Origin of the sequence: Pseudoalteromonas sp. TAE56, assembly GCF_000497955.1 — a bacterium.
Classification (GTDB): Bacteria; Pseudomonadota; Gammaproteobacteria; order Enterobacterales; family Alteromonadaceae; genus Pseudoalteromonas.
The window spans coordinates 1-57,671 of record NZ_AUTN01000117.1; the positions used below are offsets into that span (position 1 = coordinate 1).

Consider the following 57,671-nt stretch of genomic DNA (forward strand, 5'->3'; position numbering starts at 1 on the left):
TTAAGACTGAGACACGAGACGAGTCACTACGGTGATGAAGTTGTTGATGCCATACTTCCAGGAAAAGCCTCTAAGCTTCAGATTATATGGAATCGTACCCCAAACCGACACAGGTGGTCAGGTAGAGAATACTAAGGCGCTTGAGAGAACTCGGGTGAAGGAACTAGGCAAAATCGTACCGTAACTTCGGGAGAAGGTACGCTCCTATCTGTGATGAGACTTGCTCTCTAAGCGGACGGGAGCCGCAGTGACCAGGTGGCTGGGACTGTTTATTAAAAACACAGCACTGTGCAAAATCGCAAGATGACGTATACGGTGTGACACCTGCCCGGTGCCGGAAGGTTAATTGATGGGGTTATCCTTAGGGAGAAGCTCTTGATCGAAGCCCCGGTAAACGGCGGCCGTAACTATAACGGTCCTAAGGTAGCGAAATTCCTTGTCGGGTAAGTTCCGACCTGCACGAATGGTGTAACCATGGCCACGCTGTCTCCACCCGAGACTCAGTGAAATTGAAATCGCAGTGAAGATGCTGTGTACCCGCGGCTAGACGGAAAGACCCCGTGAACCTTTACTACAGCTTGGCACTGAACATTGAACCTACATGTGTAGGATAGGTGGGAGACTTTGAAGCAGCGACGCTAGTTGTTGTGGAGTCAACCTTGAAATACCACCCTTGTAGTTTTGATGTTCTAACGTTGGCCCCTGAATCGGGGTTACGGACAGTGCCTGGTGGGTAGTTTGACTGGGGCGGTCTCCTCCTAAAGAGTAACGGAGGAGCACGAAGGTTGGCTAAGTACGGTCGGACATCGTACGGTTAGTGTAATGGTAGAAGCCAGCTTAACTGCGAGACAGACACGTCGAGCAGGTACGAAAGTAGGTCATAGTGATCCGGTGGTTCTGAATGGAAGGGCCATCGCTCAACGGATAAAAGGTACTCCGGGGATAACAGGCTGATACCGCCCAAGAGTTCATATCGACGGCGGTGTTTGGCACCTCGATGTCGGCTCATCACATCCTGGGGCTGAAGTCGGTCCCAAGGGTATGGCTGTTCGCCATTTAAAGTGGTACGCGAGCTGGGTTTAGAACGTCGTGAGACAGTTCGGTCCCTATCTGCCGTGGGCGTTTGAGAATTGAGAGGGGTTGCTCCTAGTACGAGAGGACCGGAGTGAACGAACCGCTGGTGTTCGGGTTGTCATGCCAATGGCATTGCCCGGTAGCTACGTTCGGAACTGATAAGCGCTGAAAGCATCTAAGCGCGAAGCAGGCCTCGAGATGAGTTCTCACTAGACTTTTAAAGTCTCTGAAGGGCCGTTGAAGACTACAACGTTGATAGGCAAGATGTGGAAGTGGTGTGAGCCATTAAGCTAACTTGTACTAATTACCCGTGAGGCTTAACCATACAACGCCAAACGCGTTTTATGCGACAGTTTAGACAGAAGTTAATATGACTAAAGTAGATATTACTTAAAGAAAGACTTAAAAAATATTATCAGATATTTTCCAAATTCAGTTAGTGCGTAGCGATACGAACTGACAACCAAATTTGCTTGGTGACAATAGCGTTTTGGACCCACCTGATTCCATGCCGAACTCAGTAGTGAAACGAAACAGCGCCGATGATAGTGTAGCATTTGCTATGTGAAAGTAGGACATTACCAGGCTTCAAATTGTAGAGAGCCCGATTCGAAAGAGTCGGGCTTTTTTACGTCTGAAGAAAAGTAAAATACGCACAATTAATAGACTCTTACACCAACACCCATCGCGGAGGTCGGGCGAGCGCAGCGACTCCTGACGCTAAAATTATGTTTAATCACACCAAAATCACTCAATATCTCTGCACGCCGATAAGTATGTAGCATTTGCTAGGTGACTTTTTACCGCTGTGGGCACTACGACATTCTACTGTGTAGCGCACCGACTTCACATTGTAGAAAGCCCGATTCGAAAGAGTCGGGCTTTTTTACGTCTGCAGAAAATAATGCGTGAGTTATTATGGTTCATTTAATTATCCATTAAACACTCAACTGAATTGCATATTTAATTAGGTAGAGATACTTCTAATAAAGCACTAAAGAAAGCTGTACTATTACAGGTGTTTTAAAATAACTATAACGAGAAAAATATGAAATTATTAACAGCAGCAACTCTAATACTTGCTTCATCGACAGCTTTTTCACACCCTGCACCTTTAGTGTCTATTCCTACTCATGATACCTTTTTTAATAGTATTGCAGCGCATTGCGGTAAAGCTTTTGAAGGTGAAGTAGCGGTAGATAACGCGAAAGGGCCAAGCTCATTTACAGATAAAAAGCTGGTTATGCATGTACGTAAATGTAGCGAGACTGAGTTACAAGTACCGTTTCATGTAGGTGACGATGCATCACGTACGTGGATCATAACTAAAACGGGTAGTGGCTTGAGTTTAAAGCACGATCATCGTCATAAAGATGGAACAGACGACGCATCAACTATGTATGGTGGCCATACGCTTGATGCAGGGTTTGCGCAAATGCAGTCGTTTCCAGCAGACCAATACTCTAAAGAGTTATTCGTAAAAGAAGGCATTGCACAGTCTGTAGGTAATACATGGCAAATGTATATTTACCCAGAAGTATTTACTTATCGATTAATTCGCCAAGGACGTGAGTTTAAGGTGGATTTTGATTTAACGAAACCGATTACTCCACCATCAGCACCTTGGGGTTATAAAGACTAAGGTTACTTACCCTTGTTTGTATCTTCTTTAGTTTCGCATTGTAGTAAAACACTTAAATCTGGTTGATAAGCACGTGGTTTTGTTGGAAAGCGCTCGTACTCTTGCACGCCTTCAAGTATTTTCAACATAAAGGTATTGCCACGACATAGACGGTCAGCATGGCGTAATAAAAATACACTTTGATTGGTAAAGTGTTTGTAATCGTCTGACTGGATTCCTATTTTATAGTTGTCTTCGCCAATTTTTGTTTGGTAGTAATGCACTTTGTTGTCAAAGTCGTAGAGCTTCTCTGTTTCGGCTTTTTCAGCAAGTGCAGTATTTGCACTCGAAAGAGCCACCATTGTAGCGCCTATAAATAAGCGTGGTGTGTTTATTCCTTTCATAAAATGTATCCTTTAATTTGCGAACTTTATACCCATTAATAAGAGTAATAAGATCGATTTCTTTACGTATTAGTCTAACACCCAAAAAGGGATAATGTGATGTTCAAACAAATAAAGCAGCTTTTTGCTGTATTCGATGATCAGGAACCTAGTATAGAGCAGCATGATTTAAAAACAGCGGTCGCTGCATTGCTTATTGAGGTTATGCGTGCTGATACTAAGCTTGACCATGATGAACAACGAACCCTGACTGTAACCTTAAAAAAATACTTTAATTTAACAGATGCAGAAGTTGAAGAGCTTACTAATAACGCAGCAAGTAGTTTAGATGGTGCTATTGACTACTTTCAGTTTTCAAAACAAATTAATGAGCATTGTAGTGCTGTTCAGCGCATTGAAATAATAGAACTACTATGGCGCTTGGCTTATGCTGATGGAGAAATAGATCCCCAGGAGGACTACGTAATACGTAAAGTAGCGGGGCTTTTATATGTAACGCATACCGATTTTATCGCCGCAAAAATCGCGGCGACAAAGTAATTATTTAGTTATTTAGGCGTGCAAGTTATTTTAACTTACTTGCAACGCTTACTAACTGATGAGCAAGTGCTGACACTTTTTCAGCTGTAACAGGTTCATTAATTTGCCCACTTTCATCAAACAATGTGTGTACAGCGGGTACTGCAAGTTGATCGGCAAGCACTAACGATCCAATACCACTTAATATATCTCGTACATGATTTAAACCGCGCAACCCACCAAGTCCACCTGGTGATGCTGAAAACAGCGCCACTACTTTATTACGAAAAGCAGGAACAGCACCTTGCTCTGTACGCGATGCCCAATCAATCGCATTTTTAAGCGCTGCAGTTATAGAGCCGTTGTACTCTGGGCTTGCTAGTAAAATACCGTCAGCTGCACGTAGTTTGTCTTTTAAAAGCTGCACATCGCTTGGTGTACCTTGCGCTTCAATATCTTCGCTAAATAGTGGGATGTTTAATTCGTTTAGTTTTATTACTTCTACTTCAGCACCTGTTTGTAGAGCAAAACGTGCTGCCTCATTAATAATTTTTTGATTAAAGCTTTCTTGGCGAAGGCTCCCTGCTAGGGCAATAATTTTTGGTGCTGACATGCTAGTGACCTTTTAGTGTTTAAATTTACAACGCTAATGTAGCAAAATTTTGCTTGTAGAAAACCCCAATAAACGCAACACTTATGTGCGTAAATGCACATAAGTATAAGGTAAGCAGCATGGCGATAAAATTTGAAGATTGGCAAGACGTCAAAGTAGCGTTTGAAGTAGCACGATTAGGCACGTTAACGGCGGCGGCAGAAGAGCTTAATGTGCACCACAGCACAGTTCTTAGGCGAATTAATAATCTTGAAAAAAACTTAAATACACGCCTTTTTCATCGCCATGCCCGTGGTTACAAGGTTACTGAAATTGGCACCAAGTTATTTGCAACAGCACAAACTATCCATAGCTCCTTAGAGCAGTTACATAACGATATAGCAGCGGCCGATAGCACCCTTAGAGGGAGTTTATTACTAACGACGGTAAGTGGTTTTATGGATGTACTTGGTGATGTATGTGAGCAATTTCAGGCACTACATCCACAAGTGCAGCTTGAGGTTATTTTAGAACAAAAAAGGTTAAGACTTGATCACGGACAAGCACATATTGCAGTGCGTGCAGGCCCAAGACCTGATGAGGGCGATTATATTGCTCAGCATTTAGCGCAGCTTTCATCGGGTTTATACGCTAATAAACGTTATATCAATAAATACGGCATGCCAAAATTATTAAGTGATTTACAACAACATAATTTTGTATCGGGTGTGGCGGGTTTTAATGCCCGCGTGCCTTATTTTGCATGGGCTGATGAACATATTCCCGCATCGCAAATAAAGCTGCGAGTGTCTGAAACCGCAGAAGCAACTCGTGCAATAATTAAAGGGCTAGGCATTGGCGGATTACAACATGATGTGGCGGCGCAATATTCTGATTTAGTACCTATATTACACAGTGAGTTAAGCTGGCCTACAGATGTATGGTTAGTCACGCATCACCTAGTACATCGCACTGCTAAAGTACAAGCTTTTGCAGGGTTGTTAAAAACACACTTTAGTAAGTTGGCTGCTAATCAATAATTTTAGCTGTGTTTTGGATGATTATAGTGTTTTTTTTACTTCTATCCCTATGCGTTTAGCCAAGCGTACTAAGTTAGCTCTATCTAATTCAAGCACTCTTGCTGCTGCTGACCAGTTGTAGTTATGCTTCTTTAATTGCTCAGTAATTACGTTGTATTGCAACGATTCTACAGCTTGCTTTAAAGGTTGGTTGATTAAGGTGTTGGTTGTACTTTGGCTTGCTACTAAAGAGTTTTTCGGCGCACTCGGTGTTAAATCACAGTGCTCGCTTGTAATGGTTATTATTGGATTTTGCCATTGGCTTTGTTTTGCTTTTAGGGCGCTGCGGCTAATGACATGCTCAAGCTCGCGAACGTTACCTGGCCAGTTGTATTGATTAAGCGATACTTGCGCTTCAGGGCTCAGTTTTAATTGTTTTATCCCTAATTTACGGGCTGTTTGCTCAATAAAATAACCAGCTAAGAGTGTTATGTCGTGCTCCCGTTTACTAAGTGGTGGCACAGTAATAGGGTAGACACTGAGGCGATGGTATAAATCGGCTCTAAAGCGACCTTGAGCAACTTCTTCTTTTAAATTTCTGTTGGTTGCGGCAACTACGCGTACATCTACGTACTTTGGCGTGTCTTCTCCTACCGTTTGTATTTCGCCACTTTGTAGCACTCGTAATAGTTTACTTTGCATGGTCAGGGGCAGTTCGCCTATTTCATCTAAAAATAACGTGCCTCCATCAGCTAATTGAAATTTACCTTGGCGCGAATTTTGTGCGCCTGTAAAAGCCCCTTTCGCATGACCAAAAAATTCACTTTCAGCAAGGTTCTCAGGAAGCGATGCACAATTTAAGTGAATAAGCGGTTGATCTTTTCGAGCTGAATTTAAGTGAATATTACGCGCTACAAGCTCTTTTCCTACCCCTGTTTCACCTAATATAAGCACGCTAAAGTTAGATGCTGCAACGAGTTTAATTTCGTTTTTAAGTGTTTGCATTAGCGGACTTTGACCAATAATTTCACCGCCATCTCGTGTTAACGCTTCACGATTTAGTTCTTGCACTAATGCACTTGAGTGCTGTACATGCTGTTTGTAATGGGCAAGCTCTAAAGCTGTTTTAAAGTGCGCACTACACAGTGTTTGTAAAGTATTGAGTGTATCAGCGCTTATGCTGTTAAATGCATTGGCGTTAAGGCTATCAAACGTAAGTACGCCAAGTAGTGCGTTTTTATCATAAAGGGGTAAACCTAAACATGCATGTACCGGTATGTCGCCGGTTTTAGCTAATAGCAATCCGTCGTATGGATCGGGTAGTGGGCAGTCGTGCGCAAATTGTAGCGCGAGTGTGCTTTTGCAAATAGCTTCTAGACGAGGGTGTTCTACTATCTTAAATCGCCTGCCAAGACTGTCGGACATTAATCCTTTAATTGCCAGTGGTTTTAATTGCTCACCCTGAAGCACTAATAACGCGCTTGCATCACTAGGAATCACCCGCTCAACCGTTGCTAGTAATTGATCAAAGCTATGCTCGTGTAGTGTACTTTGAGCAAGCTCTAGAGCAACTTGTGTAAGGTTGAATTGCTGGTTCATGTCAAAATGACCTGTTTGTGTTCTTATGAGTTAATTTATAGTAGGTCATAAAGACTCATACTGTAAAGTGGTTTAATTTAACTTATTGAATTTAATTAATTAAATTTGTTGGCACAGTATGTGTAATAGCTAAGTAACGTAGTTAGTTACAGAGATCGCCATGAACACACTAATGCTGAATAATTTAAATAATCAAACACAGTTTAGTTCACTATACGAAACAGTATTATTTGCTGCCAATACTGCATTAGCTGTGAGTTTAGTGTGTATTACGGCAAGTATTTTAATTAGCTACCCGTTTGCTGAGTACTTTTCTATTGCGGTGCAAGTATCAGCTCATATTGGCACTATTGTTATTGCTGCTATTTTAAAAGTAAGTTACGTACTGCGCTGTGTTGCACAACATGGTTTAGGGCAGGAGGTACGATAATGCGCCCTATAAACTTAACTGAGCCAATGCCAGCACGCGTTGCTATTCATCAAGTATCTCAATGGCCATTATGGATGCTCGCTTTTAGACCTTTCTTTTTAGGCGGTGGCTTATTGGCATTTTTGTCGGTGGGGTATTGGCTACTTATTTTAACAGGCCATGCAAGTTGGCACTCATCGATACCTGCGACATTATGGCACGCGCACGAAATGCTGTTTGGCTTTGCAGGAGTTGTAGCTGTTGGCTTTTTACTTACCGCTGCACAAACATGGACAGGCGTACCGAGCATAAGTGGGAAAGCCCTTATGTGGCTTACGTTTATATGGCTTGCAGCGCGCTTAGCCTTTTTTGTGATATTGCCTGATATCGCTCATTTTAATTTATATGCTGCACTTACATTACAAGTTATTTGGTGGCTAGGCGCCATAGCAGTACTGGCTAATATGTTATTAAAAGCCAATAGCAAAAGTAACTATCCGTTTTTAGCTATTTTAGCTGTGCTTTGTGGGCTCAATGTATTGTATTTAATACTTGTTTTAAAACAAAACATGCAGCTTGCACTTGGTGTGGTTGATACCGCAGTACTGGTCATTACTTTACTAGTTGGCATTGTTGCGGGTCGCGTTTTACCATTTTTTACCGCTAAAGGTCTAGGTTTAACCGCACAAGTTCGCACTCCTAAAATAGATAAAGCGGTGATGTATTTATCTATTTTGGCTATCACTTTATTTTTCATCAACAAGTTGTTTTTGAACACGATTAATCCTGCGTTAGTTGTTGCAACTGTTGCTGCGCTTCACCTGGTCAGGGCTGGTTTTTGGTGGGATAGCAAGGTATTGAGAGTGCCGTTGTTATGGTCTTTACATTTTTCCTACTTAGCGTTAGGCGTAGGGTTAATGATGGTTGCATTTAGCTTTTATAGCAGTGCAATACAATTTAAAGATGCGCTGCACTTAATCACTATTGGCACAATAGGTATGATGATTTTAGCAATGATGACGCGTGTATCACATGGTCATACAGGGCGTACACTCGCTATTCCTCATTACATGGCTGTTGCTTTTGCGTTTTTGCTTGTGGCCGCTATTACTCGTTCATTACTCCCTTTTATTATTGGGCCTCACCTTGCTTGGCAAATAAGTGCTGTGCTGTGGTTAGTGGCTTTTTCATTATTTTTAATTCACTGCACACCTATATTAACGCGGCGTCGTGTTGATGGGCGTCGTGGTTAGTTCATCCATAGGAAACACATATGTTATCTGATAAAACCATTGAGATTGTAAAAAGCACAGTTCCGTTATTAGCGCAGGCGGGTACGGTTGTTACCGATCATTTTTATAAGCGTTTATTTAGCCATAATCCTGAGCTTAAAAATATTTTTAATATGGCGAATCAAGATACAGGTCGTCAGCAATTTGCACTTTTTAATGCATTGGCTGCGTATGCACAAAATATTGATAATTTAGCCGTATTAAAAGAAGCGCTAACACGTATTAATCATAAGCATACAAGCTTGAATATTTTACCTGAGCATTACCCTATTGTAGGTGCGCATTTAATTGGTACTTTAAAAGAGCTTATTCCTGAGCAATTTACTCCCGATGTTGAATATGCTTGGCGCGAAGCTTACGGCGTACTTGCTGATATTTGTATAACCGAAGAAGCTGCTTTGTATGAGCACAGTAAAAATAAACACGGTGGTTGGGCGGGAACTCGCCAATTTGAAATAACCAACAAACAGGCTGAATCAGAACTAGTAACGAGCTTTACACTTACGCCAGTTGATGGCGAAGCTGTTATTACACATAAACCAGGGCAGTATTTAGGTATTAAAGTTAAGCCAGAGGGCGCTGAATATGAAGAAATTCGCCAGTATTCTATTTCACAAAAAAGTAACGCTAAAAACTACCGTATTAGTGTTAAAAAAGAGCTACAGCCAAAGCCTGGCATGGTGTCTAATTATTTACACTCATTAGAGCAAGGCACTATTGTTGAGTTATACCCGCCAGCAGGAGACTTCTTTTTACGTAATAATACAAGTCCAGCGGTACTAATTTCAGCTGGTGTTGGGCAAACGCCAATGCTGGCTATGCTTGAAACGTTATTAAGTGATGATTTTAATCAAGAGATTATGTATTTACATGCCTGCGAAAATACTCAGCAGCACTCGTTTTCAAAATATTTATATGATCTAACTGCGCAGAATAACCGCTTGCAAACAATAACCTGGTTTAACCAAGCGACAAAGGGCGCTGACTTTACTGGGTTAATGAACCTAAATGCAGTACAAGCACAGCTACCATTGAGTAATGGCGACTTTTACTTATGTGGTCCTGCCGGGTTTATGGCATTTATAAAAAACCAGTTACTTGAGCTAGGTGTTAAAAACGAGCAGATTCATTATGAAGTGTTTGGTCCGCATCAAGACTTGTAATAACGCTTTAAAATAGAAAAAGGCGCGCAGCGATATGCTGCGCGCCTTTTTTATTAATTTATAAACATTAATAAAGTGCCTTATAACTCTTTACAGGTAACACCTTCAAGTACTGTAGTAAGCTCTTTTTTAGGATAGTAAAGCTCGCATTGGTTATTACGTAGTTGCAAAATAAACTTCTCAGATTTTATATTATGCGCGCCCATAATTACTCTGCCATCAGACCCTTTACTCATTGCATGATCAATTAGCAGTTCGCTACGTTTAGTAAATACCGAATCGGCAAGTGTTACTAATGTGCCTCCCTTAGCTTGTTGAATTGCCTGTTGTAGTGTTGTAATAACGCTGGGATTAACGCTCGTTAATATAGCGGGTTTAGCAGGCTCACTATCTACACTTTGGCATCCGCCTAAAGCGAGCAAGGTGGCTAATGGGAGTAATAATTTAGCCATTACCTTTCCTCACCCAGCGTTGGCCAAGTTAAGTCCATATTACGCTGGGTAAATTGTACCGGCATATTTAAAGGAATGAGAGATTCACGAGAGCTTGAAAAATTAGCTGGTTCTGCTTTTGCAGCAGCCGTTCTAACTGGACAACTGCCATTTTCAACATGAAATAATGCGGTGGCTAAAACGGCCTCGTCACTGTCGCCTAACTGATGATCAAAGTCGTCCTCAATTTCACAACCTTGAACATCAGCATCAAATTGTGGAGTAGGGGTTGGTGTAAAACCCGCAGCGTATTCGCCAAATCCTTTGCTATTTACGCCACTAAACTGAATAGTGTAATAGGTTGTTGCGCAGTTATGAGTTGGGGTAAAGCCATAGGGCTTACCGCAGGTTGTGTCGCCAATTAAAATAACTTCTGCGTCTATACCTTTTAAACCATTAATAAAAGCTTCTGATGCCGAACAGGTGCCTGATGTGCTTAATACATAAACCTTTGATAGGTTTAAATCAGGTAGGTTTTCACCTGTGCTAAAAAAAGTAGAGTAATCTATTTCTTCATCAATAAATGGGAAGGGCGAATCAACGGGTTGTTTATCGTTTTGTTGAGTTTGATAATAAAAGCGGTTGTTAACGTTGGCATTACCAGCAACCATGTAAGCCAATTGAGCCGACAGTGCTAATAAACCACCGCCGTTATATCTAAAGTCGATTACAAGCTCATCAATACCATCGGTTTTAAACTTATTTACCGCATCAATAAGCCCTTCTTGGGCAATGCTTATATGGCTATTAAATTGCATGTAACCCACGCTTGAACCATTTGCGGTTGTAATCGTTTTAACATTTTGAACAGGTGTTTGTTCAATATTACCAGCGGTTACATTAAATGTTTTTTCGGCGCCATCGTTACTGCGTACAACAATAGTATGTGAGTCGCCGTTAGTAGGACTAAATAAACCTTCGTTAAGCGTATCTACACCCGACTCTGTATTGGTATTAATGCTAACACCGTCAACTGAAAGTACGGTATCACCACGTTGAAAGCCTATTTGGCTTGCAGGTGAATCATCTTCAAGATAAGCAACGCGTAAAATACGATCGGCTGTATCGCCAATAAACGCCCAATTTATACCGTAACCAGAAGTAACGCCCGATTGCGCTTCTTGAAAGTAATCTTCAGTAGGTTCTGAAAAATGAAAGTTATCTTTTTTTGCACCTGAGTCGGTAAGCTGCTCTGTTTTTAATTGAGCGAAGTAATCGGCTACTGTTGTAAAGCTTTCAGGGTCGTTATCGGTAATCTCATCATACCAAAGGTATGTTTCGTCGCTCCAAGAGCGAAGCCAAAGCTTTTCGTAAAGGGCAGAACCCGCTTGATCTGGGTAGGGGTTGTTGTTATTAAAGGGATCGTTACCCGTACGAGGGGTTTCGCAAAAGTTTTTTAAATCATTAGAGGGCTCAAATACCCCTGCTGTCCATGTTGGACTGCTACTAACAGGTGTTGTAACGATAGGAGTAGTAATTACAGGAGCAGAGTCGATGCCGCTACNTGGCTAGCGAGGTTTTATTATTTTCAAACATAGTTAAGGACTTCCTGTAAATAAGTTGTTTAAAATGTTACAGCACTCGCTCGTTTATTCAACATTTATAACTTTGATTTATGTAAATGAGTGTTAAAGCTTAGAGCTTGCTCGCACTACTTGTATCTGCAAATGCTTGCTTTTTCCACGCATTAAATAACTTTTGCTGTTTATCAGAGATTTTTAAACCGTATGTTTTTTGCATGTAAGCGTAAGTGTCGGCTATACGTTTACGTGCATAGACAGGCGGTTCAACTACACGTTGCTTAAAGTTTACTTTTACTTCGCAACGACCATACTGTGTGGCGTTTTCGCTAAGCATACCAAAACGATAATTAGAGCGATCGGCATTAATTTCGCCAATAGCTGGCGCTAAGTTATTTATATCAGCTTCCATTTTTCTAAATTTAGCACTTACTTTACGGCAGTTTTTACGTCCGCCATCTTGCCAACATTGTAGCTGATGACCAAATTCCCACGCCGGAACAATATGTTCCCACTCAATGCGTAGTGCTCGCACATTTACTTTGCCTGAGCGGGTAAGTGTATTTCGAGGAATGTAACCACAGTTAGAAGGATCAGGAGTGAGTTTTTTGCCTTCTTTTTTAATATCACAACCGCAGTAAATACTTTTGGCGTTGTCAGGGAGGGTTTTAATTAAATGTCTTTTAGCCGTTGAAAAACGGGTAAATTGTTCGGCAGATACCGAAAAACACACACAACAAGCCAGTAAGGCCAGAATAAATCGAGTCATATCCATCACAAATGTGAACTACAGGAACAGGCAGTTTAAAGCCTTGAAGATAAAAGATAAAGTTAACTTAAGGCCTGTACTTATATTACTAAAAGGTGTCTGATTAATTTTTTACTTAAAGTTATTTTCACTATTCATTTATTTCTTACTATTTATCGTATTTTAACCACACAAGATTACCCGTTAAGGAGTATGCTTAAAGCTTACTCAATATGGGGATTTGGATTGCAAATGAAATTTGTTGATTATTATGCAGTGCTTGGAATATCGCCTGATGCAGACGATAAAGCGGTTAAAGTAGCTTATAAAAAGTTAGCCAGAAAATATCACCCAGATGTAAGCAAAGAGCCTCAAGCAGAAGATAAGTTTAAAGAAATAGCAGAAGCTTACGAAGTCATTCATAACAAAGAAGAACGTGTAAAATACGACGAGTTACGTCGTCACCAGCAAAATCGTGCTCGTCAACAGCAAGGTAATTATGGTGGTAAAAATACCTCTTCGCAAAGTAATTACCAGCAAAGCGATCCTCAAACCGACCAAGAGTTTTCTGATTTTATTAATTCAATGTTTGGCGGAGCTGGTGGGTTCGATCGTTCCGGGCAGAGCAGAAGTAACGCCGCCCGCGCGCAAAAAGGACAAGATGTGGAAATAGAGTTCCCGATTTTTCTTGAAGAGACTTTAGTTGATACCGTTAAGCCTGTTGAGTTTATGTTACCGCAGCGAGATAGCAGTGGGCGTGTCTCTGAAATTAAAAAATCACTTAAAGTGAAAATTCCTGCAGGTTCAGTAAATGGTGAGCGAATTCGACTAAAAGGGCAAGGCGGATTAGGGTCAGCAAATGGGCAAAATGGTGATTTGTATTTACAAATTAGTTTAGTGCCTCACCCATTATTTGATGTTGAAGGCCATAACCTAAATATAGTCGTCCCTCTTGCACCATGGGAAGCGGCTCTTGGTACAAAAATAAATTTGCCTACGTTGGCAGGCAAAATCCAATTAACTATTCCATCTAATAGTCAGTCTGGTCAACGCTTGCGTATTAAAGGTAAGGGATTAATGAGTAAAAAAGCCAAAGGTGATTTATTTGCTGTGCTTAAAATTGTTAATCCAACATCTATTGATGATGCCAGTAAAAAACTGTGGGAAGAATTAGCCGAAAAAGCTCACTTTGATCCCCGTAATAACTGGAGCAAACTATAATGCAAATTATCGTGACACAAAAAGACGATTTACTTACTAGCAAAGAGCTATGTTTGAGCAGTGATATTAGCGAAGCAATTTTATATGAGCTAGTTGAGCATAATATTGCGGTTCCAATTGAGGGGGATCATGTTACGCAGTGGCAATTTACGGTATCTGCAGTGACTTTAGTTAAAAAAGCGGCCCGTATTCAACATGACTTTTCGTTAGATTGGTCGGCAATAGCCTTAGTTTTACAATTACTGGATGAGCGTGATGAGTTGATTTTCGAAAACGAAATGTTAAAGCGACATTTGAGTCGATTTAAACACTTGGAATAAAATCTGCCCTTGTGTACTTCCTAGGGCTTACTTACTCTATGGTGAGAGTGAGCTAGTTCTCAAAAACCAATATGAAATATGACTACTTTGATTTATTCTTACTTTTAATTCGGATAAATCGTTTTAGTCGTATATTTTGTATAAGTAGTAATATTCCACTTAAACAAAAAAGTACGCTGGTTGCTGCAAAACTAATAAGCAGCGGATTATTAAAATCCTCTCGCTCATCGTAATCCATAATATGTAACATCCAAAAAAAGTCGAAAATTCGCCAGAGTGTGCTGCGAACGGTGACAACTCTGCCGTTATTTTCTGACAAGTACAGTGTTGTGTTAAATGTGTCGTCAAATTGTACCTGCCAAACATTGGTTTTATATCCAACTTCTCGCATACCTTGCTTTAGCAATACAGCGCTTGTCACTTGAGCATCAATAAGTAAGTGTGCTTTAGCATTTGCGGTAATTTGTATTTTAGTTGGCGGCTCAAAAGGCCGGCCTGTTATACCGTTAAAGCTTTGCTGTTCATCTTTATTTATAACTGTAATTATAGGTGTGGTTAAGAAGTTCTCAAAAATTATTTGTGTTGGATTAGCCACCTGAGATGCAATATCGTCAAGGGAGGCAACATAATCAGCTTGCGTAAATGGGTTATTAAGAGTGCGTGTTGCAAGATGCTTCCCATGAACTTTATCAAGAGGGATAGCGCTCATTACTAAACCACCTAATAGCCAAGCTAAAATTTGTAATGCTAATAAATAACCTAACCATTTATGTAACTTGCGAGCATGTTTAAATATTTTTTTATTCATGTTTTAGTCTTATTATTTTTAGAGGCTAGTTTATTACATTAATGAGATAAGTTACTGCGACATTTTGTCGCAGTTTAAACTATAGCTTACTGTAATCATTTAAAAATAAAAAAGATTACACTTAAATTGCTAACATGATTTATTTGTTTAATTGAGCTGAATGTTTGATATCTAGCTAGCTTTAAATGCTAATAAATACTTAAAAGCTGCGAAATATCCATATAAAGTGGTTAATAGAGCATAGTTGATTTGGTATAACGGTAAAACTGCGTTAAAGTTTGCAATGAAATTATTAGAGGATAAATACGAAACGATGTCGGAAATTCAATTTTTAAATGTAGATCTTGAGCTTGAATCAAAGCAAGATATTAGTTTGCTAGTGGCGGACTTGAAAAAAGTCGCTACGATTTTACATTATGACAAAGACGAATACCGTCAATTAGCGCGTATTGAAGCAACAGGTGTAGTAAACACGCCTGACAAAGCAATAAACCATATATGTGAGCTTATTGAATCGTGTTCGCGTAACGCGCTAAAGCAATGGTTAAGCTGTTCACGTAGAACGTTTGATATTGGTTTTGAATCAGGCACTTCTCCTAAGTGCTTTAATCAAGCCTTAGATGCAGATACATTACTACGTATATCTGCGATTGGTGCGGGTATGGAAATTACAATTTACCCAATCGAAAAGTAACTATCTTCGCTCTACGACTGCTGCGGTCATTTTAGATACGCAGCACAGCTCATTGCGGCTATTTGTAATTTTTATTTCCCATACTGAACTACGTTTACCGATATGAAATGCTCTTGCCGTGGCTGTTAAAGTGCCGTTACGAGACGCTTTTAAATGACTTGCGCTAATTTCCTGTCCCACGCAGTAAAATTTTGTAAAATCGACAACAAAGTTAGCTGCATAGCTGGCAACTGTTTCGGCAAGTACAACGTTAGCACCGCCGTGAACCATCCCCATTGGGTTATGATGCTCAGGAATTGCTGGCATTGTGGCAACCAAGTAATCATCGCCAATCTCTGTGATTTCTATCCCCATAGTTTTCATCAGCGTACCTTGACCATTTATACCTTCATCTAGCTGTTTGCAAAACTCTAAAGTAATAGGTTGATACCAAATACTCATAATGACTCCTTTGCTTTTTTTATCATTTATAAACTTAGTTTTAGTTATATCCCTAAAATGTACACAAGTGAAATTACTTTGGCTATTTTAAGGCTTAATTTAAATTTGCGATTTTTATTTAACTGTATATACTCACAGTTAAATGTACTGTATGGAAAACCAGTTGTATGCGACCATTAACGAACCGCCAAGCTCAAATACTCGAACTAATTAAAGTTTTTATTAAAGACACTGGTATGCCTCCTACACGTGCTGAAATAGCGCAAACATTAGGTTTTAAAAGTGCCAATGCTGCTGAAGAACATTTAAAAGCACTTGCTAAAAAAGGCGCCATTAAAATGAAGCCAGGTGCAAGCCGTGGTATTCAGTTAATTGAAGAAGAAGAGCCAGAACAATTAGGTTTACCGCTTATAGGGCGTGTTGCTGCTGGTTCACCTATTTTGGCGCAAGAGCACGTTGAAAGTCACTGCAAAATCGATCCATTAATGTTTAAACCGGCTGCAGATTTTTTACTACGCGTTAACGGTATGAGCATGAAAGATATTGGTATTATGGATGGTGATTTACTTGCTGTACATCGTACTCAAACCGCTGAAAACGGACAAGTTGTTGTTGCCCGCTTAGACGAAGACGTAACTGTAAAACGTCTTGAGAAAGCAGGTCGTAAAGTATTACTTCATGCTGAAAACGACGATTTTGAATCTATTGAAGTAGATCTTGAGAATGAGTCTTTTAATATTGAAGGCTTAGCCGTTGGCGTTATAAGAAACGCTGATTGGATGTGACTTTAAAAATAGCTTTTAAACAAGCAGTTTTATAAATGCGTACTAATTAGTACGCATTTTTGTTTTAAAATTCGTACTAAAATAGGGCGTAAACAGCCCACTGACTATTCAACCTGTAAACTTTTTTGCACTTATAATTTCCCCTCCAAATGCGTTAAACCCCTTTGTTTTTCTCATCTTTTGAACTTCCTGTTGCCTAGCTAGTTGCTGATTTTTTGTTAATTACCCAATTACAACCTGATTGTTTTTTATACTAAAACTTGCTTGTTGTTCATTTTTTAGCTAATTGTTAATGTGCTGAGCTAATAATAACTCACAGCTTTTTAGTTTTGAGAACACACAATATACACAAACACGTTGTTGGCGCAGCAAAACCAATCAATATTAAATGAGATTGGCTAAAAAAATAAAAATAACGAATTGGCGTTTAAGCCGTATGCCTCTTCGCTTTGCATTCGCAATAGCATCAAAGGAGCCACCACATGGGTAAACTGACCTCTACCTTGTGGCTTATATTATGTGTTTTTTCGCACCCAGTTTTGGCTAACAGCCAATACAATATGCGCAAAGGCGTAACCGATATAAGCAATAATGTATATCAGCTGCACATGACTATATTTATAATATGTTGTGTGATTGGGGTGATAGTGTTCGCAATTATGTTCTGGGCACTTATTCATCACCGTAAATCTAAAGGGGCTGTACCTGCCCAATTTCACGAAAGCACTAAAGTAGAAATACTTTGGACTGCAATTCCGTTTGTTATTTTAATTGCTATGGCAGTACCAGCTACTAAAACCCTAATTGCAATGGAAGATGCCAGCAAAGCTGATCTCACTATTAAAATTACAGGTTCACAATGGAAATGGCATTATGAATATATGGGCGAAGATGTAGAGTTCTACTCTATTTTATCTACCCCGCAAGATGAAATCGCTAATCTTGCAGATAAAAATCCTAACTACTTACTTGAGGTTGATAAACCTCTCGTACTGCCAATAAATCAAAAAGTACGATTTTTAATGACTTCTGACGATGTTATCCACTCTTGGTGGGTACCTGATTTTGCAGTTAAAAAAGATGCGAATCCCGGCTTTATAAACGAAACATGGACGAACATAAACGAAGAAGGTACTTACCGAGGCCAATGTGCTGAGTTGTGTGGTAAAGATCATGGCTTTATGCCCGTTGTGGTGGTTGCTAAATCTGAGGCTGATTTTAAAACATGGCTTGCAGATGCAAAGCAGGCTAAACAAAAAGCAGCATTAGCAGATGCCGCATTACTTGATAAAACCCTCCCAAAAGAAGAATTAATGACTTTAGGCGAACAAGTATATATGGCCAATTGCGCTGCATGTCATCAGCCCACTGGCATGGGATTACCGGGTGTATTTCCTGCACTTAAAGGCAGCCCGATAGTGCTTGGCGGTATAAAAGATCACATTGATGTAGTTATCCATGGACGACCTGGTACGGCAATGCAAGCATTTGCCAAGCAGTTATCTATAAAGCAATTAGCAGCGGTTATTACTTATAAACGTAATGCGTGGGGTAATGATACGGGTGATGTTATTCAACCGAGTCAAATACAGGCAGCACTTGATGCCAAAGTGGAGGCGAACTAATGAGTAGCATAGTAGAACAACCTAACGCCAATGAAGCTCATCATGCTCATCACCCAGCTAAAGGTTTTAAACGCTGGCTTTACACAACTAATCATAAAGATATAGGTAGTTTATATTTAATTTTTTCGCTGACCATGTTCTTAATTGGTGGTGGAATGGCCATGGTGATCAGAGCTGAATTATTTCAACCTGGTTTACAGTTGGTCGACCCTCACTTTTTTAATCAAATGACCACAGTGCATGGTTTAATTATGGTGTTTGGTGCGGTTATGCCGGCCTTTACAGGCCTTGCTAATTGGATGATACCGCTAATGATTGGCGCGCCAGATATGGCATTGCCAAGAATGAATAACTGGAGCTTTTGGATTTTACCGTTTGCATTTTTAATCCTATTGGCATCGTTATTTATGCCTGGTGGGGGTCCTGCATTTGGTTGGACTTTTTATGCACCACTGTCCACAACATACAGTAATGATAATACTGCATTGTTTGTATTTGCCGTACATATTATGGGGATTAGCTCAATAATGGGCGCAATCAATGTGATTGTAACCATAGTGAACTTACGTGCCCCCGGCATGACATGGATGAAGTTGCCCTTATTTGTATGGACGTGGTTAATTACTGCTTTTTTATTAATAGCGGTAATGCCTGTGCTTGCAGGGGCTGTCACTATGGTACTTACCGATAAGTACTTTGCGACCAGCTTTTTTGATGCCGCAGGCGGTGGCGATCCGGTGATGTTCCAACACATTTTTTGGTTTTTTGGTCACCCCGAAGTATACATAATGATTCTTCCTGCCTTTGGCATTATATCTACAATAGTACCTACCTTTTCTCGTAAAAAACTTTTTGGCTATGCCTCAATGGTATACGCCACATCCTCCATAGCACTATTGAGCTTTATTGTATGGGCTCATCATATGTTTACCACTGGGATGCCGGTCGCTGGCGAGTTGTTTTTTATGTACGCGACCATGCTTATATCGGTACCTACAGGCGTAAAAGTATTTAATTGGGTTGCCACAATGTGGAAAGGCTCAATAACTTTTGAAGTGCCAATGCTTTTTAGTATTGCGTTTATTGTGCTGTTTACCTTAGGTGGTTTTTCGGGATTGATGCTGGCAATTACACCTGCTGACTTTCAATATCACGATACTTATTTTGTAGTGGCGCACTTTCATTATGTATTAGTAACAGGGGCCGTATTTTCGATAATGGCAGGGGCTTATTACTGGTTGCCCAAGTGGACGGGCAATATGTTTAATATCACGTTAGCCAAATGGCATTTTTGGCTATCACTGGTGAGCGTGAACGTACTGTTTTTTCCTATGCATTTTGTAGGGCTTGCCGGTATGCCGCGTCGAATTCCCGATTACGCACTCCAATTTGCCGACTTTAACGCAATCATAAGTATTGGTGGATTTGCCTTTGGTATATCGCAATTGTTGTTTGTAGCTGTGGTAATTAAATGTGCACGCGGTGGCGATAAAGTACCTGCAAAAGTATGGGAAGGGGCAGAAGGGCTTGAGTGGGAAGTTGACTCTCCAGCGCCATATCATACTTTTTCTAAGCCGCCGGTAATCAAGTAATGACACACGCACCGCTACTCAAACGTTTGGTACTTATTTGCATAGGCATGTTTGCCTTTGCCTTTGCTTTAGTACCTTTGTATGACGTGTTTTGCGACGTAACAGGGCTTAATGGAAAACCTTCGCTTGAGCAAGCAGAGCAAAGTACGCAAATAATACAAAACCGAGAAGTTGGCGTTAGTTTTACTACTCACGCGCAAAGAGGTGCACCGTTTGAAGTTAAATCAAAAGAATACAGTGTTGTGGTAAAACCCGGTGCAATGCGTGAAGTAATGTTTAGTGCTAAAAATAACAGCAACCTAGATAAAGTAATGCAGGCTGTACCATCAGTCTCGCCAGGTAAAGCGGCAAAGTATTTACATAAAATAGCTTGTTTTTGCTTTGAACAGCAACCTCTAAAAGCAGGGGAAGAACTTGAATTTAAATTGCTTTTTTATGTTGATACCGCACTGCCAAGCGACATTGAAGAATTAACTTTATCTTATACCGTATTTGATATTAGTGAACAGCTGGTGGCAAGTAATAACTAGCTTTTTAAACTAGTGTGAAACTAGGAGTAAATAAAATGAATCAAGAATATGAGCATTATTATGTACCAGAGCAAAGCCCGTGGCCTATTGTGGGCGCTGTTGCATTGTTTTTTATTGCAGTAGGGGCGGGCTTAACAGTTATGAGTGTAGGCAAAGAAGGGGGGAGCGGGGTTTACCTGCTTTATGCCGGTATTGCTGTGCTTGTGTATATGTTGTTTAGCTGGTTTAAAAATGTAATTAGTGAGTCGGATCAAGGTTTGTACTCAGCACAAATGGATCGCTCTTTTAGGCAAGGTATGAGCTGGTTTATTTTTTCTGAAGTTATGTTTTTTATGGCCTTTTTTGGTGCGCTTTTTTATGCACGCGTATTGTCGGTACCTTGGCTTGGAGGCGCAGGCAATAATGCAATGACCAATGAAGTATTATGGCCAACTTTCGAAGCTGTTTGGCCGCTAGTTTCAACACCTGCAGGCGAAACTACTCAAGCTATGGGCTGGCAAGGTTTACCGCTTATTAATACCTTAATACTGCTTACTTCTTCAGTTACTCTTCATTTTGCCCATGTAGCGATGGAAAACAATAAACGTACTCCACTTAAAGTTTTTTTAGGCGCTACTATTTTATTGGGTGTTTGCTTTTTAGGGTTACAAGTTGAGGAATATATTCATGCGTATAACGATTTAAACTTAACGCTAGATGCAGGTATTTACGGTAATACGTTCTTTTTACTGACAGGTTTTCATGGCATGCATGTAACCCTTGGAACCGTACTTTTATTTGTAATATTTTTACGGATATTAAAAGGGCACTTTACTAAAGATAAGCATTTTGCTTTTCAAGCAGCGGCTTGGTATTGGCACTTTGTTGATGTGGTGTGGCTGTGTTTGTTTGTATTTGTATATGTGCTGTAGCGTTTATTGGCGAATTATTTGCTTTAATAAAACCAAGTTTAAGCGCTGCAATAACAACAACTAAAACAACGACCGAAAACAATACGCGACGACCTAAAAAGTGAGACATAGGTCGTCCCCCAGTTTTCCCTGACACCATAATAAACAATGCTCTAAATAAGTTAAAAAGTATAAATATTAACAACAGTACGATAATAATTTTAATAATCACTGAGTTGACCCTTTATGCAGTTAGTTTTATGGCACAAACAAAAGCTTAGTTCACTAATCACACTTTGTATGGTTGTGGTTGTTGTACTTGTGTGTGTGCGACTAGGGTTTTGGCAGTTGGAGCGAGGTGAGCAAAAGCAGCAGCAACTAACCGCTATTGCTAAGCAACAGACTCGTGGTGTGATGAGCTGGTCTCAATTACTTAACCTGCCTGATAGCTGGAACAAAACAGGTGTATTGGTTGAGTTGAAAGGGCAGTTTGTACAAAACCAATATTGGCTTTTAGATAATCAAGTTTATAACGGGCAAGTAGGGTACGACTTACTTGCTTTACTAAAGCCAGACAGCGAAGAAAAAGTGATTTTAGTTAATTTAGGATGGGTAAAAGCGCCTATATCTAGAGGTACACTGCCAAAGGTTACTCTGCCTACAGGTGTTTTTATTCTTAAAGCGCAAATAAAAGAAAATAACTTAAGTAGCTTTACGCTTGAAGATAAAACTACAAATAACGACTTACCTAAAAGAATCCAATCTATCGACTTAAATATGCTGAGCACTCAAAGCCAGCAATCATTAATTAATTTTATGGCTTACAGACAAGGTACTGGTGATGAGATTGCAACACCTCATTATGAGGCCGTTGTTATGAGCCCTCAAAAACATAATGCCTACGCTGTGCAATGGTTTTTAATTGCTGTTGCATGTGCTGTTGTTGCTATTTTTGCGAGTAAAAAAAGGACACATAATGAAAAATAATCCCCTTTTGTTGTTTGTGGGTTGCTGCGCAATCCCATTAGTTTTGGCATATGGCGCATTAAAGTTTGATTGGTTGCCTACTGCAATTACTAATAATGGAGAGTTTTTAAGCCAAGAAATAAAACTTAAAAATTGGCCGCAAAATAATCCCAAGCAATGGACTATCGCACTTAATTATTCAAACGAATGTAACACCCCATGCAGCGAACAGCTCAATGCACTTAATAACTTATATGTGGCACTTGGTAAAAACCAAGGTAAGGTTGATATGGCTGTAATAGGAAGCCCCGACAATAAAAATCTACCATGGAAAATTATTACCGAGCAACAGAGTTTAAATCCTGCAAGTTTATATTTAATTGATCATATGGGGTTAGTGGTACTTGAATATCCCTTTAAGGCCGAGCCACAAGAAAACCGTTTAGTACAAAAAGGGTTATTAAAAGATCTAAAAAAATTACTTAACTATTCTCGTTCTAGCTAATTAAGTTGATCTTAAGTTGGAGTATCTGATGTATAAAAATTATAAAAACTTAGTATTAATAACAGGATTACTCGCTTTGATTGTAGTTGCTTTAGGTGCGTACACCCGCTTAAGCGATGCAGGTTTAGGGTGCCCTGATTGGCCTGGCTGTTATGGTTTTTTAACGGTACCTAAGCATGAGGCCGATATTGCTTTAGCAACTCAAAGCTACCCCGATATGATGTTCGAAACCGCAAAAGCGTGGAAAGAAATGATTCATCGCTATTTTGCAGGTACTTTAGGCTTACTTATTTTAGGTTTATTTGTGTTGGCTTTTTTAAAACGCCAATATCCAACTACGCCAGTTAAATTGCCTTTGGCTTTGCTTCTACTAGTGGTGTTTCAGGCTGCCCTTGGTATGTGGACAGTAACCATGAACCTTCAGCCTCTTATTGTAATGGGCCACTTATTAGGTGGCTTTAGTATTTTGTCACTTATAACACTTTTATATTTACGGCTAACCGCAAAACCTATTATGGGGGGCGATAGCGGCGCAAAACGCTATTTTGGTTTGAGTTTAGTAGCGCTTAGTGTGTTGGTTATCCAAATTGCACTTGGTGGTTGGCTGGCTGCAAATTACGCCGCTCCGCATTGTAGTGGTTTGCCATTGTGTAATTACGCACAACCGTTTTCATTGAGTAGCGTATTTCAATTACCACTTGAGCACAGTAATTATGAGTTTGGTGTGTTATCACAGCAAGCGCGTATGTCTATTCATTTATTACACCGCATTTGGGCGCTCGTTACTTGCATCGTTCTGGCATTAATTATGTGGAAAATATACAGACAAGCGTACTCTAAAAAAATTAAAAATTGTGTTGTGAGCGTATTACTTATCCTGCTGTGCCAAATTAGTTTAGGGCTTATTTTAATACATTGGCATATTCCGTTGGGAGTTGCACTGGCGCATAACTTGATGGCTGCCATACTGTTATTAAGCATGGTTAGGTTGTGTTATTACCTAAAATCACGCACATAAAGGGGAAATATGATGGCACTTATAATTGATAAAAAAATACTGCTACCCGTTAATACTCAATCGCTAATTTCGCGTACTCATAGTTTGCTGCAAGACTACTTAGCAATTAGTAAATTTAAAGTGGTAGCCATGCTGGTGCTAACAGCTTGGGTTGGTTTAGCGCTGGCTCCCGATGTGGGGCGCGGTATGGTCGTACAGTTTATTAGCTTGTTAGGTATAGGGCTACTTTCTGCTGCTGCAGCGGTTATTAATCATGTGGTTGATAGCGAGATAGACTCAAAAATGGCACGGACTCGTCATCGCCCTGTGGCTAAAGGGCGCTTAAGTAAAACACATGCGCTTAGTTTTGCAGCTGTTATTGGGGTTGCTGGCTTTATTATGCTGATGGTGTGGGCTAATGTCTTAACCGCTATATTAACGTTATTTGCATTGGTAGGTTATGCATTTGTTTATACATCATTTTTAAAGCGTGCAACGCCGCAAAATATTGTTATAGGTGGATTGGCTGGCGCAATGCCTCCATTATTAGGTTGGGTGTCAGAAACAAACCAAATGGCAGCAGCCCCTTGGTTACTCGTAATGATAATATTTACCTGGACCCCACCACACTTTTGGGCGCTGGCTATAGCACGAAAAAGTGATTATGAACGCGCTAAAATCCCTATGCTGCCAGTAACACACGGTATCGATTTTTGTAAAACGTGCGTCGTTGCTTACTCTGTTTTACTCGCTGTAGTTTGCGTATTGCCTTATTTAATTGGTATGTCTGGATTAATATATTTAATAGGTGCGTGTGTATTAAATGCAGTGTTTATATATAAAGCGGTTAAATTAAAAATTGCTGGAAATGATGAGGCTGCAATGGACTTATTTCGTTTTTCGATTATTCATTTAATGGTACTCTTTGTAATCTTATTTATAGATAAATGGCTCCCTTTATGAAGCAGTTATGGCTTGGATTAATTGTTATTTTAGTTTTGTTTTTATCAGCATGTTCAAATGAAAATAGCCGACCAGATGTAGATGCATTGATTTACGAAAATGCAAAGCCACTGTCTGATTTTACGCTAAACGATCAGCGCGGCGAATTAGTGACTAAACAACAATTTTTAGGGCAGTGGAATTTAGTATTTTTAGGCTATACAAGCTGTCCAGATATTTGCCCATTAACACTTGCTAAGTTAAATGCTGTTTATAAAAATTTACAAGCAGATTATCCGCTGCAAGTTTGGTTTTTATCGGTTGATCCAAAACGCGATACACCAGCTAAACGAAAGCAATATATAGATTACTTTAACCCTGATTTTTTAGCTGTATCAGGAGAGCATAAACACCTTTTTCCTGTTGTTCGAGAGCTTGGCTTAATTTACGCCATTAGCGATAGTAGTGAATCAGAATATGCAGTTGATCATAGTGCTTCGGTCGCTATGGTTGATCAACATGGAGCCGTAAGAGCTATTTTTAAACCCGAATTTAAACAAGGTAGTGTGCCATTAATTAATGCGACTACTTTAACTGAAGAGTTTAAAAAAATAGCTGATTACTACAAAAACTAGTTTTTACTTTTTAACAATTTTAAAGGAGCTTTAGGCTCCTTTTTTGTTTTTTAACGACAAGTTAAATTTAATTAAGCATTTTATGGCAATTTTAATAACTAGGGCTAAGCTTTTGTTATGAATTGAATTGACAGGGAATGCACTTACTTAATGCTAAAACTTCCGAGCGAACTTGCTATTTCGCAAGTTGAAACACTACATCAAGATTTACTACAAGAACTCAATAGCAACGATGATATCTGTCTTGATATTAACGATGTAATTTCTGCTGATACTGCCTCAATTCAACTTTTATGCGCCTTACAAAAGCACCTACTTACCATACAGCACAAAATAATATGGGTAGGCAGTAGCGAGGCCTTAACGCATACAATTAATAAACTTGGCTTAAGCCAATACTTAACAACCGAAAGTAAAAGTTAGGGGTATATATGAAAAAAATTTTAGCGGTTGATGATTCAGCATCGATGCGTCAGATGGTGAGCTTTACATTAAAAACTGCCGGGTTTGATGTAACCGAAGCTAAAGATGGTAGTGAGGCACTCGCTATTGCCAAACAGCAAGACTTTGATGCCGTTATTTCAGATGTAAATATGCCAATAATGGATGGAATTACATTAATACGAGAGCTGCGTACTTTACCGAGTTATAAATTTACACCACTACTAATGCTCACAACAGAGTCGGGTTTAGAAAAAAAAGTAGAAGGTAAAGCTGCAGGTGCAACAGGTTGGATTGTTAAACCATTTAATCCCGATCAGCTATTAGCGGTAATTAAAAAGGTTATTCGCTAGGGAGCGCCGTGTGAGTATAGATTTAAGTCAGTTTTTTGAAGTTTTCTTTGAAGAGAGTTTTGAAGGCCTCGATACCATGGAGGCTGAGCTATTAAACTTAGTGCCAGGTGAGGAAGATTTAGAAACTATCAACACTATTTTTAGAGCTGCTCACTCGATTAAAGGAGGCAGTGGAACATTTGGTTTTAGCTCCGTTGCTGATTTTACTCATGTACTTGAAACATTACTAGATCAAATTCGCCAAGGTGAACGTGTGCTTAGCACCGATCATGTAAATTTATTACTCAAAGCTGTGGACTGCTTACGCGGTTTACTTGCTGCACTTCAAGGTGAGCAAGAGCCTGATTTAACCGAGGCAGATTCGTTAAAAGTACAATTTGAACATGTACTTGGAATGAAAAACGAAACACAAGCAAGTAAACCTCAAAGCCAAGAACCGCAAACAGGCAGTAATACCTATCAAATAGACTTTAAACCTCATCATCATTTATTTAAAACAGGAAACGAGCCACTGTATATGATCAGTGAGCTTGAAGAGCTAGGCGAGTTAGAAACCACAGCATTTTACGATGAAGTTCCAGAAATCACCGATTTAAGTAGTGATGAATGCTTTTTACATTGGCGCTTTTTTTTAAGCACTAGCCATGATGAAAAAGCCATAAAAGAAGTATTTGAATGGGTTGAAGACGATGCCGACATAACAATTGAATTATGCGGAGGCTTATTTGGCAATGATGAGCCAATACAACCTAATCAAGGTGAAATATCTAAAGCTGTTGAGCTTGAAGAATCCGATTCAATAAAAGTAGCTGAGTTACCAAGTAAGCCTCAGCAACCGGCTGCTAATAAAGAAAAAAAACCTGCAAGTACACCAGAATCCACCTCCATTCGTGTTGGCATTGATAAAGTGGATTCGTTAATAAATATGGTTGGTGAACTTGTTATTACACAAGCTATGCTAAATCAGCTTAGCGAACAAGAAATCACACCAGCCACAATCACTTTACTACAAGAAGGCCTAGCGCAACTTGCCCATAATACGCGTGATTTACAAGAAAATGTGATGCGCATTCGTATGCTCCCGATAAACTTTGTATTTAGCCGTTTTCCTCGATTAGTGCGAGATATAGCACAAAAGCTAAACAAGCAGGTTGAGCTAAAGTTGATTGGAGAGCAAACCGAGCTTGATAAAACAGTAATGGAAAAAATATCCGACCCTATGGTCCATTTAGTGAGGAACTCACTTGATCATGGATTAGAGACTGTTGAGCAAAGGCTGGCGGCAGGTAAAGATCCCGTTGGCACAGTAACCTTAAATGCATTTCATCAGGGTGGAAACATTGTTATTGAAATAATGGATGATGGGCAGGGGTTAAATACAAAAAAAATAAAAGAAAAAGCCATCGCTAACCAATTAATCCCAGCTGATAACCACCTCAATAACGATGAAATAAATGAGCTTATTTTTATGCCCGGCTTTTCAACAATGGATGAGGTAAGTGATTTATCTGGTCGTGGAGTTGGGATGGATGTAGTTAAGAGAAATATTCAATCTTTAAATGGCTCAGTAGAGGTAACCTCAGAGCCCGGTGTTGGTTCTACGTTTACTATTAGATTACCACTTACTCTCGCTATTTTAGATGGGCAATTAGTTAAGGTGGCTCAGCATACTTATATTATTCCGCTCATTTCTATTGTGGAATCTCTGCAAATTGATATTGCTAAAGTGAGTCGAGTGGGTAAAAACCTTGATGTATTGAGGCTTCGGGACGAATACATTCCTATTTTAAGGCTCTACGATATTTTTAATCATAAAAATGCCATTGAATCACTCGATAAAACGCTACTTGTTGTTGTAGAAACAGATAATCAAAAGGTCGGTTTATTAGTTGATGATTTACTGTCTCAACAACAGGTTGTTATTAAAAGTTTAGAGGCTAACTATCACAAAGTTGATGGCGTATCAGGAGCCACTATTTTAGGCGATGGGCGTGTATCACTGATTGTTGACGTTAGCGGCTTAATAAAGCTCTCAGGTTTAAAAAAACCAGGTAGCCAAGAACTAACGATTGAAACGCAAGCCACTTTGGAGGCGTTATGAGCTCAGAGCAAAGCCAGTTAAGTAATCAATTAAATCTTCAGCAACAGCAAGGTGTAAAACAGTTTTTAACTTTTATTATGGCTGATGAAGAATACGGCGTTGATATTTTAACAGTACAAGAAATTCGCAGTTGGGAAGAAATTACAGTACTGCCCAATGCGCCTGAATTTGTAAAAGGCGTTATTAATTTACGTGGAACAATAGTGCCAATTATTGATTTACGGTTGCGCTTTGGATTACCAAGTGTCGACTATGGTCCATTAACGGTGGTTATCGTTGTCAAAATAGAATTTGAATTAGGTAGTAAAATTATAGGTGTTGCTGTTGATGCCGTCTCTGATGTTTACAGTATTGCAGAGCAGGATGCGAAAGCGGTCCCTAGTTTATCTGAATCGAGTAATTGTGAATATGTAGCGGGGTTGGTGAATGTCGGTGAAAAAATGGTAGCGCTAATTGACCTGCAAAAAACAATGAATATTTAGCAAATAGAAACTAAATGAATAATAAACTTAAAGGTGGTGATGGGCATGGGATGGTTTAGTAATCCAAAGCAGTCAAAATCAAGCAACGATTTAATTGTAGATGCATTAAATAAATCATTAGCGGTGATTGAGTTTGAACCTAACGGTAAGATAATTACTGCAAATATGAACTTTCTAAACGCGATGGGCTATCGTCTTGAAGAGGTTCAAGGCCAGCATCACTCTATGTTTGTGGACCCAGATGAAGCTCAGGGCAACGACTATAAAAACTTTTGGCAACGCTTGCGTAACGGCGAGTTTATCTCAGATGAGTTTAAGCGAAATGCTAAAGGTGGAACTGAGGTATGGATTCAAGCAACTTATAATCCAATTGTTGATGAGCAAGGGCAAGTATTAAAAGTCGTTAAATTTGCCACCGACGTGACTGAACAAAAGTTAATTTCAGCAGAAGCTTCTGGACAAATTAGCGCTATAAGTAAATCCCAAGCGGTTATCGAATTTAATTTAGATGGCACCATTATTGATGCCAATGATAACTTTTTAAATGCGCTAGGCTATCAACTCAGTGAGATTAAAGGTCAGCACCATAGGCTTTTTATTGACCCCGAACATGCAAATAGTATCGAGTATAAAGAGTTTTGGGCCAAACTAGGTCGCGGTGAATTTGATTCAGGGGAATATTTAAGAATAGGGAAACAGGGTCAGGAGGTTTGGATCCAGGCTTCTTATAACCCAATTTATGATATGAACGGTAAGCCGTTTAAAGTGATCAAATATGCATCTGATATTACTGAACAAAAAGAGCTTGAAAAAGCATCTCGCAAAGCAGCCGATTTAGCAAATGCGCTTAAAGTTTGCCAAGCTAATGTAATGATTGCTGATAAAGATCTCAATATAGTATTTGTGAACGACCGTGTTCAGAAAATGCTAAAAGTACGTGAAAAAGAATTACAAACTGTATTACCAAGCTTTTCTGTTGATAATTTAATTGGCACCTGTGTTGATGATTTTCATAAACACCCTAACCATCAGCGAGATTTATTAAAAAATCTCGATAAGCCTCATAAAGCCGAATTACTTTTAGCGGGTGTCACTTTCACCTTGATTGCTTCACCTTGGATTAGTCAAGACGGAAAGCATTTAGGCACTATTGTTGAGTGGGAAGATAGGACCAATGAAGTTGCGCTTGAAAAAGAAATTGCTGAGCTTATTGGTGCTGCAGGTAATGGCGAATTAGATACAAGAGTAGCGGAAGATGGGAAGGAAGGGTTCTTTTTACGTTTGGCTCAAGGGCTAAATAGCTTAGTTGAAATAGTTGATGATGCAGTTGCCGACACTGGCAATATGCTCGATGCGATGGCAAGTGGTGATCTATCAAAACGTATTGAAAAAGAATATAAAGGTTCATTTGATAAGCTTAAACGCGACGCAAATGCTACGGCAGATAAGTTAACGGAAGTGATTAATCGCATAAATTCATCGGCAACGCTAGTAGCCAGTGGTGCAGAAGAAATCTCTCAAGGTAATGCTGATTTAAGCCAACGTACAGAAGAGCAAGCCTCGTCACTTGAAGAAACAGCGTCAAGTATGGAAGAAATGACCAGTACCGTTCGCCAAAATGCTGATAACGCAAAAGTAGCGAACGATCTAGCAGAAGAAACATGTGAAAAAGCGATTCAAGGTGGTGAGGTTGTTAATAGAGCCGTTACGAGCATGTCGGCAATTAATGAGTCGAGCAAGAAAATTGCAGACATTATTGGTGTCATTGATGAAATAGCATTTCAAACTAATTTATTAGCGCTTAATGCTGCAGTAGAAGCTGCAAGAGCGGGTGAACAAGGTCGAGGCTTTGCCGTCGTGGCAGGTGAAGTGCGTAATTTAGCACAGCGCTCTGCAGGTGCAGCTAAAGAGATTAAAGAGTTAATAAGAGATAGCGTAGGCAAAGTAGCCGATGGCTCTCAATTAGTTAATGAGTCGGGCGCTACACTTAAAGAAATTGTTGTGTCGGTGCAAAGAGTGACACAAATGATTTCTGATATTACAGAGGCATCTGAAGAGCAAAGTGCGGGTATAGAGCAAGTTAATAAAGCCATTTCCCAAATGGACGAAATGACGCAACAAAATGCTGCCTTAGTAGAGCAAGCTTCTGCAGCAGGCGAGTCTATGGCTGAGCAAGCTAATGAGATGCGTCGACTACTCAATTTTTTCTCAATAGGCCAGCAAGAGATGGCAATGATTTCGCCGACTATGCACACGCCTAAATTATCTCATAGATCGCAAAGTAACTTTGTGAGTAATAAGCCCAGAGGCGATAACTTTGTAGACTCTGCTGATGAATGGGAAGAGTTTTAATAACCAATCTTCTTAATATACCTCGCTGGATACATAATCACAGCGAGGTGTTATTCGGTAGGCTTAATTGAGAGCGAACAATGAAAGAGTTTTTGTGTACCGAACGCGACTTTAAAGAAATTGCTAACTTAGTTTATGACGCGTGTGGAATTGTATTAGGTGAACATAAGAAAGAGATGGTTTATTCACGCTTAGCAAGACGTATTAGAGAGCGTAAACTAACTGATTTTAAAGCGTATTTAGAGTATTTAAATAACCACAAAGATAAAGAGTTTGATGCCTTCATCAATGCTATAACAACTAACTTAACGTCTTTTTTTCGTGAAATACACCATTTTGAATTTATAAAATCTGAGCTTGTACCAGCTCTTTTAAAGGTAAATAAAGACAGTAAGCGAGTAAGAATTTGGTCTGCAGGTTGCTCAACAGGGGAAGAGCCTTACAGTTTGGCGATGACTTTAAATAATGTATTTCCAAGCAATTGGGATGTAAAAATACTAGCAACCGATTTAGATTCTAATGTATTGGCAAAGGCACAAAAGGGTATTTACACCGCAGCGAATGTTAACGGCTTAGATGGTGTGCAACTTAAGCGTTGGTTTTTAAAAAGTAAAGATGGTGAAAACTATAAAGTTAAAGATAGGCTGAAAGAATCTATTTCATTTAGGCGCTTAAACTTATTGCAAAATTGGCCAATGAAAGGATCATTTGATCTTATTTTATGCCGTAATGTTGTTATTTACTTTGATAAAGAAACAAAAGATCAGCTGTTTAAACGTTACGCCAATATATTAAATGAACAAGGTTATTTGTTTTTAGGTCACTCAGAAAGTATGGGGAAAGAGCATACGCAATTTAAAAATTTAGGGAAAACTATGTACCAAAAGGGACAAGATGCACACAGAGTTTAGGCCGGTATTACCTAACTTTGAACATATTAAACGATATTGGGATTCAGGCAGAGGTAGCGTTGTTGCCAAAGTGCTTCCGGGTGAGTTTTATGTTTCTAAAAATAATGAGCTGATTTCTACTGTTTTGGGCTCGTGTATTGCGGCTTGCGTTTATGATGAAGTGCTAGGAATTGGAGGCATGAATCATTTTATGTTGCCAATTCAAAAAGGGGCAGACCTTAAAAATGCGCATAGTTTAAGTTGTCGGTACGGCAACTGGGCTATGGAGTATCTTATAAATGAAGTTTTAAAAAATGGCGCATCTCGATGCAACCTAAAAGTAAAGCTTTTTGGCGGGGGTAAAATTATTAGTGCGATGACGGATATAGGGCTAGGTAATATTAGTTTTGCAGCGGCGTATATTAAAGAAGAGGCATTAAATCTAGTTGCCCACGATATGGGTGGACCATGGCCGCGGAAAATATTTTTTCATCCGAATACCGGTAAAGTTCATATGAAAAAGCTTAAAAACCTACACAACAATACGATTGAAAAACGCGAAGTCCGTTATTTACAAAATCTTAAAAAGCAAGAAGTAGTGACTGATATAGAGCTGTTTTAGGAGTATGCATGATTAAAGTATTAATAATTGATGACTCTCCTTTAATAAGGCGTTTACTCACTGAAATATTACAACAAGCTGAAGATATTACAGTCGTGGGTAGCGCTGAGGATCCCTACGAAGCTCGTGAAATGATAAAAAAGCTCAGTCCTGATGTATTAACGCTCGACGTCGAAATGCCAAAAATGGATGGTATTAGTTTTTTAAAAAACTTAATGCGATTGAGGCCAATGCCAGTAGTGATGATTTCAACACTAACTCAAAAAGGCTCTCCTATCACATTAGAAGCACTCGAATTAGGGGCTGTTGATTTTATAGCTAAGCCGACTAACAACGTAAGAGAGCAATTGAGCCAATATGCATCACTTGTCCAGCAAAAGGTGCGAATAGCTGCTGGAGCAAGAGTAAGAAGCTATAAAAAAGTAGCCATCACAAATGAGCCTATTAATACTCATTTTCAGTTTTTGCTTAATAAAGTAATTGCGATAGGTGCTTCAACGGGTGGAACTGAGGCTATAAAAGAAGTACTTATTAAAATGCCACCAAATTGCCCGCCCATTGTAATTACTCAGCATATCCCTCCTGTGTTTAGCGCTTCATTTGCTGAGCGAATGAATCGTACATGCGCGATAAATGTGAAAGAGGCTGAACATGGAGATAAGCTTAGCGCGGGCTGGGCTTATATAGCACCAGGTGGTTTTCATTTAAGTATTAAAAAACGGGGTGTTAGCCTGTATTGCCAGCTTGATGATGGCGAGCCGGTCAACAGACATAAACCCGCGGTAGACGTGTTGTTTAACTCATTAGTAGAGACTGGGGCTAAAAATGTAGTTGCAGCAATATTAACTGGAATGGGGAGTGATGGCGCAAAAGGGCTACTTGCACTAAAACAAAACGGTGCGTATACCCTAGCTCAAGATGAGTACTCATCGGTGGTATGGGGGATGCCTAAAGCTGCCGCTGAGCTAAATGCGGCAGACGAAATAGTTGCGCTGGATAAAATAACCCAGCGGCTTTTACATCAGGCCGTTAAGGTTTAGGCGCTTCGATTACCCAAGGCTGTGAAAACCAAAAATAATCACTAGGACTTGAAATAGAAGGGGCAGTACAGTTAAAGCGAGAGCGCCCTTCATTAAGTACTTTTGGTGAGGTTATTTCAACTGTATTTTTATTTATCCATTTTAAATCAGCTTGTCCTACGCTTGATACGTAACAGGCAAATTGACTCTTATGGAAATCACCCATATTAAATTCAATTGTGAGCGCGGGTGGATTTTGTTGTGTAACGCTATCTTGATAAGTTAAATTGGTGATATTAAACGCGCGTGAGTTAAGCTTAGTAATAAGAGTTTCTAGTTTGCTGTAAAAGCCTGATGCAGGAAAACGTGGTAAGCGGCTAAAATTAGAATCTTTATTTACAGCGCCGGAGTGCTGACCGATACCCACAAAACCAAGCTCTGTCACAAGTGCTTGCAGCTCGTTATTAAACTCACCATACGGGTATGCTAAGTATTTATAGTCGTGGCCTATTTCTTCTTTTATACGCTTTTGAGAGCTAAGAATATCTTGCTTAATACGTGATTGCCATTGCGCATCAGTTTCGTTTTCAAGCTTAAGGTGTAAGTAATCATGTTGTCCGCTATGATTGGCTATTAATGCCCCTTTTTTAGATAATTCTTTGAGCTTATCCCACCCCATTACGTAACTCATGCCTTCGTCTATTAATTTAGGATTTACAAAGATAGTGTACGGGTAGCCAAACTTTTCTAAAATAGGTGCAGCTTGTTCATAGTTATTGTTATAACCGTCATCAAAGGTGATAGCGACAGTTTTATCAGGTAAGGTTTCACCTTGCTGAAGCGCGCTTATTAACTCATTAAGAGGAATAACGTTAAAGTTGTGCTCTTTTAAATAGCTTAAATGTTTAGTAAAAGTATTCGCGCTAACGCTCGTTACAGCAGGCAGGGTTTCACTAACATGATGATACTGTAAAATAACGGCTGCTTGAGCCCGCACAGATATACTAATGAGGATAAATAATACTAAATGAAACAATTTCTTATACATAATAAGGCACACCATAAAAGCTTGCTGTTGTTAGCGGGTCCGATGATACTATCAAATATCACAGTGCCGTTGTTAGGAATTGTTGATACTGCTGTAATTGGGCACTTAGGAAGCGCTCATTACTTAGCGGGTATTGCCCTTGGCTCTGCAGTTATATCTATTTTATTTTGGCTTGCTGGTTTTTTAAGAATGAGCACCACGGGACTCGTGGCACAAGCGTACGGAAAAAACGATTTAACCCAACTTGCCGCTTTACTTAAACGAAGCCTATTACTTGCAAGCGCAGTGGCTGTGCTATTAATTGTGTTATCCCCATTAATAAAGCACGCTATTGCTTATCTCTCCGCCGCCAATGGCGATGTACTCGCCCAAGCGTATCAGTATTTTAGCATTCGTATTTTTAGTGCTCCAGCAGCATTGTGTAATTTAGTGTTACTGGGTTGGATGCTTGGTGTGCATTATGGTCGAGGTCCATTTTATTTATTACTCGTCACTAATATCGTTAATATAGTGCTCGATATTTGTTTTGTGGTTTATTTAGATTGGGCAGTTGCAGGCGCTGCGTGGGCTTCACTTATTGCTGATTATACGGCTTTAGTATTTGCACTGTTTTTAGTGGTTAAATTAGCTAAAAAGCAAGGTATTGAACTAAATGTACCGAATTGGCTGAGTATTAGCAAAATGGCTGAATTATTGAGTTTGAATAGAGATATATTTATTCGCTCTTTGATACTGCAATTATGTTTTAGTTTTATGACATTCTACGCAGCGCGAATTGGCGAAACTACACTCGCCGCTAATGCTGTTTTACTTAACTTTCTAATGTTGGTGAGTTTTGCTCTTGATGGCGTTGCTTACGCATCTGAGGCAAAAGTAGGGCAAGCTAAAGGCCAAGGAAGTGTTAAAAATATAGAACTATGGGTTAAAATAAGTGTATTTTGGGGCATGCTTTTTGGCGTGTTATATAGCGCTTTTTTTGCATTATTTGGCAGCACTATAATAAAGCTTTTAACCAATGTGCCAGAGGTTATTCAAGAGGCAACTCACTATTTGCCATGGCTAATAGTATTGCCTATTTTGGCCATGAGTTGCTTTTTGTTTGATGGTGTTTTTGTTGGACTCACAAGAGCAAAGAACATGCGTAACAGTATGATACTTTCCGCTGGAGTTGGTTTTTTTGGTGTGTTTTGGGTGTTTATAGACTGGGAAAATAATGGGTTATGGCTGGCTATGAGCTGCTTTATGTTAATGCGCGGGGTTACATTAATCATTAAATATTACCACTTAAAAATAAATAATCAGCTATTAGATTAAATAAATGAATGGTTTATTTCCAGAGATCGGGGTCGTGGTGTTTAGGGCCCATATCTTTTAAAACTTGTGAAAAACGATTAGCAAAAATACCGCAGTAGCCCCAACCGGCAAAAAATAATGCGGGGAGTAAAATTATAACGCCAATTATTTGTAAGCTGTAGTGAGTGTAATACCCAATAGATATGAATATCACGGCTAGCACAAACAGTGCTAAGCCGCGAAAAAAGCGCTTTAAGCTCAGCTTAGGGTTGCTCCCTAAGCGATAGATAAGCTGCTTTAGCATTTAAAAGGCCTAATAGTAAGAGTGATCGCCCGCTTCGTGCTCTGTTATATCAGCAACACCGGTGATTTCTTCAAACTTAGCTATCATTTCTTTTTCAATGCCTTCTTTTAGCGTTACATCGATCATAGAACAACCGTTACAACCACCACCAAACTGAAGTATAGCTATACCTGCAGCTGTAATTTCAACAAGGCTTACTTGACCACCGTGGTTAGCAAGTTGTGGATTTACTTCGGTTTCTAGCATGTGCTGTACACGTTCGTTTAACGATGCATCATCACCTATTTTACGCGCCTTTGCATTTGGTGCTTTTAGCGTTAACTGAGTACCCATTTTGTCGGTAACAAAATCGATTTCAGCTTCTTCTAAAAATGGAGCACTTTCTGCATCTACAACGGCATCAAAACCGTTAAAGTTTAAGCGAATATCGCTCGCTTCTACAGCGTCTTCTGGACAATAAGACACACCACATTCCGCTTGTGATGAACCAGGGTTTACAACAAACACACGAATATTGGTTTGTTGTGATTGATCTGCTAATAGTTTAGCAAAATGCGCTTGCGCTGTTTCGGAAATAGAAATCATAAAACCATCTATACTTGACTAAATTACTCGGATACTGCGTATCATACTCCGCTCATCGTGTTGCGGCTAGTGTTGAGCGTAAAAAGTTGGCATCTATTTTAAGCAATGGTAGCGTGCAAACAACGAACATTTTTTGAGTGATTTATATGCGTTTGGTATTAACATTAATGGTGGTGTTGCTTAGCTTTTCAAGTGTAGCTAAGCCACTTTCGTATTATTTTGAACAAGATGTAAAATTTGACCCTTCAATTCCTACTCCTGAGCAAGTACTCGGTTACGAAGTAGGAGAGTGGCACGTGAGACACGATCAGCTCGTACGTTATATGGAAATACTTGCTGATAAAAGCGACCGTATAAATTTTGAGGTGATTGGCCGCACGCATGAACAACGCCCGTTAGTAATGCTTACAATTACTGCTGCTGATAAGTTATTCAACATAGAGCAGACAAGGCAAGCTCACTTAGCACGCTTAAGTAATAACAGTGGCAAGGCACAAGACGATCCTGCCGTTGTATGGATGGGTTATAGCGTTCATGGTAATGAATCATCGGGTAGTAACGCTTCATTGCTGGTGGCTTATTACTTAGCAGCAGCGCAAGGCGATGAAGTTGATGAGTTATTAAACAACACTGTTATTTTACTTGACCCTTCACTTAATCCTGATGGGCTCGCTCGTTTTGCTAATTGGGCCAACAGTAACCGAGGCATGAACTTATCAAGTGACCCTAAAACCCGTGAGCATGTTGAAAACTGGCCAAGTAGCCGTACTAACCATTACTGGTTTGATTTAAATCGTGACTGGTTATTACTACAACATCCTGAATCGCGCGCGCGTATTGCCAAATTTCATCAGTGGAAACCAAATGTCTTAACCGATTTTCATGAAATGGGGCCTAATAGCAGTTACTTTTTTCAACCAGGTATTCCAAGCCGTAAACACCCAATAACACCGGATGAAAATGTAACTTTAACCAAAGCGATTGCTAACTATCACGCAAAAACGTTAGATAAAAACAACGCACTGTACTTTACCGAAGAAAGCTTTGATGACTTCTATTACGGTAAAGGTTCAACCTATCCTGATGTAAATGGTGGTGTCGGTATTTTATTTGAGCAAGCCAGCTCTCGCGGGCATGTGCAAGAAACCATAAACGGTACACTGACTTTTCCTTTTACTATTAAAAATCAGTTATTAACGAGCTTATCAACCTTTAAGGCGGCTGTTGATAACCGAACTGCGTTACTTGATTACCAAGCTAAGTTTTATAATCAGGCAGCTGATTTAGCCAGTGATGAAAGCTTTGAAGGCTATGTTGTTGAAGGTGCAAGCGACAACACCCGTATTGAGCATTTTTTAGAATTGTTACAGCAGCATCAAATTAACGCTTACCCACTTACTAAATCATTAAAAGCAGATGGTAAGAATTTCAGTACGCATAGCTACTTTGTACCATTAGCGCAGCCACAATACCGTTTGGTAAAAGCGGTTTTTAGTGAGCAAAAAAACTTTACTGATAATACTTTTTACGATGTATCAGGCTGGACATTAGCGCATGCGTTTAATCTGCCATTTTCTAAAGTTAAAAGTAGTTGGGGATTAAAGGTTGCTGATAAAGCATGGGAAAAAGTAGCAACCCCATCATTTTCTTCACTCACCGAGGGTTACGCATTTGGTTTTTCGTGGGATGATTATTTAGCACCTAAATTGTTAAATAGCCTATTACAGCAAGGTATAAAAGCACGTGTAGCACTAAAAGCGTTAACGGCTAAATCAACATCAGGAGAAATTAATTTTAAACCTGGAAGTATTATTATACCGGCAGGACTACAAACAAATACAGATTGGATTACCTTGCTAAATAAAGCACAAAATGAGTTTGGTATTGCAATTAAACCAATTACCTCAGGCTTAACAAGCAAAGGAGCTGATTTAGGGTCGCGATCAATGGCGGTTGTTAATGCTCCAAAAGNAAGCCAGTACGAAGTCGGCGAGGTATGGTATTACCTAGATCGTTTTGTAGGTGTTGCACCAACAATTGTTGAAATGAACCGCTTAAGCTCACTCGAATTAAGTGACTACAGCCATATTGTGCTTGCTCATGGCAATTACAATAGCTTATCTGATACCGACAAAGTGGCTATCAAAAGCTGGGTAAGAAAAGGCGGCGTTATTTGGGGTCACAAAGGCGGCGCTAAATTTTTAGCAGATCAGCAATTACTCAAAGCAAGCTACCTATCACGACAAGATGTAGCGAGTGCATTTAAAACGACAGGTTTAAGTTATGGTGATAAAGATCATTTAGCAGGGCGTCAGCGCATTGCAGGTGCCATTTTTAATACTAATGTAGATTTAACTCATCCGCTTACATTTTCACTTAAGCGCAATACATTGCCTGTATTCAAAAACAGTACTTGGTTACTAGAAGCTTCCGATGCACCGTTTGTAAATGTGCTTACCTACACTAAAAATCCATTATTGGCAGGCTTTACCGATGCTGTTAATGTTGAACAAGTTGCTGGTGGTGCGGGCTTAATTGCACACTCGTACGGACGAGGTACAGTAATCGGCATGACCGACGATCCTGTATTTAGAGGTTACTGGTATGGGACTAGTCGACTACTAAGCAATGCTTTATTTTTTGGTCATACGTTTCGTGCAAATGGCGAATAATACCAATTTGCATAATTAAGTGATCTACTTTGAGGATGGAAAAACGTGTTGATAGCTAGGCAAAAAGTTCGCTATTTAGTTGGTCTCGGCAATTGCTCCTGCATTGCTCTACCCTCTGCATCCATGCAGTCGTAAATGAGAATTTTTTTAACGCCGGTAGCGGTACGTTTAGCCCAACAAAATGATTAAGTATTATTGCGGATTGGTATAATACTTTTTAATAATTAAATAGGCGTTAAGCAAGTTGTAAAAGCCCACACTTGTTTAGCGCCTGCTTGTTTTAGTGCACTAGTAGCTGCGTTTAATGTTGCCCCTGTCGTCATCACATCATCAACAATAGCGACTGTTTTATCGCCCATATCCTCTGTACAAATAAAGGCATTTTTTAAGTTTTTAATACGCTTTGCTTTAGATAGCTCCGACTGGGCTTGTGTTTTTTTATTGCGAATAAGTACGTTATTCAGTGGCGCGTAATTAGCTAAACATGGTTGCCAAACTTGGCTTACTTGATTAAACCCGCGAGTAATGAATCGGCTTTTATGAAGAGGTAAAATAATAAAGGTATCGGGCAAGGTAGGGCTTTGCTCAAAAAACTGCGCTAATTGCTTTTTAATAGTTTGCTGTAATGCTTTTTTATAATGAATTTGGTTACTAAATTTTAGCCGTTTAAGCCAATGCTCAAAGGGCGGTTGATAAAAAGCGCAGGCAAATAACTTATCAAACTCGCAATTAGGAAACATCTCAACAATATCGGGTCGGTGCAGTAAATTATTATGCTTACTAAAATCAAATAACGGTAAATCTTCAAGGCAATAATCACACAACCCTAAATTAGCTGTAATCGGGCTTTGACATTGCACGCAATAAGAGGGAAATAACCAATTTAAAACAGCTTGTTTCATTGATTCACTCCGTGCATTACAACCACCTATTTAAACGTTATGATAAGCCTAAGTTTGGTAAAGGTTAGGCAAATATGCAAAATGAGTTAGTGTTATTACATGGTTGGGGAATGAATCAGGGCGTATGGCAGTTAGTACAGCCAGAACTTGAGTCTTTATATTCAGGAAATGTACGTAGCCTTGACCTACCGGGATTTGGTAATAGCCTTGTTTGCCCAAGCCCTTATACTTTGCATGATGCAGCAGTAATTTTAAGTGAGCAGTTAAAGCCTAAATCTATTTTAATGGGATGGTCGTTAGGTGGTTTATTTGCACTGTATATTGCAAAGCATTGGCCCGAAAAAGTGTCAAAAGTAATTTTAATTGCTTCCACCCCTTTTTTTGCAGAATGTGACAATTGGCCCGGAATAAAAGCAAAAGTACTTACCCAATTTAAAGAACAATTAGTCAATCACAGAGAAAAAACCATAGATCGCTTTTTAGCTATTCAAGCAATGGGTAGCGAGTCGGCACGTGATGATATAAAGCAACTTAAACAATTATTAAACCAATATAGTGCACCAAAAATCGAAGCGCTGAGTACTGGCTTAGATATTTTACAAAACGACGATTTACGTGATTTATTTGCTCATTGCCCAGTACCTATCAAAGGAGTATTTGGTCGACTTGATGCCTTAGTGCCTTATAAAGCAATTAGTGAAATGTCAGTACTAAATACTGAGTTTGAATACGAAGTACTAGATAAAGCGTCGCACGCACCATTTATTTCTCATAAAAGTGAGTTTTTATCTGTCGTTAAATCAATGCTTTAAAATAGAGCTAAGAATAGCGCTGTTTAAAGCTTTATTTTGAGCAGAACCTGAGCGATAATTAAACAATGTTTATTTGGTGGAGATTTTAATATGCCAATCGGATCTGTATTTAACAGTGGTGTAGAAGGGTTTAATCGCGCTAGCCAAGGTATTGAAAAAGCCAGTGCTGAGATTAACCGTGCCAGTATAGAACAGCAAGATGATGCACAATTAGCGCAGCAACGTCAGCTTAGCGCAGCACGCCCTGAAGAAGCTGTTACTGCACCAGTAGCACAACCAGCTCGTGTTGATGAAGCGCTTGTTAACTTAAAAGTTGAAGAGTTTAATGCTAAGGCAAACACGCAATCAATTCAAACGGCCGATGATGTACTTGGCACGTTAATCGATATTAAAGTTTAGTAATAATGAATATTGTCACGCCATTTCCGTCTATCAATATAAACACAGCAAATGTTTATACGGAAACTGCACGGCGTGACAACCAACTACGCGAAGTTATTCCTGCTCCCGCATCTAGTAGCGCAAGCAATACAGAAACCAAAGCGCAAAGTGATGCTGAAAAAGCCAAACTTCCAGGCAATAATAGTGATGTATCTACTTATGATGCTACCGGTAAACTAGCTGACGATAAAGCAATTGAGCAGCGTGAGGGCAACTCAGAAAATTCAGAGAGTGCCGAGCAAGATGCCGAACAAGAAGCGTCTCAACAAGAAACTGAGCAAGAAGAGCAACAGCTCGAACAAGAACAACAGCAAATTAAAGAACTTAAAGCCCGTGATACAGAAGTACGTGTACACGAACAAGCTCATGCTGCTGTTGGCGGGCAACATGCAGGATCGCCTAGCTATGGTTATGAACGCGGTCCAGATGGCACCAACTATGCCGTAAGTGGTGAGGTACAAATTGATGTATCTGAAGTCCCCAATGATCCGCAAGCCACCATCGATAAGATGCAAACCGTGCGGGCTGCCGCATTAGCGCCTGCAGAACCATCGGGAGCTGATAGATCAATAGCAGNAGCTGATGCAACACAAAAAATGGCAGCTGCTCAAGCTGAACTTGCGATGCCAGAAGAAGAGCAAAACGAAGACGATGAGCAAAGTAATAAGCTTTCAGCCAATGAAACCAGCACTGCAGAATCAGAAAGCGACACGAATACAGAGCAATCTCGCGATGCCGATGTGGAAGCTCGAGCTGGGCGCATTGCCAATTTTTATCAAATGACGAGTTCACCACAAAGTGAAAGTGGCTTTTCGGCGTATAGTTAATAACTTCGCAAAATGAACACAAAAAAACCGCTTACGCGGTTTTTTTCGTTTTAGCTTAGCTGTACAAGTATTATTTTTTCACTTTAGCATTAGCGAACGCATCGGCAAATGCATTACCCATTAACGCATTACCGTTGTCACGTTTAGGCTTTGCAGCACGAGGTTGTGGATTATTAGCACGTGCTTGTGGTTTTTGCGTAGCTGGAGCTGCTGACTTATTACTTGTATCAATATCGTCATCTAAACGCATAGTAAAGCTTATGCGTTTACGTGCAGCGTCTACTTCAACTACTTTCACTTTTACAATATCGCCCGCTTTTACTACTTCGCGTGGGTCTGATATAAATTTATTCGTGATTGCTGAAATATGCACTAAACCATCTTGGTGAACACCTACATCAACAAATGCACCAAAGTTAGCAACGTTTGAAACCACGCCTTCTAAAATCATACCTGGTTTTAGGTCGCTAATTTTTTCAACGCCAGCTTTAAACTCAGCTGTTTTAAATTCAGGACGCGGATCGCGACCTGGTTTATCAAGCTCAGTAATAATGTCGGTAACGGTTGGTAAGCCAAATTTTTCGTCAGTGTAATCGTTAGCAGCAAGTTTAGTTAAAAAGTCGCTGTTACCAATTAGATTACTGACATCTACGCTATTGCGTTCACAAATACGTTTAACAACAGGATAAGCTTCAGGGTGAACTGATGAGTTATCTAGTGGATCGCTACCATTGTTAATACGTAAAAACCCAGCCGCTTGTTCAAATGCTTTTGGACCTAAACGCTCAACCTTTTTAAGCTCACTACGTTTAGTAAAAGTGCCGTTAGCATCGCGATAATTAACGATATTTTGCGCTAATGTTTTGTTCAAACCAGATACGCGTGTAAGTAGCGGTACCGATGCCATGTTTAAATCTACACCTACTGAGTTTACACAGTCTTCAACTACTGAAATAAGGCTTTGGCCTAATTGGCTTTGCGATACATCGTGTTGGTATTGGCCAACACCAATTGATTTTGGCTCAATTTTAACAAGTTCAGCAAGTGGATCTTGAAGGCGGCGCGCAATAGAGACAGCCCCTCGTATAGAAACATCTAAATCTGGAAATTCATTAGCTGCAAATTCAGAAGCTGAGTAAACCGATGCGCCGGCTTCGCTAACCATAATTTTACTAAGTTTAAGTTCGCTGTTTGCTTTCATAAGCTCAGCAACCAACTTATCTGATTCGCGTGATGCAGTACCGTTACCAATCGCAATTAGCTCAACTTTATGCTGACGACAAAGTTGCTCTAACGTACGCACTGATTTATCCCAATGATTTTGTGGAGCATGAGGGAAAATAGTTTGTGTAGCTAGTAATTTACCTGTGCTATCAACAACGGCAATCTTACAGCCAGTACGAAGGCCTGGATCAAGACCTAAAGTAGTACGAGGGCCGGCAGGTGCTGCCATTAATAAATCTTTTAAGTTTTTGGCAAATACGTCGATTGCACCAGCTTCTGCTTTTTCGCGCATTGCTGCAAAAAATTCATTCTCTAGGTGCAACCCTAACTTAATTTTCCACGCCCATTGCACAACATTTAATAACCAAGGACTTGCCGCTTTATATTTAATATCTAAACGGTAATGCTCCGCAATCATGTTGGCACATAGTTGCGCTGAATTTTCAGCGCTAGGCTCTGGGTTAACATTTAACTGAAGTACACCTTCATTTCGGGCTCTAAGCATAGCAAGCGCACGGTGAGAAGGTACTTTTTTGAGAAGTTCTTGATGCTCAAAGTAATCACGGTATTTTGCACCAGCTTGCTCTTGGCCTTTAATTACGGTGCTTTCAATTGCACCGTTTTGGCTTATGTGACTTCTAAATTTAGCAAGTAATTTTGCGTCTTCAGCAAAGCGCTCCATTAAGATAAATTTAGCGCCTTCAAGTACCGCTTTTGTATCTGCAAAGCCTTTTTCAGCACTTACAAATTGCTCGGCTTGTTGCTCTGGGTCAAGGTTAGCATCTTTAAATAGTGCATCTGCAAGAGGCTCTAAACCAGCTTCAATTGCTATTTGGCCTTTAGTACGGCGCTTAGCTTTATAAGGTAGGTATAAATCTTCAAGTTCAGTTTTACTTTGTGCATTAGTTATATCGGCACTTAGCTCTGGCGTTAATTTATTTTGCGATTCGATGGTCGATAAAATAAAACTACGGCGTTCTTCTAGTTCACGTAAGTACGATAGACGTTGTTCTAAAAGGCGTAATTGGGTGTCGTCTAGGCCACCGGTAACTTCTTTTCTGTAGCGGGCAATAAAAGGAACAGTTGCGCCTTCATCAAGTAATTTTGTAGCTGCAACAACCTGTTGCTGCTGTGCGTTTAACTCACCGGCTAAACGTGCAGAGATATCGCTCATGCAAAAACCTTTTTATACAATAAAATAAGACCAGAAGCGTGTTACTGGCGCCGTTAATTGCTTGAATAATATCACAGGAGGTAGTAATAAAAAGCTCTTAAAGCAAGCTATTTCACTTGCTTTAAGATGGTTGGGAAGGGAGTAAATCAATTCAACTAAAAGAGCGCCCTAGTGAGGGTGCTCAATGTTTTCTAATACTTCACTGAAAGAGTGAGCAATAGGGCTAATATGCAGTGGAATATGTAATGTTTTAGCTATTTGGCGAGCTGAAATTAGACCACAAATTTCGCTACTTGCTGTTGTAACTAATAAAAACATTGTGCCCTGATGCTCCATCGTTTGCAGCGCATCACCAATGCATGCATAGCTTAAGCTTTGCATGCTTACACCTGTAAGACGGTTAACTGGTGTCATAATATCGCGCAAGCTTACTTCGCTTCGTTGCATATTTAAGCGCTCTGCAATAATAGTAATTTTAGAGCTTTGTAAATCGGCGCTAGAAACTAGGCCAATTAATTTTTGGTTCTCGTCGGTTACTAAAACAAAATCAGATTGTTGTGCACTAACTTGTTTAAGTGCATCTGTAATCGTTGTTGTATGTTCTGCACGAATAGGCGTTTTTTGAGTAAAGTTATTTACCATTTTTAGCGCTGGAGATGATAAATCAATCAATGGTTGGTCATCTGCAAATGTGCTTGCTATAACGCCGTGAGAAACATTCTGAGTACGCAATTCTTTAAAGTTAGACATAGTAGTCACCTTAGTAGTTATAAAATTTAATTAAGTTGTAAAATAATGAATTAAATTAAATAGCTAGGTGGTCCGCGTTGGTATGCAGTGCTAAAAGGTCTGTTTAGATTGGTGCTCTTATAAAAAGAATCTACGACATTAGGAAGTGGTTGAAGCGACCTAAAGGTAATAGTATTAACGTGAGAGTCTACGTCAAAATCGAGGTTTGCTTGGTCAGGAATATCACAAGCAATAAAGTGATTAGATAGTTTAGCGTTATCAAGGTTTACGTCAGTGTTGCTGGCATGCAGCGTCAAACTTACACTCATTAAAAGTGCAAACAATACGGCATTACTAAATATGCGCTGTACTATGTTTGACATAACCACGACCTTAATTAACTGCTTTCAAATTAAACAAATCAACTTGAATAATTCAGTTATAGCTTATTGCTTTAATTTACACAATCAAAAGTTAACATGATCTGAATCAAAACTTTTTATTTCTTTTTTTGGTAATCGATACTGTTTACATACCACTGCTTTTTACCCTGAGGAGTAGGTACTTCAAAATCGTCGTCCACTTGTTTTTTTATCAGCGCCCGCGCCATAGGTGAGTCTATTGATATGTAATCTTTACGGTCGTAAATTTCATCAGGACCTACAATTCTGAATTTTTTAACTTCACCTTCTTCGTTTTCAATTTCGACCCACGCACCAAAAAACACTTTTCCATCTTGCACGGGAGAGTAATCGATGATTTTTAAATCAGGTATGCGTTTGCGTAAATAGCGTACCCGACGGTCAATTTGGCGTAGCAAACGCTTGTTATATTGATATTAGTACTACTGTGTTTCGCATACTAATTATCATTAAGTAAGTAATATAATTTGCTAAATCAATATAAATACTCTAAACCTAGTTATCTTAGTGTCACTAACTATATACTTAATAGTACAACTTATTGGATTAGTATTTTGGCTTATATTCTAAAACGGCGTGTCGATTATAAAGCAAATCAATCTGTCTTGGCTGTTAGCTTGCCAGTACTCATAACAGATAAAGGTATATTAGTTTCACATCTTAGATTTCTTTATACAAAACGTAATAAATCTCAGTCTTGGCTTGAACGAAATGTGTTTGCGGTTGAGCAACTGCTTAAGTTTATGAATGCTCATTCAAGTACATTCACATCAGCAACTGAGCTATTACGTTCGTTTGTTGACGTTCTTTGCTTTGGCTCAATAGATGATTCTCAGAATGATCCCTCGAATTTGTATTGGTCCCCGCGAAAGGTTGAAGATGTTAATGTGTTATTGAGTCATATTAATTGTTATTGTGACTATCTTGATGAAATCTATGGATATGATCTTCCTAACCTAAACCCATTAAGAAAAGCTACTAGAGCTGAAGAACGAATGCGCTGGTGTGCTTATTATAAACGTGAATCGAATTGCTTTTTAAATCATCTGAGTAACCCATCTAAAAATAGATTCGAAATGATACGAAGCATTCAAGGGCCAATGAATCATTTACTATCTATTGAGTCTGTAAATCGATTTCCAGAAGAGCACTTTCAGCGCTTCTTGAAGTATGGGTTTCTTAATCATCGAACACGAGAAGTTGATTTTGGCTGCGTCTTAATAGTTATGTTAATGCATTATGGTGGACTAAGATTATCTGAATGCTTTCACATATATATTCGAGATATTACTATTGATGTTAAAAATAGTACGGCAATTTTTTCTGTTTTTCACCCAAGCGATGGAGCTAGTCCAGAGCTAGGTTTCTCCAATCGACGCGAGTATCTAAATACTCGCTTTCGACAAAAACCACGCAATGAATATCAACGCTCTCATAGGCTTTATTCAGGATGGAAGCAGCCTCTATTAACGAATAAAAATCTTTCTTTCGATGTCATGATATTTCCAAATAACAAGGCTAAAGAACTGGCTTGGTTACTGGAACAATATCTAGCAGTAAGAATTACTGGAAATCATCCATACCTTTTCACTAACTCAAATGGAGACCCTGAATCTAAAAAGAACTTTATCCAAAAGTACAAACGTGGAGTCGAGCGAATTGGACTTGATGCTGGAAAGTGCTTCGGTACTAGCCCACATTCTCATCGGCATTCTTATGGATATAGTTTAAACCAAGCAGGCTTCAATCAGCTAGAGATACAAAAAGCTATGCACCATAAAAGTAATTTCAGTTGTTTGGTTTATTTGAAACCTAATGATACCGATATTCGTAATATAATGAGAAAGAATGATATATGAAAAAGTACTTTTATCCAGAATACGCACTAGCCAAAAAACATGCACAATTGCTTGGTGTAAAAACCTCCAAAGAATATAAACTAAGATATAAAGAAGATCCGCTGCTATTTAATACGCCCAATAAAATCTATAAAAATGAATGGGAAGGTTGGGAGAGCTTTCTTGGCACAAAAAAAGAATTTTACGCTACATTATCTGATGCTAAAAAAGCAATACAAGCACTAGGCGTTACTACAAGGCGAGAGTATAAGAGGCAATATAAATCAGACCCTTTACTAATTAGTGCACCAAATATTTACTATGAAGATGACTGGAAAGGTTGGAGAGATTTTTTTGATACTAATCAAAACTTTTATAGCTCTATTGATCTCGCGGAAAAAGCAGTGAGTGTATTGGGTATCACGACAAGTACTCAATATATGGCACAATATAAACAAGACCCACAGTTGCCATCGGTCCCAGGAATAACTTATTCAAGCGAATGGAAAGGGTGGAAATCTTTTTTAGGTAAGGAAAAAGAAGTATATACTTCGTATAGCTTAGCTCAAAAAGCTGTTATAGATCTTGGAATTAAGACCCAAAAAGCCTACATTTCGTGTCGTAGGAATGATCCCCTACTACCTTTCTCCCCTGACAAGGTGTTTTTTAAAGAGTGGGAGGGTTGGCAGCATTTTTTAAATACATTTGATGAATCCTACTTTGATTTAAGCTCTGCAAAAAAAGCAGTTATATCTTTAGGGATTCAATCTAGTAGTGAATATGTTAAACGCTATAAAGAAGACCCCAGGCTACCAGCGAAACCAACTAGAAAATATAAAGATGAATGGCCTGGCTGGTTTAGTTTTCTAGGAAAAGATATAAAATTTTATGAGAGCTATGAGCTTGCTCAAAAAGCTGCTCTAAAACTAGGTATAACTTCGGTAACTGAATACCGTGAGAACTATCACAACGATCCAATGCTTCCTAGTATGCCTAATAAAAAGTATGCCAAAAGTTGGCGTGGTTGGCCCCACTTTTTAAATAAGACTTACAAATTTTATACTTCTTACGCAGATGCTAAGAGCGCCACTCAAGCATTAGGAATTAAATCTAGCGTCGAATATAAGAAACGTTTTAAAGAAGATTTTCAACTACCATCACAACCAGATAATGTATATGAAGAAGACTGGATAAACTGGGGGGATTTTTTAGGTAAAAAGCTTATACAGTTTTATCTGACATATGAGGAAGCTAAAGTTGCTGTAAAAAAACTAGGGGCCACCACATTAGTTCAATACAAACAAAAACGTTTAGATGATCCAAAACTCCCATCTTGTCCAGACCAAGTTTACTTAAAAGACTGGCTTGGCTGGAAAATTTTTTTAAATACTCCAAAGAAAGAAAAATATTTAACTCTTATTGAAGCTATGCAAGCCACGCAGGCAATGAATATCACTTCCCTGAAAGAGTACAAAAGTAAATATCACTTAGATCCTAACTTACCAGCAAAGCCCGATGGAAAATATTGCAAAGAATGGATTAATTGGCATACTTTTCTAGGAAAATCGCCTAAATTTCATAGCTATGACGAGGCACAGCAGTCAGCTATTAAATTAGGTATCAAAACAGCTGCTGAATATCGAGAAAACTATAAAAAAGACTTGAAGTTACCATCAGTTCCACGACAAATCTATACCCATAGATGGGAGTCTTGGCAAGACTTTCTTAAAGTAGCGAGCAAGTTTTATCCCACTTATACAGAAGCTCATAATGCAGCGAAAGCACTAAAAGTATCCTCTTTGCTAGAATACAAGGCCAGATATAAAGAAGATCCACGTTTAGCTGTAAAACCTTTTGCTTTATACGCAGATGATTGGATAAATTGGATAGAGTTTCTTGGATTGAAAAAGAAAAGTTTTAAGTCTTATGAAGATGCTAAGAAAATTATCCAAACTTTAAATATTATTAGTTTTGCCGATTATAAAAACTGTCCTTTAGCTGATTTGTACTTACCTAAGAATCCTGACAGCTATTACTCTGCTAGTTGGACAAATTGGAAAGATTTTGTCTTACCTGAAATCGTTGATAACTTAGAAATACTCAAAAAAGCATGCAAAATACTTAATATTAGTAACTCGAAGCAGTATCGGGAGGTACAAAAAAAATATAAACAATTACCTTCCAAGCCAGATAAAAAGTTTGAAGATTGGGTTGATTGGTATGATTTATTAAATATCCCCCGGCCATATTCATATGAAGAACTACGTTTAATAGTATTAAAATATAAATGTAAGACTTTAAAAGATTATAAAGATATGCGCACCAAACTACATGATCCGCGAATTCCTTCGTCGCCAGAAGAGACTTATAAAACATGTGGCTGGACAAACGCATATAATTTTCTTGGAACAAATAGACCATATCAAATTAAATATTTTGATCCAAAATGGAAATTTTGGGCAGATTTCATAGTTGAATTTTTGAAATCTGCTAAAGCTGGTGATACAAAGGTCAAAGATTTATGTGAGTTTGTTCGTGAATATATTGAACCTAACAATTATGAAGTATCCCCTTTAGAATTCCTTATAAGAGAAAAAACTAATATACAACCAATGTTAGATTTATTTGAAGAGGAATCTGTTTTACGTAAGAAAAAGTGGTTATTTTCAGTTAATGAGTTTTTAAATTGGACTATTGTTAACTTTTTAACTGTTGAAGACCCTGAAACGGGAGAAATTTCTAGAATTAAAGGAGCAAGAAACCCCTTTGCCCGAATTAACTTTGATGATGAAATAGCACCAGTTTTACTCAATGAAACAAATAAATTAGCTTTGCCTTATCAGTTTGTAAAAAGTGCTAGAGAGTGGATATTTCCTCCTAATGAGATTCAAAATAAGACTAACTATTCAGATCTCAAACACCTCCACAGAACCTCAGCAGATTGGATTCAAATCAATGACCTATCCCTTATTGACACTACAGATCCTGATTGTATTATCAGGCAGGAAGGAGATAAAACATTCCTTTGGCTGCCAATATACTGGACTTATACATATGCATTAATGCAGTTACCTGCAAGAGGAAGACAAATTGTTTATTGTGACTCGGGTGAGGCAGATGCAGAAGTGCCGGATATAAAAAATGGATCAATTATCTGGAAACCAAATCGGAATAAGTTAACGGGTCTAACAAAACAACAAGGTATGATAAACAAAACCAAAGATAATGACTTTGGTGTCCATTATACTTCGAATAAAACTCACTTTAGTGGTGAAGGTTATACCATAGCATTTATGCCAATCGAATTAGCTTATTGGCTCATTAAGTTGAGAAAGTGGCAAGAAAAGTATAACCCCATTTCAAAACCAACAAAGTGGTTTGATTGTAGGCGAACTAATTTAAATGAGGTACAGAGAAAACAAAAAGGGATTAATTGTTTTTTGTTCAGAGGTTATCAAAATGAAGAGCCTGGTTTGTTTGGCTCTCGTTTAGCAAGCCGCCTTGCAGCAGCACTATTTTTTGCTTCGAAAGACCAACTCACTTCTGCAACTTATGCTGGAAAAAGTTTCAAAGAATGTCATCTTCAACTTGAGCAGCAAGAGGGCATTGCTCTTAGCTTATTTAAATCTGAATATACTCCTCACTCTATGCGTGTGAGTTTAATTAATGCATACGTTTATGAGTTTGGTATGCCACTCGAAGTCATCATGAAGCTAGTTGGCCACTCATCTGTTGTGATGTCGATTTACTACTTAAAAAGTGATAAAACGGGAGCTAATATTCGCGAAAAACTGAAACTTGGTGAGAAACAAGCCTTAAGCAATGGGTCGGATACTTTAAAAAGCTTTATTGAATCCCAACGAATTGAAGAATGTAAAAAGCAATTACTTGGAAACAACCCTGAATTTCTGCAGACTTTAAACAATAGTAGACCTGCTTCTAGCTATCTGTTTAAAGACTTTGGAATCTGCCCTGTTGGCGGTGCGTTCTGTAGAGAAGGCGGTGATGCAGTTGCGACAAAGGCAAATATATATCACCCTGTGAATGCAGGTTACCTAGGTGAACAAAATTGTATTCAATGCAGGTTTTTTGTCACAGGTCCAGCTTTTATGATGGGTCTTTCAGCACTTTTTAATGAGGTTAGTCTAGCCGTTAACACTCAATCATATCGCTTTACAAGCTTAGAAGAAGAGCTAAATAATGCAGCTAGTAGAGTAGATGTTATTTCACATGAGTTGTATAAACAAAAAAATCAGCAATTAGAAGATGAAAAGCAACAACTTCAAGCTCTCAGACGCAAATTAAATTCGGAAATTGAAACTAGAGCTAAAAAGTTAGATTTATATATGGCTGATATGAACTCGCTTCATAAGCACCTGACTAATTGTCAAAAGGTAATAAATAACGATAAGCAACAAGGGGATTCAAAGCTTCAGCTAATAGTACCTAATGAGTTTGAAATTAGCTTTGAACTCGATGATGTTAGCAGTTTTCAGCAACTTTCAGAAGTATGTGAGAATGCTGAACTTTATCATAGCTGTAGTGATGAACTAGCAGTTACACGGAGAAGCCAGGCTCTTGATAGGATGTTGCTGAACAATGGAATGAATCCTCAATTTATCTTTCTAACAGAGAAGCAGCAGCTTGCGGTTGGCAACCAAATGACACAGCTTATGCTGTCAAGACTTCAAAGCTGGGAGAAGCTTGATAAGCTAATAAACGGTACTTTAGCTTTAAACGACTTTTTAGAAAAAGAAAGGTTGACCTTGATGGATATTAAATCATTATTCGCAAGTTCAACACCACTAAAACAGGTAGATTAACATGACTGAATTATCGCCTAAAACAGTACATGAACAACTTAAAAAGCAAACATCTTCACGTGTCCAAAGCTCATTAGATGCAATTTTTCAAGTCTGTACAGAACAAAAAGAACGCGGCTTAAATGAATTTGGTTACTCTATTATTGCACGTCTTGGCAAAGGTCGTGGTGTTCCAGCAGCTCAAAGTATACGTAACAAGACAGGAGAACCATACCGAACCTTGATAGCGAGTTTTGCAAACTCAAGCTTACAACCTGATAAGTCAACTATTAGTTTAAATAAAGGAAAAAGCTTCACTTGGATAGAAAAATTAAAAGACCCTGTAGTTAGGCTGCAAGCTAACATTCTCTACTCTCAAAAATTAGCAGCTGAAAAATTAGTAAAGGAGATCGTACCGATTGATCAAGTCATAGAATTTTATGACGGTGGGTCGTCTTCGTCACCAAACTTAAAATTGACTGACTTAGAAAGAGAAGCTCTTGAATACCTCATATCTAAAGAGTTTATGCGCCGAGCAGGTTTGGAAGTGGGGCCAAACGGTAGTATATTATCAAGTAATGATAAAGATAATTTTCTCCCGGTTGCAACTTTAGATGCTGTTAAAAAAGCATTGCAGTATTTGTAATAGTGGGATGGGGCAAACTAATTGTATACCGATCTAATAACGCGTGAAGGATTAGACAAGCTAAATAAAGAGCTTAATTATCTTTGGCGCGACTACAGACCTGAAATAACAAAAAAAGTAGCTTGGGCTGCTAGCCTTGGCGATCGTTCAGATAATGCCGATTATAAAGAAAATAAAAGATTACTTAGACAGATAGATTCTCGAATTAGGTTCCTTAGAAAGCGCATCGAAGCCGTCAAAGTTATTGACTACTCTCCTCAGCAAGCCGGCAAGGTTTTCTTTGGGGCATGGGTAGAGATTGAAAATGATGATGGTGAAACAAAAGCTTTTCGCATAGTTGGCCCTGATGAGATCTATGGTCGTAACGATTACATTTCTATTGACTCTCCTATGGCCAGAGCGATGCTAAAAAAGGAAGTTGATGATGAGTTTCAAGTGAAAACGCCAGTTGGGGTAAAAGAGTGGTTTATTAATAAAATTGAGTATAAGTAAAGAGCTAGTGCAGCTTATGCTATAAAGAGAGTGCTTATATTCCTGCATTACCGCTGAACTTTAGTCATCAAAATCTCCTCTGGAATATAGCTGTTAGTCTGCTTTGAGCGAATAGCGGACGGTCAGGAAAAACTCGTTTTTGGACAGAATGAGTCAACGACTTTTCTAAATTAGCAAAAGATAGATTAATTCAAGTATGGCAAAATCCGCTCGGCAAAAGGTATGAACTGCCCCCAATTAATTCACTAAGTTAAAGATTTAGATCAGATGATTCATAACCTCAAGAAACAGCACAAAGCCTGTGCTGTTTAATTTTATTATGCTCAATTAGTTGTATTGCCCGATATGAATAAGCTACATAATCTCTGGCAAAGGTGGTTTTTCTTTACCTATACGAGCCTTGAAGTTATGAATATCCGTTTCGAAATTTTTGTCTTCTGTTTTTAGAGCAAATTTTAACATACCATCTGTAAATCTAGTTAGGTTCAAATGATTTGATATGCGCTCATGCTTGAGGATTTTTCCATAAAGTAAGTTATGATCTATATAATCAATAGATATAACAGAAACATAATCATTGTATTTTAGGTATCTTGCATTAATTCTTTGCCTATGTGCAAATTGAATCCTACAATAATCTCTTAATATCAACCCACAACTTTCAATTAATTTAGATGAATCGCCAAGCTCATATTTTTGAGCAGAGTTTAATATTTTATCAAAATGATATGACAATGATAAGAAATCTTCCTTACTGAAGTATTTTAATGCATCACTTATTAAAAATTTGTAGTTCTTCTCTTGATTGTCAATTACGTCATTTAGTAAGTTATTTAGCATTTCCTCGTCAAAATTTAAAGTATATGTTTCACTATAAAGTTCTTTAAGAAATTCAATAAAATCCTTATATTCTAGTTGGAAGTCTAGGTTAGGGTTATCTATAAAGTCCAATTCTACTGGGTATGTTTCTGTAGGAACTTGCAGTTTCTTTTTGTTTATAGAATTTAAGTTATATTCAAGATATGCTTCACGTCTAATCGGTGATGTTGAAAGTGTTAGAATGAATTTGTAAGATAGCTCTGAGTCGTTTAGATAAGTGACAATCAAAATGACTGTAGACATAATTTTCTTTTTTAGCAATTGATCAAAGTTGGTGTGCGTCACCATGTTATCAAGCACATTACAAATGGTTTTAATTAGTCTTTCTTTCTGATTGCTACAAAGAAGATAATACATACCATCGACTATATTTTGTACTATTTGAAAAGAGTTGTGAAAGCTCTCGTCTCCGAAAATTAAATCCAGCGCGGTTGAATATGCACCAGATGTTATTTCTGGATAATATTTTAATATAGTGTGGTCATTAATATACTCGTATAGTCTATCATTATCTTTATCATCTAACCTCATCGATGAAAGCTCTTTCCTTCTAGACTTAATCCACTCACCAGCTTTGATTTTTTCATTTATTTTTGTTCGTCTTTTAAAAATCATTGGTGTGTAATCTGGAAGATAATCAGGAGAAATTTTCTCTCCGAAAACTGAAATTTTCATTTCGTTTTGTAAATCATAATTATCTTCAAAATACTCAGTGGACTGAGATATTATAAATCCTATATTATCATAGTGAGAGAAAGGTTTTCCCACGTTACCACTATTTGGTTGAGTCCATGCAGGGAAGGCTGATTTAATTTCCGTTCCTTTGAACTGAATAACTATTTTCATAGTTTTCATTGGTTCATCATTATTGATGTAACCTATGATCTGACCATTACTTCGTTGAGTTATATCTTCATTCTCTAATGCCTCATCAATTGCCTCGATGACAGCATTTCTATCAAAATGCTTAGGGAAAAGAGTTTTCCATAGGTAGCCAGATTTATAATAATCGTCTGGATACATTGTTATTTTAGCTGCTTTACCCGAAAATAAGTCTCTGGGTAGCCTTAACGTGATAACTCCATTGCTAAGCTCTCTAGCGTAATACCAGTATTTGTGAATGTTACTGTTGAAAAAGTGTAAGTGAGAAAGTTCTTTGTTATAATTATTTCTAAAGGTGTTCCATCCGCTACAGGAATGTAAACCACCTCTCAGCACAGTCATATTGTCATCACCTTGCTGAGTTCTTACTACAAAGTTACCTTCATAGACATGCGTGACAGCCTCTTCGCTAAGTCTTAGTTTTTTACCATCTGACTGTATATATTCTTTAATAATTTTCATATTTCAATAAACTTTTGTTAAACACTTGAGATATGATTTGTTAATTGTAATCTTTACTATGAATACTGTTAGGGAGATATACTTACGAATCATATAGTTAGTTGAACCAGAGGAAATTGATGCTTCACCTCCTCCAGTACACTGTGTTGCATAAGGAAAAGTAAGTCAATTGATGCTGAGGAGTAGCTAGTAGAAAAATGTCGAAACTCACAATGAGGTATAAACGAGTTAGTACCAATGACCGCTCATGGCACGTTCCTGAAGCCTGCTGTGAGCGAAAACCGGCCAGTCAAGAATTATGATGCATTAAGTCAAAATTTTACCCTTTTGGCTTTTAGCCTGAATAGTAAATTCACTTGGGCAGTATTGGTTTATTGAATTGAACTAAGTGTCTATTTTAGCTTTACAGTTTAAATTTACCCTCAAGATGCTATGAATTTGTGAGGTTACCTTTTCATGGTCAAAAATTTAACCACATGATGGTATTGCTGTATGCTAAACGATAGTTAGTTGACCACTACAATCCTGTAAGTCAATAGTATCTGTTGGAGACCTTATGAATATTATAAAAGAAGAAACTTTATGATACAGCTCAGTGAACTTAGGCCATCTGGGAAGCAGCGTGTTTATGATATTTTAACCGCATTAGAGTTTGATATGGCTGATTGGAGTGAATCACTTACCAATAAAGAGCGTAGCCCGTCGTCAAATCCAAAATATTGCTATAATTGGTCTTTTGTTCGTGATGATAAAAAAGTCATTGTTCTCTTTTTGTGGTATGAAGAAATGCGAATTATCAACGGGAGAATCTATCAAGAGCATAGCCCCCTGTGTCAGGATAGTTGTCGCCTCTAACTTTTAATAGAGGCAGATAAAATGAGACGTCGATTTACACAAGAATTTAAAGTTCACGCTGTTGAAAAAGCATTATCTCAATGTGATGATGTTCGCCTAGAAGATATTGCGCTAGATTTAGGCATCGGTTATTCAACCTTGCAACGATGGATCGCGCTTGCTAAAAACCATGAACTTGAAACTAAAAATAATGGTAGTCACATGACAACAGAAAAACGCCCTCATGACTGGAGCTTAGAAGAAAGGCTTAACGCCATTATTGAATGTGCGAGTTTAGATGAAGCAGCTCTTAATGAATATTGCCGTGCTAAGGGGCTTTACCCGCATCATATTAAACAATGGAAGCAAGATTTTGCTAAAGGGCCTTCAACGAAGCCCGTAAAATCAGACAGTAAACAGCTCAAACAAGAAATTAAGCAGCTTCAAAAAGAGCTTAATCGTAAAGACAAAGCGTTAGCAGAAACAGCCGCCTTACTCGTACTCAAAAAAAAAGCAGATGCGCTTTGGGGTTTCAACGAGGACGATTAACCAGCTCAACTGAGCGTCATGAATTGATAAAGCTCATTACCGACGCGCAGAAATCAGGGGCAAGGCAAGAAAAAGCATGTGAGTTACTTGGTCTAACGGCAAGAACAATTCAACGCTGGATTGAAGCTGATGATATGACAGATAAGCGAACAAGTACGATAAAGCGACCACCTAACAGGCTAACTGAATTAG

General features: G+C 38.8%; 55 protein-coding genes, 2 rRNA genes and 1 pseudogene (1 of these 58 running past the window's edge). 40 read left to right on the top strand and 18 right to left on the bottom strand.

Annotated elements, in window-relative coordinates; all coding sequences use genetic code 11:
- From L656_RS0113685 to L656_RS0113695, 3 genes are all read left to right on the top strand, one after another.
- Nucleotides 1-1,399: ribosomal RNA gene (locus L656_RS0113685) — 23S ribosomal RNA — on the top strand; the annotation flags it as partial.
- A 147-nt stretch (nt 1,400-1,546) separates the two neighbouring features.
- A 5S ribosomal RNA gene (gene rrf / locus L656_RS0113690) occupies nt 1,547-1,661 on the top strand.
- Nucleotides 1,662-2,122: 461 nt separating this feature from the next.
- Entirely contained in the window at nt 2,123-2,716 is a 594-nt protein-coding gene (locus tag L656_RS0113695) for a hypothetical protein (RefSeq protein ID WP_024599624.1), read from the top strand.
- 2 nt (nt 2,717-2,718) lie between these two features.
- Here the strand turns inward: L656_RS0113695 and L656_RS0113700 are convergent, their stop codons facing one another.
- On the bottom strand, nt 2,719-3,099 hold the full coding sequence (locus L656_RS0113700; protein ID WP_024599625.1) for a hypothetical protein: 381 nt from the start codon (nt 3,097-3,099) through the stop codon (nt 2,719-2,721).
- Nucleotides 3,100-3,198: 99 nt separating this feature from the next.
- Here L656_RS0113700 and L656_RS0113705 point away from each other — a divergent pair, with 99 nt between their 5' ends.
- The gene (locus tag L656_RS0113705) at nt 3,199-3,639 is read left to right on the top strand and encodes a tellurite resistance TerB family protein (RefSeq protein ID WP_024599626.1); all 441 of its coding nucleotides are present in this window, start codon (nt 3,199-3,201) and stop codon (nt 3,637-3,639) included.
- 25 nt (nt 3,640-3,664) lie between these two features.
- On the opposite strand, the gene L656_RS0113710 is transcribed toward L656_RS0113705, so the two are convergent.
- A complete protein-coding gene (locus L656_RS0113710; RefSeq protein WP_024599627.1) occupies nt 3,665-4,231 on the bottom strand; it encodes an NADPH-dependent FMN reductase in 567 nt (188 codons plus the stop codon).
- Nucleotides 4,232-4,350: 119 nt separating this feature from the next.
- Here L656_RS0113710 and L656_RS0113715 point away from each other — a divergent pair, with 119 nt between their 5' ends.
- Nucleotides 4,351-5,250 (top strand): LysR family transcriptional regulator, encoded by a 900-nt coding sequence (locus L656_RS0113715; RefSeq protein WP_024599628.1) that lies wholly within the window; start codon nt 4,351-4,353, stop codon nt 5,248-5,250.
- Nucleotides 5,251-5,271: 21 nt separating this feature from the next.
- Here the strand turns inward: L656_RS0113715 and norR are convergent, their stop codons facing one another.
- Nucleotides 5,272-6,828, bottom strand: a complete 1,557-nt coding sequence (gene norR, locus L656_RS0113720) for a nitric oxide reductase transcriptional regulator NorR (protein WP_024599629.1) — start codon at nt 6,826-6,828, stop codon at nt 5,272-5,274.
- 160 nt (nt 6,829-6,988) lie between these two features.
- On the opposite strand from norR, the gene L656_RS0113725 reads away from it, so the two are divergent.
- From L656_RS0113725 to hmpA, 3 genes are read left to right on the top strand one after another with little or no spacing between them, the layout of a single operon-like run.
- Nucleotides 6,989-7,258 carry a hypothetical protein gene (locus tag L656_RS0113725; protein WP_024599630.1) on the top strand — a complete coding sequence of 90 codons (270 nt, stop codon included), beginning with the start codon at nt 6,989-6,991 and terminating at the stop codon, nt 7,256-7,258.
- Nucleotides 7,258-8,490, top strand: coding sequence for an NnrS family protein (locus L656_RS0113730; protein WP_024599631.1), 1,233 nt, complete (start codon nt 7,258-7,260; stop codon nt 8,488-8,490). The genes L656_RS0113725 and L656_RS0113730 overlap by 1 nt, the downstream gene beginning before the upstream one ends.
- Before the next feature lie 20 nt (nt 8,491-8,510).
- The gene (hmpA, locus tag L656_RS0113735) at nt 8,511-9,692 is read left to right on the top strand and encodes an NO-inducible flavohemoprotein (RefSeq protein ID WP_024599632.1); all 1,182 of its coding nucleotides are present in this window, start codon (nt 8,511-8,513) and stop codon (nt 9,690-9,692) included.
- Nucleotides 9,693-9,772: 80 nt separating this feature from the next.
- Here hmpA and L656_RS0113740 read toward each other — a convergent pair whose 3' ends face one another.
- From L656_RS0113740 to L656_RS0113750, 3 genes are all read right to left on the bottom strand, one after another.
- A complete protein-coding gene (locus L656_RS0113740) occupies nt 9,773-10,144 on the bottom strand; it encodes a hypothetical protein (RefSeq protein ID WP_002959634.1) in 372 nt (123 codons plus the stop codon).
- On the bottom strand, nt 10,144-10,941 hold the full coding sequence (locus L656_RS1000000122815) for a S41 family peptidase (RefSeq protein ID WP_241763441.1): 798 nt from the start codon (nt 10,939-10,941) through the stop codon (nt 10,144-10,146). Before L656_RS1000000122815 ends, L656_RS0113740 begins: the two co-directional genes overlap by 1 nt.
- A gap of 877 nt (nt 10,942-11,818) precedes the next feature.
- Entirely contained in the window at nt 11,819-12,472 is a 654-nt protein-coding gene (locus L656_RS0113750) for an endonuclease (RefSeq protein ID WP_029750832.1), read from the bottom strand.
- Between the two features lie 231 nt (nt 12,473-12,703).
- Between L656_RS0113750 and L656_RS0113755 the strand changes: the two genes are divergently transcribed.
- Together L656_RS0113755 and L656_RS0113760 are read left to right on the top strand one after the other, a co-directional pair.
- Complete coding sequence (locus L656_RS0113755; protein WP_024599635.1) at nt 12,704-13,672, top strand: DnaJ C-terminal domain-containing protein; 969 nt, start codon at nt 12,704-12,706, stop codon at nt 13,670-13,672.
- Nucleotides 13,672-13,992, top strand: a complete 321-nt coding sequence (locus L656_RS0113760; RefSeq protein ID WP_024599636.1) for a chaperone modulator CbpM — start codon at nt 13,672-13,674, stop codon at nt 13,990-13,992. Before L656_RS0113755 ends, L656_RS0113760 begins: the two co-directional genes overlap by 1 nt.
- A gap of 82 nt (nt 13,993-14,074) precedes the next feature.
- Here the strand turns inward: L656_RS0113760 and L656_RS0113765 are convergent, their stop codons facing one another.
- Nucleotides 14,075-14,800 carry a membrane protein gene (locus tag L656_RS0113765; protein WP_024599637.1) on the bottom strand — a complete coding sequence of 242 codons (726 nt, stop codon included), beginning with the start codon at nt 14,798-14,800 and terminating at the stop codon, nt 14,075-14,077.
- Nucleotides 14,801-15,113: 313 nt separating this feature from the next.
- On the opposite strand from L656_RS0113765, the gene L656_RS0113770 reads away from it, so the two are divergent.
- Nucleotides 15,114-15,494 (top strand): hypothetical protein, encoded by a 381-nt coding sequence (locus tag L656_RS0113770; protein ID WP_008138697.1) that lies wholly within the window; start codon nt 15,114-15,116, stop codon nt 15,492-15,494.
- Here L656_RS0113770 and L656_RS0113775 read toward each other — a convergent pair whose 3' ends face one another.
- A complete protein-coding gene (locus L656_RS0113775; RefSeq protein ID WP_024599638.1) occupies nt 15,495-15,935 on the bottom strand; it encodes a PaaI family thioesterase in 441 nt (146 codons plus the stop codon).
- Between the two features lie 167 nt (nt 15,936-16,102).
- On the opposite strand from L656_RS0113775, the gene lexA reads away from it, so the two are divergent.
- The 5 genes from lexA (at nt 16,103) to L656_RS0113800 (ending at nt 21,378) form a co-directional block, all read left to right on the top strand.
- Nucleotides 16,103-16,720 (top strand): transcriptional repressor LexA, encoded by a 618-nt coding sequence (lexA, locus tag L656_RS0113780; protein WP_007584941.1) that lies wholly within the window; start codon nt 16,103-16,105, stop codon nt 16,718-16,720.
- A 482-nt stretch (nt 16,721-17,202) separates the two neighbouring features.
- On the top strand, nt 17,203-18,345 hold the full coding sequence (coxB, locus tag L656_RS0113785) for a cytochrome c oxidase subunit II (protein WP_024599639.1): 1,143 nt from the start codon (nt 17,203-17,205) through the stop codon (nt 18,343-18,345).
- Nucleotides 18,345-19,937: a cytochrome c oxidase subunit I gene (gene ctaD, locus L656_RS0113790; RefSeq protein WP_024599640.1), complete on the top strand. Its 1,593-nt coding sequence runs from the start codon at nt 18,345-18,347 to the stop codon at nt 19,935-19,937. Before coxB ends, ctaD begins: the two co-directional genes overlap by 1 nt.
- Entirely contained in the window at nt 19,937-20,467 is a 531-nt protein-coding gene (locus L656_RS0113795) for a cytochrome c oxidase assembly protein (protein WP_024599641.1), read from the top strand. Before ctaD ends, L656_RS0113795 begins: the two co-directional genes overlap by 1 nt.
- Nucleotides 20,468-20,502: 35 nt before the next feature.
- Nucleotides 20,503-21,378, top strand: a complete 876-nt coding sequence (locus L656_RS0113800) for a cytochrome c oxidase subunit 3 (RefSeq protein WP_024595089.1) — start codon at nt 20,503-20,505, stop codon at nt 21,376-21,378.
- On the opposite strand, the gene L656_RS1000000123670 is transcribed toward L656_RS0113800, so the two are convergent.
- Nucleotides 21,281-21,589, bottom strand: coding sequence for a DUF2909 family protein (locus tag L656_RS1000000123670; RefSeq protein ID WP_076914941.1), 309 nt, complete (start codon nt 21,587-21,589; stop codon nt 21,281-21,283). The two genes, L656_RS0113800 and L656_RS1000000123670, sit on opposite strands and share 98 nt — an antisense overlap.
- A gap of 14 nt (nt 21,590-21,603) precedes the next feature.
- On the opposite strand from L656_RS1000000123670, the gene L656_RS0113805 reads away from it, so the two are divergent.
- The 13 genes from L656_RS0113805 (at nt 21,604) to L656_RS0113865 (ending at nt 33,683) form a co-directional block, all read left to right on the top strand.
- Nucleotides 21,604-22,344 carry an SURF1 family protein gene (locus L656_RS0113805; RefSeq protein ID WP_024599642.1) on the top strand — a complete coding sequence of 247 codons (741 nt, stop codon included), beginning with the start codon at nt 21,604-21,606 and terminating at the stop codon, nt 22,342-22,344.
- Nucleotides 22,334-22,828, top strand: coding sequence for a hypothetical protein (locus L656_RS0113810; protein ID WP_024599643.1), 495 nt, complete (start codon nt 22,334-22,336; stop codon nt 22,826-22,828). The genes L656_RS0113805 and L656_RS0113810 overlap by 11 nt, the downstream gene beginning before the upstream one ends.
- A gap of 28 nt (nt 22,829-22,856) precedes the next feature.
- On the top strand, nt 22,857-23,846 hold the full coding sequence (locus L656_RS0113815) for a COX15/CtaA family protein (RefSeq protein ID WP_024599644.1): 990 nt from the start codon (nt 22,857-22,859) through the stop codon (nt 23,844-23,846).
- A 12-nt stretch (nt 23,847-23,858) separates the two neighbouring features.
- A complete protein-coding gene (cyoE, locus tag L656_RS0113820; protein ID WP_024599645.1) occupies nt 23,859-24,788 on the top strand; it encodes a heme o synthase in 930 nt (309 codons plus the stop codon).
- A complete protein-coding gene (locus tag L656_RS0113825) occupies nt 24,785-25,402 on the top strand; it encodes an SCO family protein (protein WP_024599646.1) in 618 nt (205 codons plus the stop codon). Before cyoE ends, L656_RS0113825 begins: the two co-directional genes overlap by 4 nt.
- 150 nt (nt 25,403-25,552) lie before the next feature.
- The gene (locus L656_RS0113830; RefSeq protein ID WP_024599647.1) at nt 25,553-25,825 is read left to right on the top strand and encodes an STAS domain-containing protein; all 273 of its coding nucleotides are present in this window, start codon (nt 25,553-25,555) and stop codon (nt 25,823-25,825) included.
- Between the two features lie 8 nt (nt 25,826-25,833).
- Complete coding sequence (locus tag L656_RS0113835) at nt 25,834-26,196, top strand: response regulator (protein WP_024599648.1); 363 nt, start codon at nt 25,834-25,836, stop codon at nt 26,194-26,196.
- A gap of 10 nt (nt 26,197-26,206) precedes the next feature.
- A complete protein-coding gene (locus tag L656_RS0113840) occupies nt 26,207-28,297 on the top strand; it encodes a chemotaxis protein CheA (protein ID WP_024599649.1) in 2,091 nt (696 codons plus the stop codon).
- Nucleotides 28,294-28,779 (top strand): chemotaxis protein CheW, encoded by a 486-nt coding sequence (locus L656_RS0113845; RefSeq protein WP_024599650.1) that lies wholly within the window; start codon nt 28,294-28,296, stop codon nt 28,777-28,779. The genes L656_RS0113840 and L656_RS0113845 overlap by 4 nt, the downstream gene beginning before the upstream one ends.
- A 45-nt stretch (nt 28,780-28,824) precedes the next feature.
- On the top strand, nt 28,825-31,131 hold the full coding sequence (locus L656_RS0113850; protein WP_024599651.1) for a methyl-accepting chemotaxis protein: 2,307 nt from the start codon (nt 28,825-28,827) through the stop codon (nt 31,129-31,131).
- Nucleotides 31,132-31,211: 80 nt separating this feature from the next.
- Nucleotides 31,212-32,042: a CheR family methyltransferase gene (locus L656_RS0113855; protein WP_024599652.1), complete on the top strand. Its 831-nt coding sequence runs from the start codon at nt 31,212-31,214 to the stop codon at nt 32,040-32,042.
- On the top strand, nt 32,026-32,643 hold the full coding sequence (gene cheD / locus L656_RS0113860) for a chemoreceptor glutamine deamidase CheD (protein WP_024599653.1): 618 nt from the start codon (nt 32,026-32,028) through the stop codon (nt 32,641-32,643). Before L656_RS0113855 ends, cheD begins: the two co-directional genes overlap by 17 nt.
- Before the next feature lie 8 nt (nt 32,644-32,651).
- Nucleotides 32,652-33,683, top strand: a complete 1,032-nt coding sequence (locus L656_RS0113865; protein WP_024599654.1) for a protein-glutamate methylesterase/protein-glutamine glutaminase — start codon at nt 32,652-32,654, stop codon at nt 33,681-33,683.
- Here L656_RS0113865 and L656_RS0113870 read toward each other — a convergent pair.
- Entirely contained in the window at nt 33,673-34,710 is a 1,038-nt protein-coding gene (locus tag L656_RS0113870; protein ID WP_024599655.1) for a polysaccharide deacetylase family protein, read from the bottom strand. The genes L656_RS0113865 and L656_RS0113870 overlap by 11 nt on opposite strands.
- 42 nt (nt 34,711-34,752) lie before the next feature.
- Between L656_RS0113870 and L656_RS0113875 the strand changes: the two genes are divergently transcribed.
- Nucleotides 34,753-36,024 carry an MATE family efflux transporter gene (locus L656_RS0113875; RefSeq protein ID WP_024599656.1) on the top strand — a complete coding sequence of 424 codons (1,272 nt, stop codon included), beginning with the start codon at nt 34,753-34,755 and terminating at the stop codon, nt 36,022-36,024.
- A 13-nt stretch (nt 36,025-36,037) separates the two neighbouring features.
- Here the strand turns inward: L656_RS0113875 and L656_RS0113880 are convergent, their stop codons facing one another.
- Together L656_RS0113880 and nfuA are read right to left on the bottom strand one after the other, a co-directional pair.
- Nucleotides 36,038-36,307, bottom strand: coding sequence for a hypothetical protein (locus tag L656_RS0113880; protein ID WP_002959572.1), 270 nt, complete (start codon nt 36,305-36,307; stop codon nt 36,038-36,040).
- A gap of 9 nt (nt 36,308-36,316) precedes the next feature.
- The gene (nfuA, locus tag L656_RS0113885) at nt 36,317-36,892 is read right to left on the bottom strand and encodes a Fe-S biogenesis protein NfuA (RefSeq protein WP_002959571.1); all 576 of its coding nucleotides are present in this window, start codon (nt 36,890-36,892) and stop codon (nt 36,317-36,319) included.
- Nucleotides 36,893-37,038: 146 nt separating this feature from the next.
- Between nfuA and L656_RS0113890 the strand changes: the two genes are divergently transcribed.
- A complete protein-coding gene (locus L656_RS0113890) occupies nt 37,039-39,564 on the top strand; it encodes a M14 metallopeptidase family protein (protein ID WP_024599657.1) in 2,526 nt (841 codons plus the stop codon).
- A gap of 224 nt (nt 39,565-39,788) precedes the next feature.
- Here the strand turns inward: L656_RS0113890 and L656_RS0113895 are convergent, their stop codons facing one another.
- A complete protein-coding gene (locus L656_RS0113895; protein WP_024599658.1) occupies nt 39,789-40,466 on the bottom strand; it encodes a ComF family protein in 678 nt (225 codons plus the stop codon).
- A 74-nt stretch (nt 40,467-40,540) separates the two neighbouring features.
- Here L656_RS0113895 and bioH point away from each other — a divergent pair, with 74 nt between their 5' ends.
- The 3 genes from bioH (at nt 40,541) to L656_RS0113910 (ending at nt 42,546) form a co-directional block, all read left to right on the top strand.
- Nucleotides 40,541-41,278, top strand: a complete 738-nt coding sequence (gene bioH, locus L656_RS0113900; RefSeq protein ID WP_024599659.1) for a pimeloyl-ACP methyl ester esterase BioH — start codon at nt 40,541-40,543, stop codon at nt 41,276-41,278.
- A 90-nt stretch (nt 41,279-41,368) separates the two neighbouring features.
- On the top strand, nt 41,369-41,677 hold the full coding sequence (locus L656_RS0113905) for a hypothetical protein (protein WP_024599660.1): 309 nt from the start codon (nt 41,369-41,371) through the stop codon (nt 41,675-41,677).
- Nucleotides 41,678-41,682: 5 nt separating this feature from the next.
- Nucleotides 41,683-42,546: a putative metalloprotease CJM1_0395 family protein gene (locus L656_RS0113910; RefSeq protein ID WP_024599661.1), complete on the top strand. Its 864-nt coding sequence runs from the start codon at nt 41,683-41,685 to the stop codon at nt 42,544-42,546.
- A gap of 70 nt (nt 42,547-42,616) precedes the next feature.
- Here L656_RS0113910 and L656_RS0113915 read toward each other — a convergent pair whose 3' ends face one another.
- The 4 genes and pseudogenes from L656_RS0113915 to L656_RS01000000122305 all read right to left on the bottom strand — a co-directional run.
- Nucleotides 42,617-44,944: a Tex family protein gene (locus L656_RS0113915; RefSeq protein ID WP_024599662.1), complete on the bottom strand. Its 2,328-nt coding sequence runs from the start codon at nt 44,942-44,944 to the stop codon at nt 42,617-42,619.
- Nucleotides 44,945-45,112: 168 nt separating this feature from the next.
- On the bottom strand, nt 45,113-45,694 hold the full coding sequence (locus L656_RS0113920) for a CBS domain-containing protein (protein WP_024599663.1): 582 nt from the start codon (nt 45,692-45,694) through the stop codon (nt 45,113-45,115).
- Between the two features lie 50 nt (nt 45,695-45,744).
- On the bottom strand, nt 45,745-46,056 hold the full coding sequence (locus L656_RS0113925; protein WP_024599664.1) for a hypothetical protein: 312 nt from the start codon (nt 46,054-46,056) through the stop codon (nt 45,745-45,747).
- A 116-nt stretch (nt 46,057-46,172) separates the two neighbouring features.
- Nucleotides 46,173-46,511: pseudogene (locus L656_RS01000000122305) on the bottom strand (GreA/GreB family elongation factor); the annotation flags it as partial.
- 138 nt (nt 46,512-46,649) lie between these two features.
- Here L656_RS01000000122305 and gmtY point away from each other — a divergent pair.
- Genes gmtY through greB form a run of 4 tightly spaced genes read left to right on the top strand, consistent with a single transcriptional unit; the run spans nt 46,650 to nt 53,873 of the window.
- The gene (gene gmtY, locus L656_RS0113935) at nt 46,650-47,954 is read left to right on the top strand and encodes a gamma-mobile-trio recombinase GmtY (protein WP_016900090.1); all 1,305 of its coding nucleotides are present in this window, start codon (nt 46,650-46,652) and stop codon (nt 47,952-47,954) included.
- Nucleotides 47,951-52,756 carry a gamma-mobile-trio integrase GmtZ gene (gmtZ, locus tag L656_RS0113940; RefSeq protein ID WP_024599666.1) on the top strand — a complete coding sequence of 1,602 codons (4,806 nt, stop codon included), beginning with the start codon at nt 47,951-47,953 and terminating at the stop codon, nt 52,754-52,756. Before gmtY ends, gmtZ begins: the two co-directional genes overlap by 4 nt.
- A 1-nt stretch (nt 52,757) precedes the next feature.
- Nucleotides 52,758-53,381: a gamma-mobile-trio protein GmtX gene (gene gmtX, locus L656_RS0113945; protein ID WP_013466106.1), complete on the top strand. Its 624-nt coding sequence runs from the start codon at nt 52,758-52,760 to the stop codon at nt 53,379-53,381.
- A gap of 21 nt (nt 53,382-53,402) precedes the next feature.
- Complete coding sequence (gene greB, locus L656_RS0113950) at nt 53,403-53,873, top strand: transcription elongation factor GreB (RefSeq protein ID WP_013466105.1); 471 nt, start codon at nt 53,403-53,405, stop codon at nt 53,871-53,873.
- Between the two features lie 354 nt (nt 53,874-54,227).
- Here the strand turns inward: greB and L656_RS0113955 are convergent, their stop codons facing one another.
- Nucleotides 54,228-56,096, bottom strand: coding sequence for a hypothetical protein (locus L656_RS0113955; protein ID WP_010554775.1), 1,869 nt, complete (start codon nt 56,094-56,096; stop codon nt 54,228-54,230).
- A 582-nt stretch (nt 56,097-56,678) separates the two neighbouring features.
- Between L656_RS0113955 and L656_RS0113960 the strand changes: the two genes are divergently transcribed.
- Together L656_RS0113960 and L656_RS0113970 are read left to right on the top strand one after the other, a co-directional pair.
- A complete protein-coding gene (locus L656_RS0113960) occupies nt 56,679-56,951 on the top strand; it encodes a hypothetical protein (RefSeq protein WP_024599667.1) in 273 nt (90 codons plus the stop codon).
- A gap of 21 nt (nt 56,952-56,972) precedes the next feature.
- A protein-coding gene (locus L656_RS0113970) for an IS3 family transposase (protein ID WP_139016066.1) occupies nt 56,973-57,671 on the top strand; the annotation gives its coding sequence in 2 pieces (ribosomal slippage) (nt 56,973-57,432 and nt 57,432-57,671; 1,548 coding nt in all); it runs 848 nt beyond the window's last position.

What these genes read in the sequence shown, in the direction of transcription:
- L656_RS0113695 (WP_024599624.1), top strand. Translation starts at nt 2,123, where the DNA reads ATGAAATTATTAACAGCAGCAACTCTAATACTTGCTTCATCGACAGCT.
- L656_RS0113700 (WP_024599625.1), bottom strand. Translation starts at nt 3,099, where the DNA reads ATGAAAGGAATAAACACACCACGCTTATTTATAGGCGCTACAATGGTG.
- L656_RS0113705 (WP_024599626.1), top strand. Translation starts at nt 3,199, where the DNA reads ATGTTCAAACAAATAAAGCAGCTTTTTGCTGTATTCGATGATCAGGAA.
- L656_RS0113710 (WP_024599627.1), bottom strand. Translation starts at nt 4,231, where the DNA reads ATGTCAGCACCAAAAATTATTGCCCTAGCAGGGAGCCTTCGCCAAGAA.
- L656_RS0113715 (WP_024599628.1), top strand. Translation starts at nt 4,351, where the DNA reads ATGGCGATAAAATTTGAAGATTGGCAAGACGTCAAAGTAGCGTTTGAA.
- norR (WP_024599629.1), bottom strand. Translation starts at nt 6,828, where the DNA reads ATGAACCAGCAATTCAACCTTACACAAGTTGCTCTAGAGCTTGCTCAA.
- L656_RS0113725 (WP_024599630.1), top strand. Translation starts at nt 6,989, where the DNA reads ATGAACACACTAATGCTGAATAATTTAAATAATCAAACACAGTTTAGT.
- L656_RS0113730 (WP_024599631.1), top strand. Translation starts at nt 7,258, where the DNA reads ATGCGCCCTATAAACTTAACTGAGCCAATGCCAGCACGCGTTGCTATT.
- hmpA (WP_024599632.1), top strand. Translation starts at nt 8,511, where the DNA reads ATGTTATCTGATAAAACCATTGAGATTGTAAAAAGCACAGTTCCGTTA.
- L656_RS0113740 (WP_002959634.1), bottom strand. Translation starts at nt 10,144, where the DNA reads ATGGCTAAATTATTACTCCCATTAGCCACCTTGCTCGCTTTAGGCGGA.
- L656_RS1000000122815 (WP_241763441.1), bottom strand. Translation starts at nt 10,941, where the DNA reads ATGCAATTTAATAGCCATATAAGCATTGCCCAAGAAGGGCTTATTGAT.
- L656_RS0113750 (WP_029750832.1), bottom strand. Translation starts at nt 12,472, where the DNA reads ATGACTCGATTTATTCTGGCCTTACTGGCTTGTTGTGTGTGTTTTTCG.
- L656_RS0113755 (WP_024599635.1), top strand. Translation starts at nt 12,704, where the DNA reads ATGAAATTTGTTGATTATTATGCAGTGCTTGGAATATCGCCTGATGCA.
- L656_RS0113760 (WP_024599636.1), top strand. Translation starts at nt 13,672, where the DNA reads ATGCAAATTATCGTGACACAAAAAGACGATTTACTTACTAGCAAAGAG.
- L656_RS0113765 (WP_024599637.1), bottom strand. Translation starts at nt 14,800, where the DNA reads ATGAATAAAAAAATATTTAAACATGCTCGCAAGTTACATAAATGGTTA.
- L656_RS0113770 (WP_008138697.1), top strand. Translation starts at nt 15,114, where the DNA reads ATGTCGGAAATTCAATTTTTAAATGTAGATCTTGAGCTTGAATCAAAG.
- L656_RS0113775 (WP_024599638.1), bottom strand. Translation starts at nt 15,935, where the DNA reads ATGAGTATTTGGTATCAACCTATTACTTTAGAGTTTTGCAAACAGCTA.
- lexA (WP_007584941.1), top strand. Translation starts at nt 16,103, where the DNA reads ATGCGACCATTAACGAACCGCCAAGCTCAAATACTCGAACTAATTAAA.
- coxB (WP_024599639.1), top strand. Translation starts at nt 17,203, where the DNA reads ATGGGTAAACTGACCTCTACCTTGTGGCTTATATTATGTGTTTTTTCG.
- ctaD (WP_024599640.1), top strand. Translation starts at nt 18,345, where the DNA reads ATGAGTAGCATAGTAGAACAACCTAACGCCAATGAAGCTCATCATGCT.
- L656_RS0113795 (WP_024599641.1), top strand. Translation starts at nt 19,937, where the DNA reads ATGACACACGCACCGCTACTCAAACGTTTGGTACTTATTTGCATAGGC.
- L656_RS0113800 (WP_024595089.1), top strand. Translation starts at nt 20,503, where the DNA reads ATGAATCAAGAATATGAGCATTATTATGTACCAGAGCAAAGCCCGTGG.
- L656_RS0113805 (WP_024599642.1), top strand. Translation starts at nt 21,604, where the DNA reads ATGCAGTTAGTTTTATGGCACAAACAAAAGCTTAGTTCACTAATCACA.
- L656_RS0113810 (WP_024599643.1), top strand. Translation starts at nt 22,334, where the DNA reads ATGAAAAATAATCCCCTTTTGTTGTTTGTGGGTTGCTGCGCAATCCCA.
- L656_RS0113815 (WP_024599644.1), top strand. Translation starts at nt 22,857, where the DNA reads ATGTATAAAAATTATAAAAACTTAGTATTAATAACAGGATTACTCGCT.
- cyoE (WP_024599645.1), top strand. Translation starts at nt 23,859, where the DNA reads ATGGCACTTATAATTGATAAAAAAATACTGCTACCCGTTAATACTCAA.
- L656_RS0113825 (WP_024599646.1), top strand. Translation starts at nt 24,785, where the DNA reads ATGAAGCAGTTATGGCTTGGATTAATTGTTATTTTAGTTTTGTTTTTA.
- L656_RS0113830 (WP_024599647.1), top strand. Translation starts at nt 25,553, where the DNA reads ATGCTAAAACTTCCGAGCGAACTTGCTATTTCGCAAGTTGAAACACTA.
- L656_RS0113835 (WP_024599648.1), top strand. Translation starts at nt 25,834, where the DNA reads ATGAAAAAAATTTTAGCGGTTGATGATTCAGCATCGATGCGTCAGATG.
- L656_RS0113845 (WP_024599650.1), top strand. Translation starts at nt 28,294, where the DNA reads ATGAGCTCAGAGCAAAGCCAGTTAAGTAATCAATTAAATCTTCAGCAA.
- L656_RS0113850 (WP_024599651.1), top strand. Translation starts at nt 28,825, where the DNA reads ATGGGATGGTTTAGTAATCCAAAGCAGTCAAAATCAAGCAACGATTTA.
- L656_RS0113855 (WP_024599652.1), top strand. Translation starts at nt 31,212, where the DNA reads ATGAAAGAGTTTTTGTGTACCGAACGCGACTTTAAAGAAATTGCTAAC.
- cheD (WP_024599653.1), top strand. Translation starts at nt 32,026, where the DNA reads ATGCACACAGAGTTTAGGCCGGTATTACCTAACTTTGAACATATTAAA.
- L656_RS0113865 (WP_024599654.1), top strand. Translation starts at nt 32,652, where the DNA reads ATGATTAAAGTATTAATAATTGATGACTCTCCTTTAATAAGGCGTTTA.
- L656_RS0113870 (WP_024599655.1), bottom strand. Translation starts at nt 34,710, where the DNA reads ATGTATAAGAAATTGTTTCATTTAGTATTATTTATCCTCATTAGTATA.
- L656_RS0113875 (WP_024599656.1), top strand. Translation starts at nt 34,753, where the DNA reads ATGATACTATCAAATATCACAGTGCCGTTGTTAGGAATTGTTGATACT.
- L656_RS0113880 (WP_002959572.1), bottom strand. Translation starts at nt 36,307, where the DNA reads ATGCTAAAGCAGCTTATCTATCGCTTAGGGAGCAACCCTAAGCTGAGC.
- nfuA (WP_002959571.1), bottom strand. Translation starts at nt 36,892, where the DNA reads ATGATTTCTATTTCCGAAACAGCGCAAGCGCATTTTGCTAAACTATTA.
- L656_RS0113895 (WP_024599658.1), bottom strand. Translation starts at nt 40,466, where the DNA reads ATGAAACAAGCTGTTTTAAATTGGTTATTTCCCTCTTATTGCGTGCAA.
- bioH (WP_024599659.1), top strand. Translation starts at nt 40,541, where the DNA reads ATGCAAAATGAGTTAGTGTTATTACATGGTTGGGGAATGAATCAGGGC.
- L656_RS0113905 (WP_024599660.1), top strand. Translation starts at nt 41,369, where the DNA reads ATGCCAATCGGATCTGTATTTAACAGTGGTGTAGAAGGGTTTAATCGC.
- L656_RS0113915 (WP_024599662.1), bottom strand. Translation starts at nt 44,944, where the DNA reads ATGAGCGATATCTCTGCACGTTTAGCCGGTGAGTTAAACGCACAGCAG.
- L656_RS0113920 (WP_024599663.1), bottom strand. Translation starts at nt 45,694, where the DNA reads ATGTCTAACTTTAAAGAATTGCGTACTCAGAATGTTTCTCACGGCGTT.
- L656_RS0113925 (WP_024599664.1), bottom strand. Translation starts at nt 46,056, where the DNA reads ATGTCAAACATAGTACAGCGCATATTTAGTAATGCCGTATTGTTTGCA.
- gmtZ (WP_024599666.1), top strand. Translation starts at nt 47,951, where the DNA reads ATGAAAAAGTACTTTTATCCAGAATACGCACTAGCCAAAAAACATGCA.
- gmtX (WP_013466106.1), top strand. Translation starts at nt 52,758, where the DNA reads ATGACTGAATTATCGCCTAAAACAGTACATGAACAACTTAAAAAGCAA.
- L656_RS0113955 (WP_010554775.1), bottom strand. Translation starts at nt 56,096, where the DNA reads ATGAAAATTATTAAAGAATATATACAGTCAGATGGTAAAAAACTAAGA.
- L656_RS0113960 (WP_024599667.1), top strand. Translation starts at nt 56,679, where the DNA reads ATGATACAGCTCAGTGAACTTAGGCCATCTGGGAAGCAGCGTGTTTAT.